The following is a 57297-nucleotide window of genomic DNA, read 5'->3' on the forward strand; positions in this document are numbered from 1 at the left end:
CTCAGCTGGCAGTCTTCAAAAGCGCAAAAATCTCTGGCCGCTGACTACCTGCAACAAATTGCTGCCAGCCATGCCGGACAAATTCAACAGGAACTGACGCATGCCCTGGACGCGGCACAAAACCTGGGGCAAAGCCTTGCCGCGCTGCCTGCGGCCGGCGTGACCGATCGCAACGTTGCCCATAAGCTCATGGAATATGCCCTGCAGAAAAATCCTGACTTTGTATCGATGACCGTGGTGTTCGAACCCAACGCCTTCGACGGTCGTGACAGTGCCTTCGCCGGCCAGCAGGGAATGCCACCCGAGGGGCGCTATGCCTGGTATATTGATCGGGATAAAGACGGGCATTTTAAAATGAATCCGGCGCTGGATTTTTTACAACCCGGTGCGGGCAATTACTATCTGCTGCCGAAAGAAACGCGAAAAGACACGCTGATTGAACCCTACAGCTTCGCCTATGATGGCGCGAAACCCGAGTGGTTAACCTCAGTCGCCACGCCTGTCATGGTGAACGATAAGCTGAAACTGGTCGTCAGCTCGGATATTCTGCTGTCATCTATCCAGAAAAAAATCAACCAGATCAAACCCTGGCAAGGCACCGGTTACGCGCTGCTGATTTCGAACAGCGGTAACGTGATTTCCTCCCCCGATACAAGTGAAGCGGGCAAGAAATGGCCGGGGAACGTAAACAGCACCAGTACCAACGTGACGGAGCAATACGATCCGGTGCTCAAAGAACAGGCCATGTATACGTGGTATCCCGTGCGCGTTGGGAAGAGTGATAAACCCTGGTATGTCGGGATCGTGGCGCCCGTCAGTCAGGTGATGGCGGCCGCTGACCGCCAGCTGTACGGGGCAATCGGGCTGATGATCATCAGCATCCTGTCGGTGGGAGCCGTACTGGGGCTGCTGTTCAGTCGCAAAGTGATGCGCCCGCTGGGTGGTGAACCGGCAGAGGCTGCGCGTATCGCGCTGGCTGTGGCTGAGGGGCGGTTAAACAACAGCATTGGCGTTACGCCCAACGATAGCCGTAGTCTGTTCTACGCGTTGAGTACCATGCAGTCACAGCTTAGGACGATGGTCGGCCAAATCAAAGATGCCAGCCTCTCTGTCCAGCAGGGCGCGGGCGAAATCGCCAGCGCCAACCTGAACCTGTCCTCCCGAACTGAGGAGCAGGCTGCCGCCCTGGAGGAAACTGCGGCCAGCATGGAACAGATTAGCGCGGCCATTCGTATGAACGCTGACAACGCACAACAGGCGACAGGACTGACGGAAAACGCCACCCGTATCGCTAACCGTGGCGAAACGCTGGTGGATCAGGTCGTGACGACCATGGCGAAGATCGATGAAAGCTCGCAGAAAATTGGTGATATCACCACGCTGATTAACAGCATTGCTTTCCAGACCAATATTCTGGCGCTTAACGCCGCCGTTGAAGCGGCACGTGCAGGGGAACAGGGACGCGGATTTGCCGTGGTGGCCTCAGAAGTGCGTAACCTGGCGCAGCGCACCACCAGTGCCGTAAAGGACATCGCCGCCCTGATTGAAGAGTCAGCGCTGCGCGTCGAGAATGGCGTTGTGCTGGTCAATGATGCGGGCAAAACCATGCATGAAATGACAAATGCCGTTTCATCCGTGCAGCGCATCATCGGTGAAATTGTTGCCGCATCCGATGAACAGGCGCGCGGTATCGCTCAGGTCACCCTTGCCGTTAATGAAATGGACGGCACGACTCAGCAAAATGCGGCACTGGTTCAGCAGATGTCGGCGGCCTCCAGTTCACTTGAGGATCAGGCCCGCCAGCTGGCACAAACCGTCGCGCAGTTCCATTAAGCCGTGGCGATGTCCGTCGTGACAGACGGGCATCGCCATCTTTGCCCCGCGTATTCATATTGAGTTCCGCCTCTGCGGCGCTTATGCTGAGCGCCATGAAAACACCTCGTCTTCCGATTGCCCTGCAACAAGCCGTTATGCGCGCCCTGCGTGATGCTCTTGAGCGCGCTAATCGCACGCTTGAACGCACCTACCCTGAGCCCACGCTGGTTTATCAGCAACGGGGCACCGCCGCCGGTACCGCCTGGCTGGAAAAATGGGAGATTCGCCTCAATCCTGTGCTGCTGCTGGAGAACCAACAGGCGTTTATTGATGAAGTCGTCCCTCACGAACTGGCCCATTTGCTGGTGTGGAAGACCTTTGGTCGCGTGGCACCGCACGGGAAAGAGTGGAAGTGGATGATGGAAACCGTCCTCGGTGTTCCGGCCCAGCGTACCCACCGTTTTGAAGTCGCGTCCGTCCGTAGTCGCACCTTTGCCTACCGCTGTCAGTGTCAGCAGCACCACCTTACCGTACGGCGTCATAATCGCGTGATTCGCGGCGAAAGCGAATACCGCTGTGTCCATTGCGGCAACGTATTAAAAGCCGGCCTTTTCCTTCCATCCTGACCGGATTCTCATTCCGCCTGCCCCCGCATTCTGGTACCCTGCCGCCCTTTTTAGGATCAAGGTGATAACTGGAATATGTCTCGCAAAATAATCATGACCGCCGCGCTGCTGCTGGCCTCCTTTCATGCCACCGCGCTTAACCTGAATAATTACCATCAGAATAATTTTCAGCAGGCAAAAGCTTATGCGGCCGAGATTAACGCCGATGCACCGGGCAGTTTTTATTGCGGCTGCAAAATGACCTGGCACGGTAAAAAGGGCGAACCTGATCTGAGCAGTTGCGGTTATCAACCGCGTAAAAATGCCAACCGTGCCGCGCGCATCGAGTGGGAGCACGTGATGCCTGCCTGGGAGTTCGGTCATCAACGTCAGTGCTGGCAGAATGGTGGACGCAAAAACTGCAGTAAAGATGCCGACTATCGCCATATGGAGACCGATCTGCACAATCTGCAACCGGCAATAGGTGAAGTAAACGGCGACCGGGGTAACTTTGCTTACAGCCAGTGGAACGGGACAGAGAAGCAATATGGTCAGTGCAGCATGCACATTGATTTTAAAAACAAACAGGCAGAGCCACCAGAACGGGCCCGCGGTGCCATCGCGCGCACCTACTTCTATATGCGCGATCAATATCATCTGCGCTTGTCGCGCCAGCAAACCCAGCTATTTACGGCCTGGGACAAGCTCTATCCGGTCAGCCAGTGGGAATGCGAGCGAGACCAACGTATCGCACGGGTACAGGGGAATCACAATCCTTATGTGCTCGAAGCTTGCAAGCGTTAAAATCCCTGCCCTAAACTAACTGTCTTTACGGCCTCGCCGCGTGGATCGCGCGGCGTTTTGCTCTCAGGTACTTTATGCGCATACCTCGCATTTTTCACTCACAGCCGCTGCATGTTGGCAGTGAGATTACACTGGATGACGATGCCTCTAACCATGTTGGTCGCGTATTACGCATGACCAGTGGACAGCATCTGGAACTGTTTGATGGCAGTAATCTGACTTTCGCAGCAGAAATCACGCAAGTTGATAAAAAACGTGTAAAAGTATCCATCACAACGAGTCAGACAGACGATCGTGAATCGCCCCTTTATCTCCATCTCGGTCAGGTGATGTCGCGTGGCGAAAAAATGGAATTTACCATCCAGAAATCAATCGAACTGGGCGTTAATGTCATCACGCCGCTGTTTTCTGAGCGCTGTGGTGTCAAACTGGACGCCGAACGTCTGGCGAAAAAAATTCAGCAATGGCAAAAGATTGCGATTGCCGCCTGTGAACAGTGTGGCCGTAACCGGGTACCGGAAATCCGTCCGGCGATGACGCTGGAAGCCTGGTGCAGTGAAGCGGAAAGTGGGTTAAAACTGAATCTGCATCCGCGCGCCAGCCACAGTATTAACACCTTGCCCCAACCGGTCGAGCGCGTCAGGTTGCTGATTGGCCCGGAAGGTGGGCTGTCCGCTGAAGAAATTGCCATGACGGCACAGCATGGATTTACGGATATTTTGCTTGGCCCACGCGTTTTACGCACCGAAACCACCGCGCTGACGGCCATTACGGCACTTCAGGTGAGGTTTGGCGACCTGGGTTAAGCGATACTTTTAGCACGTTCAGGTCATGCAGCCTCACCGCCAGCCTGAAAGATCAGCCCCTTTTGCCCGAACGGAACGAGACGGTTAGTGCCGCCTCCTTCAGGAGAGAATAATGATTAAGCTTGGCATCGTGATGGACCCGATCGCATCCATCAACATTAAGAAAGACTCCAGCTTTGCAATGCTGCTGGAAGCCCAGCGCCGGGGCTACGAAATTCACTATATGGAGATGAACGATCTCTCCCTGCGCGGCGGCGTGGCCTTTGCCCGCACGCGCCTGCTCAGCGTGGAACAGAATGCCGCGAGCTGGTACCAGTTTGGCAGCGAACAGCAGATCAAACTGGCCGATCTTGATGTCGTCCTGATGCGCAAAGACCCACCGTTCGATACCGAATTCATCTACTGCACCTACATTCTGGAACGTGCCGAAGAACAGGGCACGCTGATCGTTAACAAGCCGCAAAGCCTGCGCGACTGCAATGAAAAACTCTATACCGCCTGGTTTGCCGAATTTACGCCGGATACGCTGGTGACCCGTTCGAAGCAGCAACTCCGTGCATTCTGGCAGGAGCATGGCGATGTGATTATGAAGCCGCTGGACGGCATGGGTGGCGCATCCATCTTTCGCGTGAAGCAGGATGACCCAAACTTTGGCGTAATCGCCGAAACGCTGACAGAGCATGAAAGCCGCTACTGCATGGCGCAAAATTATCTGCCAGCGATCAAAGAGGGCGACAAACGCGTACTGGTCGTCGATGGCGAACCCGTTCCCTATTGCCTGGCGCGTATCCCCCAAGGCGGTGAAACCCGTGGTAACCTGGCCGCCGGTGGACGCGGTGAAGCGCGCCCGCTGAGCGAAAGTGACTGGGCGATCGCCCGCAAAGTCGGACCCACGCTTAAAGCCAAAGGCTTGATTTTTGTCGGACTCGATATTATTGGTGATAGACTGACAGAAGTTAACGTGACCAGCCCAACATGCATTCGTGAAATCGAGGCCGCTTTCCCTGTGTCCATCACCGGTATGCTGATGGATGCCATTGAGAAGCGTCTGGGCTCAGCATAACGCTGGGACCATGCTCCGTGATCAACCCAACACCGGTGCTGACTTTACGCACCGGTTATCTTTGGTAAAGCATGTGAGAATGAATTTACAGCATCACTTTTTGATTGCCATGCCAGCGTTGCAGGATCCCTTTTTCAAACGTTCTGTGGTCTACATTTGCGAGCACAACGAAGAAGGGGCAATGGGGCTGATTATTAACAAGCCTATGGAAAACCTGACGGTTGAAGGCATTTTGAAAAAGCTCAAGATTGCCGAGGAAAACCGCGATCCGGCAATCAACCTGGATAAGCCGGTATTCAGCGGCGGCCCGCTGGCAGAAGATCGCGGATTTATCCTGCACTCTGCCCAGCGCACGTTTACCTCCAGCATTCGTGTCTCAGACAACACGGTGATCACGACATCACGCGATGTCCTGGAAGCCATAGGTACCGCCGATCAGCCCGACCATGTTCTGGTGGCGCTGGGCTATTGTGCCTGGGAAAAAGATCAGCTTGAAAATGAGCTGATGGAAAACGCCTGGCTGACCACACCCGCAAACAGCAATATTCTGTTTCAGACGCCCATCGCTGAGCGCTGGCGCGAAGCGGCGCGAAGCATCGGGGTGGATATTCACAATATGGCCAGCGATGCAGGTCACGCCTGATGACACACCAAACCTTGTTAGGCTTCGACTTCGGCACCAAAAGCATTGGCGTTGCCGTCGGGCAGCAGCTGACGGGCAGCGCTCGTCCCTTAAGTGCCCTCAAAGCACAGGACGGTACGCCTGACTGGCTGCAAATCGAAAAGTTGCTGAAAGAGTGGCAGCCTGATTTTGTGGTGGTGGGATTGCCGCTTAATATGGACGGCAGCGAACAGCCACTGACCACGCGTGCGCGCAAGTTTGCCAACCGCTTACACGGGCGTTTCGGCATTCGCGTGGAGCTGCAGGACGAACGCCTCAGTACCGTTGAAGCCCGTGCGGGCCTGTTTGAGCGTGGCGGTTACCGTGCGCTGAACAAAGGGTCGGTCGATTCACAGTCAGCGGCCATTATCCTGCAGGACTGGTTCGACACTCACTAGCGAATGACCCCTTCAGCCTGACGGGCTGCGCGGCTCTGTTCGAATGTCTGCATCCCGGCCCGAGCGCCGGTTTGCAGAAGCGCCGGAATCTGATGCATTTTGCCTTCCCGAATCAGATTGACCACGGCACTGGTCGCCATCAACACTTCAAACAGCCCGGTCCTCTTCTCATCACAGGCTGGCACCAGTTGCTGCGCGATCACTGCGTTGAGGCTGCTTGCCAGTTGGGTGCGCACCAGATTTTTTTCCTCCGCAGGAAACACATCCACCAGCCTGTCTACCGCCTGCACCGCACCGCGCGTGTGCAGCGTGGCCAGCACCAGATGACCGGTTTCTGCGGCCGTGAGCGCCTGACGAATGGTATCGCTGTCGCGCAGTTCCCCCAGCATAATCACGTCAGGATCTTCCCTGAGTGCGGCTTTCAGGCCCTGGCTGAAACTCCGGCAATGCATACCGACTTCACGCTGTTGAATCAGAGATTGCTGACTGTGATGGATAAACTCAATCGGGTCCTCCAGGGTCAGGATATGGCGGGCCTGCTGCCGGTTAATCGCATCCACCATTGCCGCGAGGGTGGTCGACTTACCGCTCCCCGTCGCCCCGGTGATTAATATCAGTCCGTCCCGTTTGTTCAGTAACGCCTGCACCCCTTCCGGTACACGCAGATCGGTCAGCGTCGGGCATTCGCTGGCGATGGTGCGTAGCGCCAGAGACAGCCCGTTACGCTGCATAAACAGGTTGGCGCGCAGGCGCTGTCCCGCCGCCAGGGTCAACGCGAAATCCAGTTGCCCTTCCCGCTTAAGTTGCTGCTGCTGTTCGCTGTCCAGCCACACCGACGTAAACTGCGCCATCCAGTCAGGTGACAGCGCAGACCGATCGGGCAGCGGCTCCAGCCTGCCCTGACGCCGCCAGTACGGCAAATGTCCGCTACAAAGGTGCAGATCGGCAGCGTTATGCTTTACACTAAGCGCCACGATTTCATCCAGATTCATTGTGTTCTCCCGACTATGACTTCAATCCAGCACAACCTACAGCAAGTCCGCCAGCGAATCGCCGCTGCTGCAACGCGTTGCGGCCGGGCTCCCGAAGAAATTACGCTACTTGCAGTGAGCAAAACGAAACCTGCGAGCGCAGTCGAAGAAGCGGCGGCGGCGGGTCAGCTCGCGTTCGGGGAAAATTACGTTCAGGAAGGGGTTGAAAAGGTTCAGGCGCTGACCTCACATCCCAATCTGATATGGCACTTCATTGGCCCGCTGCAGTCCAATAAAAGCCGACTGGTGGCAGAACACTTTGCCTGGTGCCACACCCTTGATCGTCTGAAGATTGCACAGCGGCTTAACGATCAGCGGCCTGAACATCTGGCACCGCTCAATGTGCTGATTCAGGTAAATATCAGTGACGAAAACAGCAAATCTGGCATCATGCTGGAGGCCGTCGACGAACTGGCGCAGGCTATTGCCGCGATGCCGCGTTTGCGTTTGCGCGGGCTGATGGCGATTCCGGCACCCGAACAGGATTATCAGAAACAGCTGGCGGTATGCCAGCAAATGGCTGATGCATTTCACCAGTTAAAACAGCACTATAGTGATGTTGATACGCTGTCGATGGGAATGAGTGATGATATGGAGGCGGCGATTGCCGCAGGCAGCACCCTGGTGCGCATTGGCACCGCAATATTTGGCGCACGTGATTACACACAGCCTTCACAACAATAATTGAGGAACTTCATGTTAACAATGACGTTTTTGGTAAAAACGCTAATCGATCTCTACGTCATGGTGCTGTTGCTGCGCATCTGGATGCAGTGGTCACGTTGCGATTTTTATAATCCGCTTGCCCAGTTTGTCGTGAAGATCACTCAGCCGATTGTAAAACCGTTGCGTCGCATTCTGCCTGCGCTGGGTCCGATTGATACGGCTTCTCTGCTGCTGGCGTTTGTGCTCACTACGCTGAAATATCCGCTTCTGCTGCTGATTCAGGTCGGCGTGTTCTCTGTCGATCCCGCTAACTTGTTGGTCGGCCTGCTGTCGCTACTGAAATCCGCCGGTTATCTGGTGTTCTGGGTCATTATTATCCGTTCCCTGATGAGCTGGATCAGCCAGGGCCGCGGTCCGATGGACTATGTGCTGATTCAGCTGACCGAGCCGTTAATGGCGCCGATTCGCCGCATTCTGCCCGCGATGGGCGGCATCGACTTCTCCGCCATGATCGTCATTCTGGTGCTGTATGCCCTGAATTTCCTCGGCATGGACCTGTTCCCGGGTCTCTGGTATTTGCTGTAAATGAACCAAACTGGAACTGTTATGCAAAAAGTTGTTCTTGCCACCGGTAATCCCGGCAAAGTCCGTGAACTGGCGGATCTGCTCTCCGCCTTTGGTCTGGATATCGTGGCGCAAACCGACCTCGGCGTTGAATCCGCCGAGGAGACCGGCCTGACCTTTATTGAAAACGCCATCCTGAAAGCGCGCCATGCCGCGCAGGTGACCGGGCTGCCCGCTATCGCAGATGACTCCGGGCTGGCCGTCAACGCGCTGGGCGGCGCACCGGGCATTTATTCGGCCCGCTATGCCGGTGACGACGCCAGTGACCAACAGAACCTGGAAAAGCTGCTTCAGGCGCTGGAAAGCACCCCGGACGGACAGCGTCAGGCCCAGTTCCACTGCGTGCTGGTGTATTTACGTCACGCTGCCGATCCGACGCCGCTGGTGTTTCACGGCGCCTGGGACGGCGAAATCACCCGCACCCCAGCCGGTGAAGGCGGCTTCGGCTACGACCCGGTGTTTTACATTCCGGCATTGGGTAAAACCGCCGCCGAACTGACAAAAGCAGAGAAAGGAAAAGTCTCTCATCGAGGTAAAGCATTGACGCTGTTACTGGAAGCGATGCGTAATGCCTGATTTACCCCCGCTGAGTTTATATATCCATATTCCCTGGTGCGTCCAGAAATGCCCTTACTGCGATTTTAATTCTCACGCGTTAAAAGATGAGGTGCCGCATATTGAGTATGTGCAGCACCTGCTGCGCGATCTTGAAAACGATCTGCCGCTGATTCACGGACGTGACGTGCGCACGATATTTATCGGTGGCGGAACGCCAAGCCTGTTAAGCAGTAGCGCGATGCAGATGCTGATGGATGGCGTACGCGCGCGCCTGACGCTGGCAGAAGGGGCGGAGATTACGATGGAGGCGAATCCAGGCACGGTGGAAGCCGACCGTTTCAGCGCCTATCAGCGCGCCGGGATTAACCGTATCTCCATTGGGGTACAAAGCTTTAGCCCGCAGAAGCTGGAACGTCTCGGTCGCATCCATGGTCCCGAGGAAGCGAAGCGCGCCGCGGCGCTGGCGCAGGGCCTGAACCTGCGCAGCTTTAACCTCGATCTGATGCACGGTTTGCCCGACCAGTCACTGACGGAAGCGCTGGACGATTTGCGTCAGGCGATCGCGCTTAATCCTCCGCATTTGTCCTGGTATCAGCTGACCATCGAACCGAATACGTTGTTTGGCTCACGTCCGCCTAAATTGCCCGACGACGATGCGTTGTGGGACATCTTTGAGCAGGGACATCAGTTGCTGACCGCTGCCGGTTATGAGCAATATGAAACATCGGCCTATGCCAAACCGGGATACCGCTGTGAGCACAACCTGAATTACTGGCGTTTTGGCGATTATCTTGGGATTGGCTGTGGTGCCCATGGCAAGCTGACCCAACCCGATGGCCGTATTGTTCGCACGGTCAAAGTGCGCCATCCGCGGGGTTTTATGAAGGGCAACTATCTCGATAAACAGTACGAGGTAGCAGACAGTGACAAGCCGTTCGAGTTCTTTATGAACCGTTTCCGGTTGCTGGAGCCTGCGCCACGCGCGGACTTCAGCCGCTATACCGGGCTGAATGAAGCGCTGATTCGTCCACAGCTCGATCAGGCTATTGCCGCAGGCTACATCACTGAAACAGCGGACATCTGGCAAATTACCGAGAAGGGCAAACTGTTTCTGAACTCGCTACTGGAACTGTTCCTGGCCGACGAGTAACGCGCTTCGGGTTCGGCGTGCAAACTGCGGCTGTATGAAGGAGGCCGAATCCTTATCCGCGCTCAGTATTCTGTCTCAGTTGCAACAACCGGGTATTGATGATGGCAATGTTCACCTCGCAGGGCATGCCATCATCCAGATAAACCGTCTCATTAATCTCCAACGCCGCCTCATTCGCACTAAAATTCAGCAGTCTGAGTTGCTCACTGTCGGTCACGTTAATCGCATTAAGCTGCTGGTCGCGGCGCTGAATCTTTTTGCCGGTGATTTGTTCAATGTAAGAGTATTTCGAGATTTCCAGCCGGCCAAACTCCATGCTGCTGAACAGGCTGACAGGCAGGTGGATATATTCCAGCGCCACGGGAATATCGTCAAAGCACATCAGTCGAAGAATTTTGTATATCTGATCGCTGTTTCTGATACGTAACGCCTGCGCCATCTCCGGTCCGGGCACCTTGATGATGCTGGCAGTGAGCACCTTCCTGACCGCTTTATGGCCTTTTTTATGAGCCTGATAATCGAAGGGCGAAAGCGCATGGAACCGGCCGGCGTGATTGCTCTTGCCGATAGAACCGACAAACAGTCCCGACCCCTTCACGCGATAAATACGCTGCTGCTCAATCAGAATACGGGTTGCTTCCCGTACCGTCGCCCGGGTGATACCGATGTTCTTTGCTATCGCAATTTCGGTATCCAGCTTGTCGCCCGGCAGCAGTCCGTCCTGCATGATCTTGGTCAGAATATAGTCGACAACCTCTTTTTGTTTCTCTGTTATGCCATCGAACATCACGCTGTTCCCGAATAGTAAGCCCGTGCCTGCGGTGCGCCGCCGCATCGCCTGTATGCCTGATTTCCGTCACTGCCTATGAGTGAGACAGGAACCAGTGTGATCCAGCTAACGATTTTGCACTCCAGTGTCGCCTGTCCAGCCGGAATTGATTCTTGCATATTGTATCTGTACAGGTCGAGGTGCATCATCAAGATGACTAGACACGTTAAACATGTCTATACGTATAAATAAATTTGTGCAACAGGCAATTGTCAGAACTGACGCCTGCTTTAGCAATAAAAGTCATTACTAATCAAAAAACTGGTTTTGACTTTTTATCTACCCTGACGTGTGTGGAAGAAAATCAGGAAAAACAAACAGGTTGACCGCCTGAAAAAGGCAAAAAGCTGACTGTACATCTTGCAATGACAAGCAGCCTGCCTGCTGGCCCAACTTTTTTATCCAGGACACCGTATGGCAAATCTTACCCAATGGCTGAATGCTGAAAAAATTCAATACATTGAGCGCGTTTCCGACTGGAAAGAGGCGATTCAGGTCACCGGTAATCCTCTCTGCCGTGAAGGCGCTATTTCGCAGGATTACATTGACACCATCGTCCGGCTCAAAGAAGAGACCGGCCCCTACTTCGTGATCGCCCCCCGAATTGCGATGCCACATGCGCGTCCTGAACAGGGCGCGAAGAAACTGGGCTTGTCCGTCGTGAAACTGGCAACCCCTGTCAACTTTGATGCTGATGAAAACGATCCTGTCGACATCCTTTTTATGTTCTCGGCCCCTGACAGCAACAGCCATATCGAGATGATTTCGCAGCTGGCTGAAGTGCTGACAGACGAGGACATCATGCAACGCGTTTATCACGCACAAAGCCAGCAGGAACTGTGCACGGTTCTGCTGGCAGACGACCTTATCAGTTAACAATTTCAAATAAGAAGAGGTAGTTATGAAAATTATGGCAGTGTGTGGTTCAGGCCTGGGAAGCAGCTTCATGATGGAAATGAACATCAAAAAAGTGCTTAAAGCGATTGATATGACGGCGGAGGTCGAACATGCCGACCTCGGCTCGGTGACGCCGGACGTCGCAGATGTATTCGTGATGGCAAAAGACATTGCCTACAGCGCTAATCTGCCCCCGGAAAAAGTCATTATCATCAACAACATCATCGACCTGAAAGAAGTTGAGCAGAAAATTCGCGACTACTTCAACAAATAACACCGTTATCCCCTTTGATAAGAACACTTACCGCTGAGGTTATTATGTTTATACAAAACCTTTTACTGGTAGTTGTCGATGTGCTGAAAGTCCCTTCGATTCTGGTCGGGTTAGTCGCGATGTTCGGCCTGATCGCGCAGCGCAAGCCGTTGCCGGATGTGATAAAGGGAACGGTAAAAACGATTCTGGGCTTTTTAGTGCTGGCAGGCGGTGCCACCGTTCTGGTGGGCTCGCTGACGCCGCTCGGCGATATTTTTAAGCACGCATTCAACGTTCAGGGCATTATTCCTAATAACGAAGCGATGGTATCCATCGCGCTGGCGAAATACGGCGCGCCTACCACGCTGATTATGGCGTTCGGCATGGTGGCAAACATTACCGTCGCCCGCTTTACCCGCCTGAAATATATCTATCTTTCTGGCCACGTCACCTTCTATATGGCCTGTATGATTGCCATTATTCTGTCCGTTGCCGGTTTTGAAGGTGTGCAGCTGATTTATACCGGTTCGCTGACGCTGGGCATGCTGATGGCCTTTTTCCCGGCCCTGGCTCAGCCCTATATGCGTAAAATTATCGGTCACGATCAGGTTGCGCTGGCTCATACCGGCACGGTGGGTTATGTCCTGTCAGGCTGGATAGGCTCTATAGTGGGCAAAGGTTCAAAGTCCACCGAAGAGATGAACATGCCCAAAAACCTGAGCTTTTTGCGCGACAGTACCATCTCCATCTCTCTGACCATGATGATCATCTATTTTATTTTGTCCGTCTCGGCGGGCAGAGAGTATGTTGAAAGTCAGTTCAGCCATGGTCAAAACTATCTGGTGTATTCGTTTGTGCAGGCCATTACCTTTGCTGCCGGGGTCTTTATTATCCTGCAGGGCGTGCGCTTAATTCTGGCGGAGATTGTACCGGCCTTTACCGGGTTTTCAGAGAAGCTGGTGCCCAGCGCGCGTCCTGCTCTGGACTGCCCTATCGTGTTTCCCTATGCGCCCAATGCCGTTCTGGTCGGCTTTATTTCCAGCTTTATCGGTGGACTCGTCGGGTTGTTTATCCTTGGGCAGCTGCACTGGGTGCTGATTTTGCCCGGCGTGGTGCCGCACTTTTTCTGCGGGGCGACGGCGGGCGTCTTTGGCAATGCGACGGGCGGCAAGCGGGGTGCGATGATTGGCGCCTTTGCACACGGTATTCTGATTACCTTCCTGCCGGTTGCGTTACTGCCTGTGCTGGGTGCGATTGGTCTGACGAATACCACATTCTCAGATACGGACTTTGGCGTGACAGGGATTCTGCTGGGTAATATGGCGAGGTTCCTCGATAAAGGCACCATTACCATGATTATTACGGGCATCTTTGCGCTGCTGGTGATCTATAACTATGTCGCCGGTAACAAGACCGTGACCAAAGAAGCTAACAGCGACTGAGACAAAACGGGGCTGATGATTCAGCCCCTTCTTAACAGGGCAGGACATAAAACGGGTTAGTTAAATGATTTAACCAGCGTTTTACGGTCTTTTTCCAGCGAGATAACCCGGTTACAGACGTCTTTACCAAACTGCTGGAAGTCCGTTTCCTGATTATTCCATTCGCTCTGAATGGCGTTCTGCAGACCACCAAGGTTACCCATCAACCCCTGCAGCCCGCTGCCGCCACCGTTGGTCATGGCTTTCGTCCCCATCTCATTAATGCTGTCCTGCAGGATACCGCCCATCGCCTGATTCACCAGTTGCTGCCCATCGGCACGAACCTGATCGATCGCCTGGTGATGGAACGTCAGTCCGTCACTGCGATGTTCAATAATGCGGTTCATCTGGGTTTTTAACTGGGCATTCAGCGTGGCCAGTCGGCTGTGCAAGCGGCTTGATTCCCCTACCTGCTCAGTGATGATCTTATCCAGCGCCAGCCGACCTTTCTCCAGACGGGAGGTGGCACCGTTATCGATCCACGGCAGATCGCGACGTAACGCATTTTGGTAATTAATGGCCTGCTGACGACTGGCGGCGTTCATCGTGATTTTTTGCCCGTTGAACTGCACATCGCCCTGCGGCGAAATCACAAGATTGCCGTTTGCGCCAACAACCTGCACGTTTTGTGGGCTAATGACCACATCATCCTGTGGTTTAACGCTGCATTCCCAGGCCGCCTGGGCCTGCGTTGCCGCCAGCAAGAGGCCAGCGACCAGCACGTTACGAATCATACGTTCTCCCTGTCTGGGTGTGAAAGCGATATCGCTGGTAACTTAGTCCCACCAGACGTCAAAGAGTTCGGTCACCTTCACATCCAGTAACTGGCGATCTTCCAGCCATTTACGTACCAGCTCGCGATGTTCCTCGGTACATTTACCGGTTTGCTGCAGGCAGATTAGCCCTTCCCAGGCCAGATAGCCGCTGCCGTCATAAGCCAGGCCATTGGGATCGATCGCTTCGTTAATAAACTGATTCAGCGTTTCGTCGATAACCTCTTCAGAGGTGCCGTCCGGGAAGCGCCAGGCTACGGAAAAGCCCAGCTCCTGAAACTCATCAATATGCAATTTTTTACGTAAACGACGGCTGCGTTGTGTGGCCATTATTTCACCCTCTCAAACATTAAATCCCAAACGCCATGGCCCAAACGCTGCCCGCGCTGCTCAAATTTGGTCAGTGGACGCGTCTCAGGACGCGGCACATACGTATTGTCTTCAGACAGGTTTCGATAACCCGCGATGCTGCTCATCACCTCAAGCATATGCCCGGCATAGGCTTCCCAGTCGGTCGCCATATGGAACACACCGCCCAGTTTCAGTTTACGCATCACAAGCTCGGCAAACGGCACCTGCACGATACGGCGTTTGTTGTGACGGGCTTTATGCCACGGATCGGGAAAGAACAGCTGAACCATGCGCAGTGAATTATCCGGGATCATTTTCTCCAGCACTTCCACCGCATCATGACACATCACCCGCAGATTGCTGACATTGGCCTCTTTCGCCGACGCCAGGCAGGCTCCCACGCCGGGCGCATGCACTTCGATGCCCAGGAAGTTTTGATGCGGATTATTTTGCGCCATGGTGACCAGCGACGCGCCCATACCAAAACCGATCTCCAGCGTGACAGGCGCATCGCGCCCAAACAGCGCGGGCAAATCAATGGGCTCTGGCTGATATTCAACACCCATTTCCGGCCAGTAGTTGTCCAGCGCCTGCTGCTGGCCTTTGGTTAAGCGGCCCTGGCGGCGCACAAAACTACGAATCCGACGCAACGGGCGTCCATTTTCATCATATTCTGGGGTGATGACGTCATTAATCATGTTGAAGCCTGCTGGTTAGCCTGTTCAGGGAAACGGGCATTATGCAAAGTTCAAAAGCAGAAGCAAGCCTTTGCCACTTTCCGCGCGCACCCGGCGTGTTTTGACATGCGTTTTCCTGCCTGAGTGTAGAGTAATGCAAGAAAATTGCCTGGGAGGCTGCTGGCCGGAAACAGAATTATAACGTCATGGTCTGTCGCCGTTGCTGACTGAGCTTGCGGTACTGTTGTGGCGACATGCCGACATACCTGGCAAAGGTGCTGTAAAAGCGACTACTGGAACGGAAGCCGGCCGTCAGCGCCACATCCAGCACGGTAATATCGGTATCGCTCAGCAGCGCCCGGACGTGGTTAATGCGCATCGCGGTAATATACTGTTTTAGCGTAAGCTGCATGACGCGTTGAAAGATACCCATGGCATAGTTTGCATTAAGCTTGACGTGCTCTGCGACGTCATTGATTGTCAGAGCCTGGTCATAATTGTCGGCAATATAGCTCAGCATCTGGCTGACATAAAACTGCGCATGGCGCGACACGCTGTTTTTGTGTGTCCGCGACGTTTTGTTCACCAGCACAGGCTGCCACCCTGACAGACTAAAGCGTTTAAGCATCAGGCCAATTTCATCCACAGCAAGCTGGCGAATCTGTTCATCCGGGCTGTTCAGTTCCTGCTGCCAGCGCTGCACTTCAAAGGCGCTGAGCTGCTGTTTTGCCACAGACTTAATCACCATGCCATGTGTGACATGATTGATGAGTTCCCGGTCGAGCGGCCATGACAGAAACAGATGCATCGGCAGATTAAGGATAGCCATGTTCTGGCAGTTACCGGGCCGGGTAAGCTGGTGCGGTGTACAGGCCCAAAACAGCGTGATATAGCCCTGCTTAATCTGTACGACTTCATTATTGATTAAATATTCCACGTCCCCGTCGAACGGCACATTGACCTCAACCTGCCCATGCCAGTGACAGCTGCTCATCGCCAGCGGCCGACGCAGTTCGATATCCATACGTTGATATTCGGAATAGAGCGACAGCGGGCTGCGGGTTTGCTTTTCGTCACTGCTGCACATATGCGGATCGGGCGGCAGCGTGGCAACGGGCTGTAATGTCGTCATGATTCTCTCCTGAATTATCAGAACCCCGCCCAGCATGCCCGCGGAGACGGCCATAAACAGCATTGGATTCCCTATACTAAGCGCTCTTTCAGACCAGATACTCTTCTTTTTACGTTAATTTATCCCAAAAACTCAGATCTGTTCGTTGCCAGCATCTGATCTGAGTTTTTGGGAATGCTCATCCGATAAGACGGAAGTTTTCGCCCGCACAGCGTGCCACCATGAGATTATCCCACCCTGTCATGGAGCGTTCTGATGTCTGCACCCAAAATTACCTTTATTGGCGCGGGTTCCACTATCTTCGTCAAGAATATCCTTGGCGATGTCTTCCATCGCGATGCGCTAAAATCGGCCCATATTGCCCTGATGGATATTGATGCAACCCGGCTTGAAGAATCCTATACCGTCGTCAGTAAACTTATGGATTCCGCGGGCGCGGCTGGCCAGATTACCTGCCACAGCGAGCAGAAAGCGGCCTTAGCGGATGCGGATTTTGTCGTGGTCGCCTTTCAGATAGGCGGCTATCAGCCCTGTACCGTCACCGATTTTGAGGTCTGTAAACGCTATGGTCTGGAGCAGACCATAGCCGATACGCTGGGCCCCGGCGGCATTATGCGCGCCCTGCGCACCATCCCGCATCTGTGGCAGATTTGCGAAGACATGACGGAAGTCTGCCCGCATGCCACCCTGCTTAATTACGTCAACCCCATGGCGATGAACACCTGGGCAATGTATGCGCGCTATCCCCATATCAAACAGGTTGGGCTGTGCCACTCGGTACAGGGAACGGCGGAGGAACTGGCCAACGATCTGAATTTAAATCCTGCCGATCTGCGTTACCGCTGCGCCGGGATTAATCATATGGCGTTTTATCTGACGCTGGAGCGTAAAACCGCTGACGGCAGTTACGTTGATCTCTATCCCGACCTGCTGGCGGCCTGGAACGCTGGCCAGGTGCCGAAGCCCAACCTGCACGGCAATACGCGCTGTCCCAACATTGTGCGCTATGAAATGTTCAAAAAGCTGGGCTATTTCGTCACCGAATCCTCAGAGCACTTCGCAGAATATACGCCGTGGTTTATCAAACCAGGCCGCGAAGATCTTATTGAACGGTATCAGATTCCGCTGGATGAATATCCCAAACGTTGTGAAGAACAACTGGCGGAATGGCGAGCAGAACTGGCACGTTACCGTCGCGCCGAACGTATTGAAAGCAAACCCTCACGTGAGTACGCCAGCACGATTATGAACGCTATCTGGACCGGCGAACCGGCGGTCATTTATGGCAACGTGCGTAATGATAGCCTGATCGATAATCTGCCGCAGGGATGCTGCGTGGAAGTCGCTTGTCTGGTCGATGCCAATGGGATTCAGCCCACCAAAGTCGGCACGATTCCGTCACATCTGGCCGCCATGATGCAAACCAATATCAATGTGCAGACACTGCTGACCGAAGCCATTCTGACTGAAAACCGCGATCGGGTTTATCACGCCGCCATGCTGGATCCGCATACGGCAGCGGTATTAAGCCTTGATGAGATCTATGCACTGGTGGACGAACTCATCACTGAGCACGGCAGTTGGCTGCCCGCCTGGCTTCATCGTTAATTCTTTGTCGCCGGATGCTATGTCCGGCCGCGATTCTACGTCATAACAGTGAGCGGGCGCTGGCAACAGCGACCCGGCAACCGATGAGCATTTCGATAACGACAAAACTCAGTTACGGATGTGGTGCGTTTGGAAAAGACTTCGCGATTGGCATTGTTTACCTCTACCTGATGTATTACTACACCGACGTGGTGGGATTATCGGTTGGCATGGTCGGCACGTTGTTTTTAGTCGCCCGGATCTGGGATGCGATTAACGATCCCATTATGGGATGGATCGTTACCATTACACGTTCTCGCTGGGGGAAATTTAAACCCTGGATTTTAACTGGCACGCTGACAAACTCGCTGGTGCTGTTCGCGTTATTTAGCGCTCACCTGTTTGAAGGGACGACACAGCTGGTTTTTGTCTGGGTCACCTACATTCTGTGGGGAATGACCTATACCATAATGGATATTCCGTTCTGGTCACTGGTACCGACCATTACGCTGGACAAACGTGAGCGCGAAGAGCTGGTGCCCTGGCCACGCTTTTTTGCCAGCCTCGCCTCCTTTGTCACGGCCGGCATTGCGCTACCGTTTGTCAGTTATATCGGGGGCGACGATCGCGGCTTTGGCTTTCAGATGTTTACCCTGCTCCTGATCGTGTTTTTCATCGCGGCAACCCTCATCACGCTGCGTAATGTTCATGAGGTTTATTCATCAGACGGCGCGCAGACTCAGGACGGCGGCCGGATGGGACTGAGCGCGATCGTCGGCCTTATCTACCGCAACGATCAGCTTGCCTGCCTGCTCGGTATGGCGCTGGCCTATAACATTGCGGCGAATATCATTACCGGTTTTGCGATTTACTATTTTACCTATGTGATCGGCGATGCCAGTCTCTTCCCTTACTACCTCTCCTATGCTGGCGCGGCGAACCTGGCAACACTGGTTCTGTTCCCCAAATTAGTGAATCTGCTGTCACGCCGGATACTATGGGCGGCGGCGTCTGCCCTGCCGATTCTGAGCGGCGGTGTGCTGTTCGCTATGGCATTAGCAGGCAGTCACGCGACATCCTTAATCGTTATTGCCGGGATTTTATTCAATACCGGAACGGCGCTTTTCTGGGTGCTTCAGGTAATTATGGTGGCGGATACCGTAGATTACGGCGAATACAAACTGCATGTGCGCTGTGAAAGCATTGCCTATTCGGTGCAAACCATGGTCGTTAAAGGCGGCTCTGCGCTGGCGGCTTTCTTTATCGCTGTCGTGCTGGGCATGATTGGCTATCTGCCCAACATCAACCAGTCGCAGGAAACCCTTGCTGGCATGCAGTTTATTATGATCGTGCTGCCCGCTGTCTTTTTTGCCCTGACGCTGCTGCTCTATTTCCGTTTCTATACACTGAACGGCGATATGCTACGGAAAATTCACATCCGCCTGCTGGATAAATACCGTAAGCCACCGGAAAAGGAAGCGGTGCCGATCGCAGCAACCAAAGAGATAAAAATTTAAACGCGAAGCCCCGACCCGGGGCTTCTGTTTTAAGTCTGACTTTCGGCTATGCCCGAAAACGAGAAACAACCCGTGTTTTATCAGCAACATTTCCATCGCCTTCTTGTGTGTAACCGGCCTTATCTGACAACCGGGCCTCAGTGGCCACCAGAAAGAAACAGGCCTTTGCAATCTTCAGGTTTACTCTCAGTGGCGCTTATGCTGGAATTCCCGCCTGAATGTCGCGTAATCACGGAAATATCCCCTTTATGATGCAAGCCCCGCAGTTCGCGCAACAGGTGCTGGACTGGTATCAACGCTTTGGCCGCAAAACCCTGCCGTGGCAGTTGGAGAAAACACCTTATAAGGTGTGGCTGTCTGAAGTGATGTTACAGCAAACCCAGGTCGCCACCGTTATCCCCTATTTTGAGCGCTTTATGGCGCGCTTTCCGACCGTCAGCGATCTGGCCGCCGCGCCGCTGGACGAAGTGCTGCATCTCTGGACCGGTCTGGGTTACTACGCGCGTGCGCGTAACCTGCACAAAGCCGCCAAACAGGTGGTTGAGGTGCACGGCGGCGAGTTCCCGCGCAACTACGATGACGTCGCCGCGCTGCCCGGCGTAGGCCGCTCGACAGCGGGTGCGATCTTATCGCTATCGCTGGGCCTGCACTTCCCGATTCTGGACGGTAACGTGAAACGGGTTTTGGCTCGCTGTTACGCAGTGGCTGGCTGGCCGGGCAGGAAGGATGTTGAAAAACGGCTGTGGCAAATTAGTGAAGACGTGACGCCAGCCGAGGGCGTCAGTCAGTTTAACCAGGCCATGATGGATCTGGGCGCCATGGTTTGCACCCGCTCGCGCCCGAAATGTGAAATCTGCCCGCTCAGCGATGGTTGCGAAGCCCGCGCGACGAACAGCTGGGCAAACTATCCTGGCAAAAAACCTAAGCAGACGTTGCCTGAACGCAGCGGCTGGTTTTTGATGATGCAAAACGGCGACAATGTCTGGCTTGAACAGCGTCCGCCGGTGGGTTTATGGGGCGGTTTATTCTGCTTCCCGCAGTTCACCAGTGAAGACGATCTGAACGCCTGGCTGTCGACGCGCGGCATCCATGCCAAACCGCAGCAGCTTACGGCATTTCGTCACACCTTCAGCCATTTTCATCTGGATATCGTTCCCATGTGGCTGTCATGGCCTTCTGCCGGGGCATTAATGGATGAAGCTGGCGGTCTCTGGTATAACTTAACGCTGCCGCCATCTGTGGGATTAGCCGCACCTGTAGAGCGTCTTTTACACGAACTGCGCCATCCCCAGCCGTTGCCTGTGGGCGACGGTGAGATTAATGAGGAAGAGTAATGAGCCGCACCATTTTTTGTACTTTTTTACAACGCGACGCTGAAGGGCAGGATTTTCAGCTCTACCCTGGCGATCTGGGAAAACGCATTTACAATGAAATCTCGAAAGAAGCCTGGCAGCAATGGATGGCTAAGCAGACGATGCTGATCAACGAGAAAAAACTCAATATGATGAATCCCGACGATCGCAAAGTGCTGGAAAAGGAAATGATCAATTTCCTGTTCGAAGGTAAAGACGTTCATATTGAAGGCTACACGCCACCCGAAGCATAACTTTATTGGCCTCCGTGTTGAGGCCGTTTTCCAGGTCAGGCACGTATTTTAGATGAATAAAAAGCTGATAGCCCTGCTGGTGATTGCCCCCCTTTTGGTGTCCTGCTCCGGTAAAAAACATCCGGAATATTCAGAGGAATGGGTCAAAGATACCAACGGATTTGACATTCTGATGGGGCAATTCGCCCATAACATTGAGAACATCTGGGGTATCAATGAGGTCCTGATCGCCGGACCGAAAGACTACGTTAAATACACCGACAATTATTACACCCGCAGCCACATCAACTTTGAAAGCGGGAACATCACCATTGAGACCATTTCCGGTACCGATCCTGCCGCCAGTCTGCGTCAGGCGATCGTGACTACGTTACTGATCGGCGACGATCCGGGAAATGTCGATCTCTACTCTGATGCTAACGACATTCAGATCAGTAAAGAGCCGTTGTTGTACGGACAGGTGCTGGATAACACCGGTCAGGCGATTCGCTGGCAGGGACGTGCTCAGGCCTTTGCTGACTACTTGATTGCCAATAAACTGCAACGCCGTACGTCCGGCCTGCATGTGATCTACTCGGTCACGATTCCGATGGTGCCAAACCATCTAGATAAGCGTGCGCATAAATATCTGCCTATGGTGCGTAAAGCCGCCGAAGAGTACGGTGTAGATGCGTCTCTGATTCTGGCTATTATGCAGACCGAATCCAGCTTTAACCCCTACGCAGTCAGCCATTCTGATGCGCTCGGCCTGATGCAGGTAGTGCAGCATACCGCCGGTGTGGATGTATTCCGCATGAAGGGCAAATGGGGCAAACCGAGCCGCAGCTATCTGCTGGATCCCGAGAACAACATTGATGCCGGTACTGCCTATCTGTCGTTGCTGCAGAGCAACTATCTGGCCGGTATTCAGGATCCGGTTTCACGCCGCTATGCGGTTATCACCGCCTATAACGGCGGCGCCGGTAGTGTACTGCGCGTGTTCTCCAGCGATAAAGATCGTGCCTTTACCATTATTAACAGTATGTCGCCGGGTCAGGTTTATCAGACGCTGTCGAAGCAGCATCCGTCGGCGGAATCGCGGCGGTATTTGTATAAGGTGAGTTCGGCGCAGCGGAGTTATCACAGGTATTGATTTGGCGGGGTTCCGCTCAGCAGGTGCTGCGGGTTGCTCTGAGCGGGTTCTGCTCACCAGGTGGCGTGGGCTGCGGGTTGCTCTGAGCGGGTTCCGCCCGCCAGGTGGCGGGGCCTGCGGGCTGCTCTGAGCGGGTTCCGCCCGCCTGGTGGCGGGGCTGCGGGTTGCTCTGAGCGGGTTCTGCTCACCAGGTGGCGGGGGCTGCGGGTTGCTCTGAGCGGGTTCCGCCCGCCTGGTGGCGGGAGCTACGGGTTGCTCTGAGCGGGTTCTGCTCACCAGGTGGTGGGGCTGCGGGTTGCTCTGGGCGGGTTCCGCTCACCAGGTGGTGGGGCTGCGGGTTGCTCTGAGCGGGTTCCGCCCGCCAGGCGGCCTGGAGTTTCAGCCTGCCCGTGCAGGCGGACGTGTTAAGGGGCTCGCGCCAGCCCCTTAACAATCCCGGCGGCCGTCAGCCGTCGCTGTTCCTTCGTCTCTCACTCCGGCCTCACGGGCCGTCCGGATGCGCCCTCCCTGGCGCAGCCGTTCTCGTCGCGGCATCCCTGCCGCGCCGCCCTGGCCTCCGTTCTCTCCTCAGCGCGCCGGATGCCGGCAGAAAACCCCCCGCCTGCCAGTCCTGGTTTTTTAAAAAAAGCGGGTGTTGTCTGTTTGAATGTGTTCAGTGAGGCTTAAAAAGAGCAGACTTGATAAACGGGGAGTGCTTCAGAACCTACAAGAGCAGGTTTTGCGATTACCTACAGCGACACCGGAAGTGGCTTTAACAAAGACAGTGAAGCGGGGGTTTGGGGCGGCCTTCCCACCCGCTGAGCGGATGAGGGATTTCCGGATGAGCCGACAGGACGTCGGCGAGAGCCGGGCCGCGCCACGGATGGCGCGTCCTGGCGGTCCGCAGAAATCCTGAAGCAGCGAAGGCACCGCGAAGCGGCGGGTGGGCAGGACGGGAGCCCGGGGTCAAGGGGCCGCGGCGGCTGGCGGCCCCTTGTCGGTCGCCCGCACCGGGCTGGCTGAAACTCCAGGCCGTCTGGCGAGCGAAACCCTCTCAGTGTTTCATAAGCTGTCAGCGACTCAAACCTTCTCAACGCCTGCTCGCGCAAGCATCACTGCAACTCACTATCTGTATCCAAAGCAATAAAAACGCCTGAACAGGCGCAAATCTTAGAGCGGGGGAATTGGGCAGGACAGGAGCCGGGGTCAAGGGGCCGCGGCGGCTGGCGGCCCCTTGTCGGTCGCCCGCACAGGGCAGACTGAAACTCCAGGCCGTCTGGCGAGCGAAACCCTCTCAGCGTTTCATAAGCTGCCAGCGACTCAAACCATCTCAGGGCCAGCCATGGCCCCTGATTCCAGCCAGGCTGTGCAAACAGCCACCCAGCACTTACCCCTGCATCATGTTCGCCACCAGGTACTTACGTCCCTCGGCATCTTCCTCGGTGTAAACGCCCTGTAGCTCGGGTGAAAAACCCGGGAGCTGGTTGATGCCTGCTTCCAGCGCAAGAAAATAACGCTGTACCGCCCCACCCCAGGCTTCACCGGGAACAACACAGAGTACGCCAGGCGGATAAGGCAGCGCGCCTTCCGCGGCGATGCGCCCTTCTGCTGACGCAATCGGCACCAGCTCCACATCACCGCGAATATAAGCCTGATGTGCGTCCTGTGGATTCACTTTGACCTGAGGTAAGCCCTGCTCACGGAACATGAGACGTTGCAGATCTTTCACATTGAAGCTCACGTACAGGTCATGCATCTCCTGGCACAGGCGGCGCAACGTGTAACCGGCGTAGCGTTTGGCGTTCTTACGGTAAAGCGTGGGCAGGACTTCAGCCAGCAACGTGTCGTCTTTTACATGCTGCTCAAACTGCGCCAGCATGGCGACCAGGTTGGCCATTTTCTCCGGGCTTTCCGCTGGCGTAAGCAGAAACAGGATGGAGTTAAGGTCACATTTTTCCGGCACGATGCCGTTTTCACGCAGGTAGTTGGCCAGGATCGTCGCCGGAATCCCAAAGTCAGCATATTCGCCGCTTGCCGCGTCAATGCCCGGCGTGGTCAGCAGCAGTTTGCAGGGATCGACGCGGTACTGATCGCGATCGTATCCTGCAAAACCGTGCCATTTGGCGTTGGGTTCGAAGCTGAAATAGTGCAGATCCCGCGCGATCTCCTCTGTGGGCGCATCCTGCCAGCGTTTGCCGTTCACCGTTTCAGGAACAAAAGGCAGGATCATATCGCAGCGCTCAAAGATTGCCTTGCGCGCCTCAATGCCAAGCATGACGCACTCGTCCCACATGCGACGTCCCGCCTCGCCCTGGTGCATTTTGGCGTTAATATCCAGTGCGGCAAACAGCGGATAAAACGGGCTGGTAGAGGCGTGCAGCATAAAGGCGTTATTCAATCGCTTATGCGGGCAGAAACGCTTCTGACCGCGGATATGGTTGTCTTTTTTATGAATCTGCGAGGTCTGTGAAAAGCCCGCAAGCTGCTTGTGTACCGACTGCGTCACAAAAATGCCGGGATCGTTTTCGTTTAACGACAGCGTCAGCGGTGAGCAGCCTTCCATCAGCGGAATAAACTGTTCGTAGCCCAGCCAGGCGGAGTCAAACAGGATGTAGTCACACAGATGACCTATGCGATCCACCACCTGACGCGCGTTGTACACCGTGCCGTCATAGGTGCCTAACTGGATAATCGCCAGGCGGAAAGGACGTGCTTCCTGCGCACGCTCAGGGGCCACGTTGGCGATCTGAGCACGCAGATAATCCTCATCAAAACAGTGCGCGTCAATGCCCCCAATGAAGCCAAACGGATTACGGGCCGCTTCGAGATAAACGGGCGTTGCGCCAGCCTGAATCAGCGCCCCATGGTGGTTGGACTTGTGGTTGTTGCGGTCAAACAGCACTAAATCGCCGCGCGTCAGCAAGGCATTCGTGACCACTTTGTTGGCGCTTGAGGTGCCGTTCAACACAAAGTAGGTTTTATCGGCATTAAAAACTTTGGCAGCAAACTTCTGTGCATGCTTAGCCGATCCCTCATGGATCAGCAGATCGCCCAGCTTGACGTCAGCGTTACACATGTCTGAGCGAAAAACGTTTTCGCCATAAAAATCATAAAATTGCTTACCTGCCGGATGCTTTTTAAAAAAGGCACCGCCCTGATGACCGGGGCAGGCAAATGTACTGTTTTGCATATCGACATAGCGGGTCAGCGTTTCAAAGAACGGGGGCAGCAACTCAGCTTCATACGCCTGCGCCGCCGTTTCCAGTGCCGCCCAGTCCTGCGGTTCACCGTTCAACTCACCCGTCACGCCGGGCAGATGCATAACCTCTTCTTCAAAGGCATTGGCAACAAACACCGGTAAGTTAAAACCGGTATGCCGCAATAAGGTCAGCACGCCACTGCGTGTATCCGCAAGCGAGACGACCACAGCCGCCACATCGGTAAAATCAGTATTATCCAGCGTGACCACGTCGCGCGCAGTATTCAGGGACAGACTTGGCGCAACGGCGGCGCTGGCAGCAATTTTAAGTGGTGTCATAACACAAATCCCTAACAGTCAGGGAGTGGGTGCCTGAGGCACGGCAATAGGGAAATTTCCCCGGCGAATGATATCTGACGGGCCAAACCGATAGACATCAGTAAAGAGTAGTCCTTACTCATGTCCAACAGCAACGACCAGGCTGGCGTCACCGCATAGTGACGGAAATTTGTGTAACCGGTATGACGGCGGAAAACAGGTCACGCGCCAGGTCTGGCGAGTGGGAACAAGTGCAAAAACGCATTGATCCGGACATGATAGCGTCCTCTGTCTGGGATGGCGGCGGGGAAAAATGTGGCGGCAATAATGTCATTTTTTACTGACAGGGACAACCCGACAACGTTAAATATCAGGTCAATAACTTTAAAATAAAAAACAATACATATCATTCAGTTGCAATATCTTTAAGCGACTAAGCTTCTGTAATCAATGCAAAATTATGCCATGTCCGGACATTGCCGCCCCGCCACCGGGATGTTTGATAATGCCTCAGAGCGGGGTACTTGTCGGGCCAGTACCTGGCCCTCTCAGGCTGTCGGGCGTAAACTTGCCTGATGATTCTTACGCCTGACGGAGGCTGTATGTTTAAGGCACTGGTCATTGAAAATGACGAACAAGGTTACCGTACCGAGTTAAAAGAACTCTCCGAAACACAGTTGCCCCACCAGGATGTCACGCTCGACGTGCACTATTCCACCCTGAACTACAAAGATGCGCTGGCCATCTGTAATAAAGGCCCGATTGTCCGTGAATTTCCCATGGTGCCGGGGATTGATTTCGTCGGTCGCGTAGTCGCCAGCCAGCATTCCGACTGGAAGCAGGACGACACCGCTATTTTGACCGGCTGGGGCGTGGGAGAAAAACACTGGGGCGGCCTGGCGCAAAAAGCCTGTGTCGTAGGCGACTGGTTAGTGCCCGTGCCAGACGGCTTATCGCCACTGAATACGATGGCCATTGGCACCGCCGGTTTTACCGCCATGCTGTGCGTGCTGGCTTTAGAAAAACAGGGCGTTACGCCCGATCGCGGCCCCGTGCTGGTCACCGGTGCCAGCGGTGGCGTGGGCAGCTTTAGCGTCAGCCTGCTGGCAAAACTCGGCTACGAGGTGATCGCCTCCAGCGGCCGCGCCAGCGATGAAAACTGGCTGATCAACACGCTGGGCGCGAAAAGGATTATGGATCGTGCTGAACTGTCTCAGCCGGGCAAACCTTTGGGCAAAGAGCGCTGGGCCGCGGCTATCGACAGCGTGGGCAGCCATACGCTGAGTAACGTTCTGGCGGGCACGCAGCGCGATGGCGTTGTCGCCGCCTGTGGCATGGCTCAGGGGCTGGATCTGCCCACCAGCGTCGCGCCTTTTATTTTACGCGGCGTGACGTTGGCGGGCGTGGACAGCGTGATGTGCCCTAAACCGCTTCGCCAGCAGGCCTGGCAACGGCTCGGACAGTTGATGAATGATGCGCAACTGTCTCAGATGATCACGGTCATCCCACTGAGCGAAGCCAGTCAGGGCGCGCGGGATCTGCTTGAAGGCAAGGTTCGCGGCCGCCTGGTGGTGGACTGCCGCTAACGGTCTTTATGGGGCGGCGCATTCTGCTGCATCAGTAACGCGCTTAGCCCCTGCAGTGCCCAGCTCGCGCCCTGCTCCATGACGGCTTTGGGGTCGCCAGAAAAGTGCTGACAACGGGCAACGACTTTGCCATCAGGCAATGTCCATCCTACCCAGATAGTGCCTGCAGGCGTACCATCTTCGCCGCCGTCCGGTCCGGCATAGCCGCTTATCGCCAGACTCACCAGTTCGCCGGACCGTTCACGCGCCCCCAGCGCCATTTCACACACGGTTTCTCTGCTGACTGCAGTGTGATTTTCCAGCGTTTGCGGGTTAACGCCAAGCAGACGCACTTTGGCGCTTTCGCTGTAGGTGACGAAGCCGCTGGTAAAAAAATCACCGCTGTTTTCGACCGCCGCCAGCGTAATACTGATCAATCCCGCCGTGCAGGACTCTGCGGTTGCCAGACGCAAACCAGAGGATAAAAGCTGCTGACCCAGTTGTTCAGCAGCCTGACTGAGTTTCATGGTCATGAGTTTTCCTTTGTTTTCTGTCACAGGTAAAGTATGGCTGAAACTCAGTAATCTGATGCGGCTAATCTGATGTTTTATCAGCGTAAACGGGAAAATGGCCTGTGCCGTTTCGGCTAACACGTCGCCCATCGTTCTCTGCCGTTTCGGCTGGCAACGCGAACCGGTTTGTCCCGGTCAGCCTGTAGATGTTTCATGTAGCCTGTCTGCCATTGCGTAACATCGCTGACAGCCCTTATTCAGGAAAAGGAGAAAAGAATATGCAAAAACCTGTCGTTGTGATCCACTACTGTACCCAGTGTAACTGGTTGCTGCGCTCAGCCTGGATGGCACAGGAATTGCTGCACACTTTTGCTCAGGACCTGGCCAGCGTCACGCTTCGCCCCGGCAGCGGCGGCATATTTGAAGTAACGGTAGATGACCATCTGGTGTGGGAACGTAAACGTGACGGCGGCTTTCCCGATGCTCAGGTGCTCAAGCAGCGTGTCAGAGATATCTGCTTTCCGGAACGTTCACTGGGACACATCGACAAAAACAAAACTGACGGAAGCTGACGGGCACGATCCGGCGTTAACTGCGGCTGATTTGCTCAGCGGCTGCGTTCAGCGCAGCCACAATCTTATGCCGTGTTTCGTCCGTGATGTCCTGCTGTGCCAGACGGCCATTTAAAGCGTTTTTAAACTGAAAGATGGCCTGTTCTATCTCGGGAATACTGCGGTTGTTGACTAATACAGCCAGCGAGGAAAGGCGCGTAATCAAACGCGACAATGGCTGGGCTTCGGCCTCTAACATCGCCTGACCCGTTGCGGTCACTACATAAGCCTTTCTCGCCGCCTGAGGATCGACAATCTCAATGGCCTCCATTTCCTCAAGCAAGGTCAGGTTGGGATAAATGATACCCGGGCTGGGGGAATATTCCCCTTTCGACAGTTCTTCAACGCATTTAATCAGCTCGTAACCGTGCGAGGCGCGCTGAGCGATAAAGTGCAGCATCAACAGGCGCATTTCACCCGCATCAAGCATCTTTTCCCGGCGCTTCCGCCGCGCTGCGCAAGGCCGCGCAGACTGGCTGCGGTTATCCTGTTCTGAATGGGCCGAATCCATCTGTCGCCTCTGCCTGTTTAAGGAGAAAGAGCCTGATGGTAGAGGGCCACCAGGTAAAATTCAATCAACGGCAGGTCACTCACTTGTGATGCCAGTAAGCAACCGCACGCACAAGATCAGCATCCACGCCGCGTTGCGTTGTGAAGTAGTCAGCGAGCTGTTTAACGACGCGCCCTTCTCCCGTTAGCCAGATAAAAGCGTCATGCGACGGTATCGCTATCTTATCCAGCGCCGCCGTCAGGGCTGGCAAAGCCGCCTGCGTCATCTGCTGGCTACCGAGCCAGGCCACATTTGCCTTGCCGGTGTCCGCTAAGTAGTCACGCCCCGTTTTTTCATCGGTGAAGGCAAACAGGTGCAGGGTTTCGGCTTCAATGCTGCGGCTGCGGCGCTGAAACGCAGGCAGACCAGTTTCATCACAGACATAAAGCTGGAAAGCATAATCCGTTGGGACCAGCAGAGAACCGCGAGGTCCACCGATAATCAGGCTGTCGCCGGTCTGTGCCTGCGCGGCCCAGTCGCTGGCGACACCGCTTTCATGCAGGTAAAAATCGATTGTCAGCGAAGATTCACCATCAAAGTCAAACGGCGTGTAGTCACGCGCAGCCGGCCGCAAGCCGTCTTTCCAGTGAATGCCGTCATCGTCCATCGTCGGCAGTTGCAGCGTCGTGTCAGCGGTGGGTGGGAAAAAGACTTTGATGTGATCATCAAAACCGGGCGAATTAAATCCTTTCAGGTCGTCGCCCGTAAACACGATGCGCCAAAACCGGTCAGCCACTTTGGTTTTGGTGGCAACGTAAATACAGCGAAAGCGGAGCGCGTTACGGATACGTTCAGGTAAACGGCGGGAAGAAGATGCAGGCACAGTGGCTCTCCGAAAAACAGGGTTGCACGCAACCTTAGTAAACAACAATCATTCTCATGTCAGTCGGAGAGAATAGCTATGATATATTTTAAGAACAATGACTAAAAATGCGGTCCGGCAGTACGTGCAGGCACATCTGTCGGCCTTTTATCGCTGAAAAGCAAAAAGGCGCTTACGCGCCTTTTAAAGGAGGACTGTCGGTTATCGGGCGGTTACTGCGCCTGATTTTGTCCGCTGTTTTGCGGCAGCGAGCTGTCACCGAGTATCTCGCTGTGGCCGGCCTGACTGCCGGGATGTAATCCTGTGCGAACATTGCCGGGATCGGTGAGTTGTGCAGTCGCCAGGCCGGGAGCGGCACACAGCGCGACAGTCAGAAAAAAGGCGGCTATTTGCGTTATTTTGGTCATGGTATTTTGCCTGTTCAGGCGTAAAAAGCAGGTGAATATCCAGCGCTGAGAAGGAAATACAGTATGCGTAGCTGCGCTCAGCGCTTCGGTAAGGATTTTACGCCTTGCCTGCCAGCCTGCTTATAAAATCGTGCGCTTTATCACACAATGACGCACATAATGTGCATTATCCCTGCGTGACAGGAATAGAGAACACCCCTTCAATGTTGTCGGCTGTGCATCGGGTTAAATCCAGACAGAGCAAATCCATTCCCGGCCGGCAGGCCACATTCAGCTGCGGCAGATAAAGGTAGTAAATATCCGCGATGAAACGCGTCAGTTCTTCCGGTGAGCCACGCCATGCCAGGCGGGCGTAAAGCCCCGCAGGCACCGTGCGGCATTGAAGATCGCCTGGCCCGGCATCCGTGTTTGCCAGCGCGACGCCACGAAACAGGCTGATGTGCTGTTGATCGACGGACGCGTTGCCGGGGCCATACTGAAATCCCAGCCATCCTTGCGCGTCGCCCTGCTGCGTACGGACAAAATGGCGTACCAGGCCGGCCATACGCTGATGCCGGTCGCGAATATAGTCGCCATACGGGCATTCCCATTCCAGCGTATCGCCCTGCAGGAGCAACTCCTCTTCGCGCCGGTAAAGCGATACCGGCATGACCGGCTCGCGCTGGGCAATACGGCCGTGAAAATACCGGACAGGCAGCACGTTAAGACGGCGAAAACCGCCCGGCGTAACAGAGAAGTGATTTTTAAACACGCGGTTGAAGTTTTGCTGATTTTCAAACCCGAAACGGACGGCGATATCAATTAACGGCATGCGCGTCAGTCGTAACGCCATAGCGGCAAGGGTTAAGCGGCGCTTGCGCGTATAGGCCGCCAGCGTTTGTCCGGTCATCTCTTTGAACAGACGTTGCATATGCCATTTGGAATAGCCCGATTTGAGCGTAATCAGATCGATGGAAATGTCGTTGGTCAGGTTGGCTTCAATCCAGTCGACTAAATCATTTATATGCTGTTTTTTTATGGTTTGACTTAGCATTTTAAAAACGTGAAAAGAAAAAAGAGGGAAAGATTTGTAATAAAATAGTAACAAAAAGCGTTGCAGGATGTCATGGCTCATGGGCCAGCCAGGGCCGGATAGCGGCAAAAAGCGCATTAATTGCCTGGGTTACTACTTTAAAAAGCCAGCACACAGGCTGGCTTATGGAAGGACGAGGGGAACAACGGAGGCAGTCAGGAATGCACTGCCTCGTTCGGAGGACTCAGTGGCTACGCATGCCTGCGGCGGTCATCATCATTCTGAACAGCGTCGCGACCACACCGAGTGCCAGCACGCTGGCACTGTAGATGACCACCAGCCACAGCACGCGTTTCCACCACGGTGACCGGGTTTCATTCTGACGTTCTTTGCTGCTGACCTGGGTCTGCATATCAATGGTATCCTTCGTCTGCTTTGATTTTTCCACGGAACACGTAGTAGCTCCAGAAGGTATATCCCAGAATCATTGGAATGATCAGTAAGCTACCTACCAGCATAAAGGCCTGGCTCTGTGGCGGGGACGCGGCGTCCCAGATGGATACCGAGGGCGGAATAATATTCGGCCAGATACTGATACCCAGACCCGAGAAGCCCAGGAAGATCAGGGCCAGCGTCAGCAGGAAAGGCGAATAATGCGCCTCGCGCTTGATTGCGCGGCGCAGTCCCCATGCACACAGCAGCACCAGTACAGGCACCGGCAGGAATAAGAACAGATTTGGCGTGGTGAACCAGCGATGTGCAATGTTCTGATGCGTGAACGGTGTCCAGATACTGATGATGCCAATAATTAACAACAGCGCAATCAACAGCGGTGTCGCCAGGGCTGACATTTTACGGTGCAGTTCATGTTCGGTTTTCATGATAAGCCAGGTGCAGCCCAGCAGCGCATATGCCACAACCAGCCCGACGCCGCAGAACAGCGGGAACGGGGCCAGCCAGTCCATCGTCGAGCCTGCAAAGCTGCGGCCTTCGACAGGAATGCCATCCAGCATCGCGCCGACGGCAACGCCCTGGCTAAAGGTTGCGAGGAGTGAACCGGCAATAAACGACTTGTCCCAGAAGGCCCGATGGTGCTCGACAGCCTTGAAGCGGAACTCAAAGGCGACGCCACGGAAAATCAGCCCAATCAGCATGGCGGTTAACGGCACGGAAAGCGCATCGGCTATTACCGCATAGGCCAGCGGGAAAGCGCCATACAGTCCTGCGCCGCCCAGCACTAACCAGGTTTCGTTGCCGTCCCAGACAGGCGCAACGGTGTTGACCATCATGTCGCGCTCGCCTGCGTCTTTGTTAAAAGGAAACAGCAGGCCGATGCCCAGGTCGAAACCGTCCATGACGATATACATCAGGACAGCAAAAACGATAATCGCGAACCAGATAACAGAAAAATCAATCATCTCAACGCTCCTCATGATGGTGAGTGGCCGCAGAGAGCGGGCGCGCTGGCGTTTTGATTTGTCCGGGGCCACCTGTTTCCACGGTATCGCCTTCGCCGGTGACCGGCCCTTTTTTAATCAAGCGCATCATATAGTGATAACCCACACCGAAGACGGAGGAGTAAACCAGAATAAAGGCGAGCAGGCTGATACTCATGTGCATTTCGCCATGGGGAGATACCGCATCAATCGTTCGCTGAACGCCATAAACTACCCAGGGCTGACGACCGATTTCGGTAGTAAACCAGCCTGCTAAAATCGCGATCAGGCCGGAGGGTCCCATGAGCAAAGCAAACCACAGGAACGGACGCGACTGGTACAGGCGTCCTTTGTAACGCAGCCACAGGCTGACTACGCCAAGGGTGATCATTAACAGTCCCATTGCCACCATGACGCGGAATGACCAGAAAATGATGGTGGAGTTAGGACGGTCCTCTTTCGGGAAAGATTTCAGCGCCGGGACCTGTTTATCCAGACTGTGCGTCAGGATAAGGCTGCCCAGATACGGGATTTCGAGCGCATATTTAGTACGTTCCTCTTCCATATCCGGTAAACCAAACAGTATTAATGGCGTGGCTTCACCGGGTGGGTTTTCCCAGTGGCCTTCGATGGCCGCAATTTTTGCAGGTTGATGCTCCAGCGTGTTCAGTCCATGCGCGTCACCAATCATGGCCTGCACAGGGGCGACAATCAGCGCCATCCACAACGCCATTGAGAACATTTTACGGATGGCAGGATTGTCATTTCCTTTAAGCAGATGCCAGGCCGCCGACGATCCGACAAAGAACGCACTGGCCAAAAATGCCGCCACGGACATATGTAACAGGCGATAAGGAAAGGACGGGTTAAAGACAATTTTAAACCAGTTTTCTGGCACCACGATGCCATTCTGAATGAGATAGCCCTGCGGTGTTTGCATCCAGCTGTTAGAAGACAGGATCCAGAAGGTGGAAATCAACGTTCCCAGTGCCACCATGCAGGTCGCAAAGTAGTGCAGCCCGGGGCCGACGCGGTTCCAGCCAAATAACATCACACCTAAAAAGCCCGCTTCAAGGAAGAAAGCCGTTAACACTTCATAGGTCAACAAGGGACCCGTGATACTGCCGGCAAACTGGGAGAAACCACTCCAGTTGGTCCCAAACTGATACGCCATGACCAGCCCGGAAACCACGCCCATGCCGAAATTCACCGCAAAAATTTTCGACCAGAAATGATAGAGATCGCGGTAGGTTTGATTACGTGTTTTGAGCCACATTCCCTCCAGCACAGCAAGAAAGCTGGCCAGACCGATGGTGATGGCTGGAAAGATAATATGGAAGGAAACAGTAAAACCGAACTGGATCCTGGCGAGATGAAAGGCATCTAATCCAAACATTGCTTACCTCTTTGCCACATAGAGCACCACATATAGTTACTTATAATTAACGACTTATACACAAAGCATGTCATTCCATTGCATGGAAAAATGCCATGACGAATGTAAGATGCTTCGTCCTGGTAAAACAGAGACAATCAGATAAGTAAAAACTATAACAGTATTTTTTGATTAAGATCATTTTTTTGTTGAAAGTTTTCTTATTTAGGACGGATAAGCAAAACGTTAATTTCAAAGGGGCAATGTGACATTATTGTTATTAAAACAGACCCTGCACGGAGCCGTAACGGCCAAACGAGATTACCGCTAAAAAATAACGCAACTCGCTGTTTTTAAGCATCATTCGCCATTTCCGCGCTTCGTTAAACAGAGAAAAGTACCGTTCTGACAGGGGAATCACGTGTTTTATTATATTGTTAGCAGGATATTTATCTTATCTGCGCTTTATGATGCTTTTTTTTAGAATACGTCCGGTTTTTCGCACTCTGGCTTCGCTATTTCCGGGCAGGAAAACGAAGCTCAACCGGTCAGGCATGTTAAAAATCATATGCAATATGTAAATAACTCATCACATCTTTATCGCGCGCAATAATTAACGCAGCCAGAAACCTCAGGAAAAAGTCGCCTGGTAAAAAGGATGTTAAAGAAATGCTGTGAGTAATTAAGACCGCCCGACGCAGAATGAATCTGTTATGTCGGACAGGCATTTTTTTACGGTGGCCGAGGGGAGTGTTTCTCTGCGCGCTTCGGTCCCGTCTTATGAACGGTCTTACGCGTCGGCGGACTGTTTCTCCCGGTGGGCGAGGATGCGTTCTACATTCATCTCCAGCCAGTCGGCCAGTCCTACCACCTGCTCCCCTACTTCCAGACCCAGCGGTGTCAGTCGGTATTCAACATGCGGCGGCACAACATCGTAAGCGATGCGCTCAACAAAGCCGTCTTCCTCCATATAGCGCAGGCTCTGCGACAGCATACGTTCGCTGACGCCGCCGACTGCACGCCGGAGTTCGCTAAAACGCAGCGTGTCATTTTTCAGCGCCAGTAAAATTAATACGCTCCAGCGACTGGTAATGCGCTTTAACACATCGCGCGACGGGCAGTTAACATTCAGCAATTCGCCGCGCATAAATTTTTCGCTTAATTTATCAGTCATTTAAACAAAACCCTTCATCCTAACAATTCTGTAAGTACTTACGAAAAGTTAGCATATCGCATAGGCTGCTGTTGACCAACTGTCCTCTTAAAGGAGCTATGTGATGATCGCAGTGACTGGAGCAACAGGCCAACTGGGCCGTTTAGTTATCGACGCATTACTGAAAAAAGTAGCCGCAGATACGCTGGTTGCCGCCGTACGCACGCCGGCGAAAGCGAGTGACATCGCCGCCCGTGGTGTTCACGTTCGTGAGGCGGATTACAACCGCCCAGAAACCTTAACGGCCGCCCTGCAAGGGGTCGACAAACTCCTGCTGATTTCCGGCAGTGAAGTGGGCCAGCGTGAAGCGCAGCACCGTGCAGTTATTGATGCCGCTAAAGCCGCAGGCGTGAAATTTATCGCCTATACCAGCCTCCTCCATGCGGATAAGTCTCCGCTGTCGCTGGGCGCTGAGCATCGGGCTACCGAAGCCCTGCTGGCAGCGTCTGGCGTCCCTTATGCCCTGCTTCGCAACGGCTGGTACACCGAAAACTACGCGGCGAGCATCGCCCCTGCCCTGGCGCACCAGGCGTTTCTCGGCGCGGCAGAACAGGGCCGTATCGCTTCTGCGGCGCGTCGGGATTATGCCGACGCGGCAGCGGAAGTTATGGTGCGTGACGGCCAGGCGGGCAAGGTGTACGAGCTGGCCGGCGATGACAGCTATACGCTGGCGGAGTTTGCGGCTGAAATCGCCGCGCAGAGCGGCGAAAAGGTGGATTACGTCAATCTGCCACAGGCAGATTTTGCCGCCGCACTGAAAAGCGCAGGCTTGCCGGCCCCGCTGGCAGAGCTTCTGGCAGATTCCGATGCGGGTGCCGCTCAGGGCGGTCTGTTCGATGCGTCCCGCACACTGAGCCAACTGCTTGGTCGCCCCACCACGCCTTATGCCGAGGTGATCCGCGCGGCGCTGACAAAGGGATAACGCACTCACGCTTACGCTGCGGTTAAGCCCTGCCGGTTAACCGCAGCGATTATCCTCTCTCACTCCCTTTCTCCCCTTTCTGTTGCTCCATCAGCCACGATTCGGTGCACACCGAAGTAACCGCTTTTGCATCGGGTACGCTGTCTGCAGGCTGACTTAAGGGAGAGAGAAATGATTGCCGTACTTTTTGAAGCAGAGGCCTTACCGGCAGCGCAACAGCGTTACATTGAACTGGCGGCCGAACTTCGGCCCGAACTGGACAGGATACCGGGATTTATCGCGATTGAGCGCTTTCAGAGTTTGAGCGAGCCTGGCAAGATATTGTCCCTGTCGTGGTGGGAAGATGAACGGGCGGTGCGTCACTGGCGGGGAAACAGCCTGCATCAGTCGGCACAGCGGGAAGGCCAGAACACAATTTTCAGCCATTACCGCCTGCGCGTTGCGAAGGTTATGCGTGATTATGCTGGTCCAGAGGAGAACACCCGGCATGTTTAATCTTTATGTGGTCTTCAGGAACGAACCGGGGTCGCTGGCCGCGTTTGGAACACTGCTTGGGCAGCATGGCATCGACCTGGAAGGCGGCGGCGTCTTTTCAACGGGCAAGGAAAGTCACGCTCATTTTCTGGTGGAGGATGGCCCGCGCGCCCGGCAGGTGTTAGTGGATGCCGGTTTCGATGTCAGGGACGTCCGAAGGCCACTGCGCCGAAAACTCCCTCAGCAGCGGCCAGGTGAACTGGGTGAAATTGCGCAGTGCCTGGCGCAAAATGGCATTAATATTCGCGCGCAGTACAGCGATCACAGCAACTGGCTGGTGCTGATTACCGATGATGACAGGCGGGCCGAAGCACTGACCCGCCAGTGGAAAGGATGAGCAGAATGACACGCATGGCGGCCCGGTGTGATGACAGCACACACTCTTCTCTGACCTTCAGCATGGCGACGGTGGCCGCTGCGCTGGCAGATACCTCGCGCATGCACATCCTCTGTGCCCTGATGGATGGCCGGGCCTGGACGGCGACCGAGCTGAGCGTGGTCGCTGACGTTGCGCCCTCCACCACCAGCGGCCATCTGAATAAGCTGACGGAGACAGGGTTGCTGACCTGCGTGGTACAGGGACGGCATCGTTATTACCGTCTGGCCAGCCACGAGGTGGCGGGCCTGCTGGAAAACCTGATGGGCATTTCGACCCGGCCCGGTTCAGTCCTGAAAACAACCACGCCAGACCGGCTCCGGCGAGCCCGCACCTGTTATGACCATCTGGCCGGTGAGATTGCCGTCGGTATCTATGATGCTATGCAGTCAGCGGGCTGGCTGATGTCGGATGGCACGGCGCTCACAATGGAGGGCAAGGCGCATTTTGCCGCAACAGGCATCGAGCTGACTTCGCCGTCGCGACGAAAGCCCTGTTGCCCCTGCCTGGACTGGAGTGAGAGGCGCTTTCATCTTGGTGGCGAGGCCGGTGCAGCCTTGCTGCGCTTCATGATACAAAAAGCCTGGCTACAGCAGACGCCCGGCTATCGGGAACTTGGCGTCACCGCACGCGGCCAAACTGGGCTGTCGCGCATATTTAACCTCCGCCTCGGCTGACAGCCTCCTTTTCGCCTTATACCACGCGCGGGCATGCTGGCAGTGCGCCTCAGCCGATAGCCGTTAAGTCCAGCCGCATCAGCACGGTATCGTGGAACACACCGTCGACATACAGCGCCGCGACGTCTGTTCCGTAAGTCGTAAATCCCGCAGACCGGTACAGGGCCGTTGCTGCTGCATTGGTGGCGCTCACGGCAAGCCGGATGCTGATGCATTCACGGGCTTGCGCGATTGCGGTCATGAGCAGCGTCTTCGCCAGGCCGCTTCCCCGCCACTCAGGCAGCACATACATTCCCCAAATCGTGGCGACGTGCCGCTGTTTCTGGCCGGGATGGAAGCGTAAACCCGTCACGCCCACGATCTCGCCCTGGGGATCGAATCCGGCCAGCACAGTATTGTTTTGCAGCAGAGCCGCAAAAAACGCGTCAGGTTCAGAGCGCTCACGCGCATAATCCGCGCCAAACGCCTCAGGATGGCGTTGTAATCCGTCCAGCCGAATGGCGCGATAGCCTACACTGTCGCTGTCGGTGAGTCGTCGCAGAGTAAAGGAACGCACGATCATTCTCCTTAACAGGGCACCCGAGAGGGTATTTTCTTATATCATGCCACTTTTGCTTCATTTTCCTGCCGCACAGGGAAAAAACAGCCCTTTTTGGCCCAGGCAAAATTTTATTAAGCGTGCTGTAAGAGATTCATCTGAAATGCATTTACGTCATAAGTCGAGATATTCGGTTGAATTGTCTGTGTTTTATTCAATCTATACGATTAATAGACAATTTTTATTACGTTCATAGACAATCTGCATTGTTGTTCCTGCCTGCGAGAGGTCTATAATTTCCTTTTTGTGCAACCCCGTTCGCTCAGGAGGCCGTTATTAATACTTATCGCCAGCAACTCAATGCATTCGAAGAGAATCGTGCCGGGGCGGAAGTTGAGTATCAATACGATCCCCATGAACTGAAGCTGGAGCGCATGCAGGATTCTGAACCCGAGCCAGAGCTGATCGAAGGTCTGCCTGCCCCGGATGCGTTGACGCCTGCCGATCGCTATCTTGAGCTTTTCGAGGCCGTTCAGATGTCGGGCATCTTCGAGGACAGCAAAACGTTCCCTGACTGCTCGCCCAAATACGATCCGCTTGATGTGCTGATGCGTTACCGCCGTCAGAAGCGCAGCAAGGACTTCGATCTGGCGCGTTTCGTTGCCGACCATTTCTACATGCCAGGCATCAACGAAAGCTTCTACGTTTCGAACCCTGACAAAACGCTTAACGAGCACATCGACGATCTGTGGCCGGTTCTTACCAAGATGCCGCAGCAGCATATGCCGCATTCGTCGTTGCTGCCGTTGCCTAAACCTTATGTCGTGCCCGGTGGTCGTTTTGGCGAAACCTATTACTGGGACTCGTATTTCACGATGCTCGGCCTGGCGGAATCAGGGCGTGACGATTTGTTACGTCATATGGCCGACAACTTTGCCTGGCTGATTGATAACTACGGGCACATTCCGAACGGGAACCGTACTTATTATCTGAGCCGCTCACAGCCACCTGTGTTTGCGCTGATGGTGGAACTGTTCGAAGAGGACGGCGTGCAAGGCTCACAGCGCTATCTGGATCAGCTGATGAAAGAGTATCAGTTCTGGATGGATGGCGCCGGCTCACTGATGCCCAACCAGGCTTATCGCCATGTGGTCCGGATGCCGAACGGCTCGCTTCTGAATCGTTACTGGGACGACCGCGACACACCGCGTGATGAATCCTGGATCGAGGACATCGAAACAGCGCGTCATTCTAAGCGTCCGGCAAGCGAAGTTTACCGCGATCTGCGCGCGGGTGCCGCGTCAGGCTGGGACTATTCATCACGCTGGCTGCGTAATCCAAAACGTCTGTCGAGCATCCGTACAACGCAGTTTATCCCGATCGATCTCAATGCGTTTTTGTACAAGCTTGAGCTGATGATTGCGACGTTGTCTCACGTTAAAGGCGAAGAGCTGACTGCGCTGGCCTGGCAGAATAAGGCTGACGCCCGCAAACGTGCCATTACCCGTTACCTGTGGGACAGTACCGCAGGCGTTTTCCGGGATTATGACTGGCGCCGCGCCCGCTTTGGCGCGTTCACCGCCGCTGCGGTAGTGCCGCTCTTCGTCGGACTGGCAACGCCTTATCAGGCGCATTTACAGGCTATCGCGCTGCGCCATCTGCTGCTCAGCAATGGCGGGCTGCTGACCTCTATGGTGGAAAGCGGCGAACAGTGGGATAAACCTAACGGCTGGGCGCCTATGCAGTGGATGGCGGTGGTGGGCCTGAATAACTACGGCGAAGAAACCCTGGCGAGCGAAATCGCCGTGAACTGGCTGACAACCGTGAATAACTTCTACCAGTTACACCATAAACTGGTCGAGAAGTACGATATCAGCGGTGACCGCGCGCGTCCCGGTGGCGGCGGTGAATATCCTCTGCAGGACGGCTTTGGCTGGACAAACGGCGTAACCCGTCGGCTGATGGCAATGTATGGCCATATGATGATGGATTAATCTGTGTCGCAGGCACAAAAAGCCGGGAAACGTTCCCGGCTTTTTTCTGGCGATTTCTCTGTAGAGAACTTACTTTTTCGCTTCAACGCCTGGCGCCGCAGAGCGCTGCAGGAACTGCTGAGTGACTTCCGGCAGATGCGTGAACAGCCATTCGGCCATCGCAATTTCCTGATCGCGAATTTCGGTCAGGACTCTGACGCCATCACTGTCGCCGACCTGCTCGGCAGCCGCGATCAGGCTGGTGTAGCTGGCGATTTCCGCGTTTTCGAACACATAGCCGCTCATCGCGCCTTTGACGACTTCGTCAGAAGTAAACATGCCGCCAATCGCCTGTCCTGTGGCGGCCATTTTGCCCATCACGTCTTTCATAATGGAATGGTCAATGCCGTGGCGATCCAACAGTTGTTCAAGCAGAGTAAGCTGATGCTTAGTTTCATCCAGATGCTGGGCAAGGCGCTGCTCCAGAGCGGGATAATGCTCCAGACGACCCGCCATTTTGCTCAACATGCTCTCGGCCTGCTTCTCCATGGCATGCGCGTCACGCAACCAGTCATGATAGTTTTCAATGGCTGTCATTTCGCGACTCCTTCAGCCGAACTGATGGTCTGTGCAACGCTGGTCAGTTTTTCATCTGTCTGCTTTTCCTCCGCAAGGGTTTGGGCCAGCAGCTTCGCGGCTTTGGTATAACCCAGCTTTGAGGCCAGCGCGTGCAGCGTACCGTAGGTCGCAATTTCATAATGCTCGACCTTCTGCGCCGCCCCGATCAATCCCTGATCGCGTACTTCACCCTTTTCAACAGACTCAATAATTTCCTGGGCTTCTTCTACCAGGCCTTCCAGGGCATGGCATTTCATTCGCTTGATTTTCACTTCAGGCGTAACGTCGACTAATTCGTCCAGACGTTCGATTTGCCCGCGTGTCTCTTCGAGATGCTGATTAAACGCAGCGATAAGATTTTCATCACTTGCCGCACGCGCCATTTTAGGCAGTGCTCTCGCGATTTGTTTTTCCGCACTGTAAACATCGGACAAGTCATGGATAAAGAGATCGTTTAACGTTTTGACAGTCATAAAAGAGCCTCATTAATTGAACGGCTACGCCACTATTTTTTAATGCAGCGCCAGTGACAATGTACTCACTAACCTTAGACTATTTAACGAAGAATGCATTCGGCTCCGTTTAATTCAGATTTTAAAGTAGCATTGAAAATGCCTTTTTCCATTAATTACCAGTACTTTACTCAAAATGAGTTATTTTGATAAATGCTCCGCCTCACCTCAATTAAGACAAACCTGTACAGAATTAGCAAAAACCGTACAAGTTAACCTTCAGTTAAAATAGAGGCGTTTCACCTGGTGAACCCGGATTTCATTTTTTCGTTCAGACAGCCGTGCGTTGACCGGAAAAGCAGCAATAAAAAAACCGGAAAGGAATATCCTTTCCGGCAAGATTGACCAAATCCTAAACCAGAGGTGGTTTATTTCATGGATTAAACAGCGAAGTTTATATATTGAGTAGAAGTCAGCTTCACTGAAGGTTTCAGTTTAAATAGCTAACCCCTTGTTAATATTGAATTAACTCCTTCGACTGACCTTACCTCCCTTACGCCCCGCCTCAATAGCTCGCTGGGGATCGTTTTTGAAATTCCCACCGCTGTTTTGTCCGCCTTTACGGCCTGCTTCTGCTGCTCTCTCTTTGTCTGCAGCGAAATTACCGGCCCCACCACGATATTGAGTCATTCTGTGTTCTCCGCAAGTTTAATTATTGAAATAGCACAGTGGAAGTTGCATCAACTAAAGGGTGCACAAACAAATGTAGCTGTAAAAATCACCTAATCAAGCATGACGGCCACGATACTCACAAAGGCAGATACATATACCTTATTTGTACATCCAGTTAATTCTTTAGTGATGAAACTATTTTTCGAGGAAACTCTAGTTTAACGCTCCTGGCGAAAACTTTAATGAAAACGCTCCTCTAAGGCTCTATTAATCGATCTATTTATTAAAAAGTCCACACTGATTTTATTTTCAATCGCAGCACAGGGACGGCCAGGTGACATTGCCTATCGTCAATATGATCAATAAATGATCTATTTAACTAAGCGCGATAAAATCGAATTCATTACGGCAGGGTTTGCAACATGCAAAAATAAGCGAAGCGGTAAACGTCTCGTTTATTAGAATGAAGAGAAAGAAAAGATCATAAAATGACCAGGCAGGCGACAATTAGTAAAATGGCACTTCTCACAAGCGGAAGAAATACCGCTCATCACATTTCAGGCAAGCGAAGCGGCAATAAAAATAAAAACGCCCTGACGGGCGTTTTTTTCGGACTATTCTGCCCTGCTGTTTTGCAGGAAGGCGAGTAAATCGTTGTTGAGCTGAGCCTGATGCGTGACAGCGAATCCATGAGGCCCCTGATCGTAGATCTTGAGCTCTGAACCCGTAATCAGTTCATGGGCCAGCTTTCCGGTTGCCTCGAACGGGACGATCTGATCATGGCTGCCATGAATGATTAAGGTGGGCACATCAACGCGAGCGAGATCCGCGCGAAAGTCGGTTTCAGAAAAAGCGGTAACACAGTCCAGCGTTCCCTTGAGCGATGCCAGCAGGGCCATGTTTAACGTCTGCGTCAATACGCCCTCGGATACTGACTGGCCAGCATTGGTGCCATAAAAGGGGGCGGCAAAATCCTTAATAAACTGCGCTCTGTCGTCAAGCAGTCCCTGTTTGATATCGTCGAAAACCGATTTCTCTACGCCTTCGGGATGATCGTCTTTCTTACCAAACACGGGCGTGACTGCGCCTAACAGAACCAGCCCTTTAACGTTGCCCGTGCCATATTTTCCAATATAACGCGATACGTCGCCGCCGCCCATTGAGAACCCGACCAGCGTGACATCCTTGAGCTGTAAATGTGTGATCAGGCTATGAATGTCGTCAGCAAACGTATCGTAGTCGTATCCTTCCCATGGCTGGTCGGAACGTCCAAAACCGCGCCGGTCAAAAGCAATAACCCGATAGCCGCGTTCGGCAAGGAAGTTGAGCTGGCTATCCCACATATCCGCGTCCAGCGGCCAGCCATGGCTAAACAGTACCGGCTGCCCTTTGCCCCAGTCTTTGTAGTAGAGGTTAAATCCATCTTTGCTTTTAAACAGACTCATAAACGCCTCGCTATGGATGAAGGTGATGACGCTTCCGGCCATCGTCTGAGAAGCTCAGCGATGTTCCGGCGCGCGGCACTACCTGTCAAGCATGGCAGAGGGAAACCGATGGTCAAACCAGAAGCAGAAAAAACGCGTTTTTACAACGCTACACCGCGTTTACCGTTTTTTTTGATGCGGTACATCGCCTCATCAGCACGGGCAAGCGCACTGTCAAAGTTTTCTGGCTCCTCAACCTGAACAACCCCAATGGATGCGCCAATGACGGCAGTACCGTTGGCCAGCTCAAAAGGTTGCAGGGCAGCATTAAGACAGGCGTGCGTGAGCCTCTTCGTGAGTGGATGGGTTAACGCGAGCGGAATCAGTAAAACAAACTCATCGCCGCCCAGTCGCCCAATAATGACACCTGGTGGGCAGGCTGCGATAAAGCGCAGACTAAGTTGAATCAGGACTTCGTCGCCACTGCGATGCCCTAACGTGTCGTTGACATGCTTAAAATTATCTAAATCAATAAAGGCAATACATAATGCCTTTTTCTTCATATCGCGAAAATGATTGATCAACGCATGCCGGTTGGTTAATTGCGTCAGGGGATCGTGCATTGCCAGTGAAGCCAGTTGCGCTTCGTACTGTTTCTCTTTGGTCATATCAATGTGCGTGCCCGTCACTTTGATCGGTCTGCCCTGCTCGTCTCTTTCACTGACGCGGCCCCGGTCCAGCACCCACGTAATTTTTCCTGTTTTACCAATCATCCGATGTAAGGCTTCATAGAAGGGTGCTTTGCCCTCGATATGGTCATAGAACGCCTTCAGAACATCTGCGGCATCCTCAGGATGCAGGCAGGATTTCCAGACATCAAAATGGGCATCCGTTTCTTTAGGCTGAAAACCCAGCATAGATCCCCATCGGCGGTTAAAAATAACCAACTTGCCCGAGGGAATATCCAGTTGCCACAAGCACAGGCCCGTGCCGTCCAGCGCAGCACCCAATTTATCGCGGGCATCATGCGCAATACGCCTTAATCGCGCATTGTGTTTTTTTAAATTCGCAATTTGCTGCCGCAGGGCATCTTCAGACATATCGATAGCGGGAAAGGGAAAAGGCTATTTTGCCATTGCCATGCGCACTGTAAAGCAACATGTTCAAAACACGATGAGACAGGGATAAAGTCAACCCGTTCAGAATTAACCACGCTTAGCCGCATCAGAACCAGCATACGGCAGACGCTCAGTGACAGCGCGCTGAATGATTATCTTGCACAGAGAGTGATCAACGACGGCGCGGCTGATGTGGCTTCTTTTATAACCCGACTGTCAGCCTGTACGCTTTCTTCTATAGAAAACTCAGGTTTTTTAAAGAAGCGGTAAGATGTAACAAACACTGATTCGCAAGCCATTGAATTAAAATGATAAAAAAACCATGCAATTGTAACAGTGACATTTTTCTGCAAACTCATAATTACAATTAAATATCCTCCGGGTGTTAAGTAAAGACGTCAAGACGACATCAAGGAGATAACATCATGGCTCTGCCCCTTCTGCTTTCTTACCACGGTAACCTGTGTAAAAGTGATTATTCACGCCAGGATTCACATCTGACCGACGCCCTGTTTGTTGGCGATATGTTTTTCTCAAAAAACAGCCCGGACATTTCGCAGGCGGATTATGTTTTCAACGCCGTTTCACCTCATTATTTTTGCGTAAAGAATGCCATTCTGGATAACTGTTTCCCAAACAGCAAAAACAGCGGCGTTGCATTTGTCTGACAACGCAGTGTTATTGCTTTTTCGAAAAAGACAGTCCTGGTAAATGAACACTACAGATGTAATCAATGACGTTAGCACCTTTCGGATGCATAAATACAGAGGATAAATATCATGAAAAAGATGATTATTAGCTCAATGATTGTAGCCGTATTAGTGTTTACTGGTGGCGCTGCGGCCGCTGAGTCCTTTAAAGACAGCCATACATTAAATAATGAAGTCATTTCGGCCCAGGCCGCGCAGGCCATGAATGATATTCAACTTTCACGCAACGCATTATTTAATGGCCAAACTCAACAAGCAAAAGCGCTGGCGACTCAGGCTGACACTTATTTGAAAGATAATAGTGTGGACTGGACAAAGTATATTCGCTATGACAAAAAAGCCCCGATGACGGGAGATAATTATATTCGCATCGGCTCCGATGTATCCGTGTCGGAAGATTACCAGCTATCAAAACAGAAAAATGACGCGATCGATAAAGCCAATCAGCATATTAAAGCAGGTGATAAGCAAGGTGCGCTTGATGCGCTGAAGCTGGCTGGCGTAGCCGTCACTGAAACGCAGGAACTGATGCCGCTACAACAAACAGAAAATGATGTTTCAAATGCCCTTGCTTTAATGAAACAGGATAAATACTACCAGGCAGGCATGCTGCTGAAATCCGCAGAAGAAGGCGTGATTTACGATACGCAAACTTATTCTGAACTGCCTGTGAGCCCGACCCTGCATCACTCACAGACCGGTGCCAGTGCATCACAGAGTAATAAAGGCTCGTAATTATCAATAAGCGTGACATTAAATACACGATGACGATGTTTAACAATAAGGCCGCTTTCATTTCATCGATAAGGTGAGATGAAAGCGTCAACCTTATTTAATCCGTTCAGATATCAAGCGCACAATGATACGGCCTGATTATCATCCATTTTTTTCTCCCCACTCCAGCGACTACGCTCACTTAACACAAATCCCCCGCATCTCCTTTTCATTATCACTTTTATTTTCAGTTTATTTATACACCTTACGCTAATCTCGTCCTTTCTATCGAATACTATAGATAACTCAGGAAATTAACTTTTTACTAAACTTAAGGATAGTTTTTAAACTTTTTTTTAAAAAACGGCTTCGCTTTCATAAACTGCCTTCCTTTGTTGCCGATACTCGAAAAGCAAGGGTTGTTATTACAAAAATAAAAAAATTACTAAACGGGGAATCAACATGAAAATCACAACAGGCCGCAAAATCGCGTTCGCGTTCGGCATCATCGTTCTTGTGTCATTAATAGGCAGCAGCTTGTCGATTATTAACTTTCTCAAGCTACGGCAGGCCAATAGCTGGAATATTCACAGTTATAAGGTGATGAGTCTGAGCGACAGCATGTTAACTGACATGGTTAATATGGAAACGGGCGTGCGGGGATTTGTCATCTCCGGTAATGAAGCCTTCCTGGCACCGTTCAACGCAGGCAAAACGGCGTTCGACCAGAAATATAATCAGCTCCGCACCATGACGGCAGATAATGCCAGTCAACAGCAAAGACTGACGTCATTACTTGACCTGCACAACAGCGTCCAGGCCATTGACGATCAGCTAATCGCATTGCGTCGTCAGGTTAATGGTGGACAACAACCGCTCGAAGCCCTGACGCATTTTTTTCAGGAAGGGCGTGATAAAGCCTTTATGGATCGCTACCGCGCCGTCGCCGCCGATTTCAACAACGCAGAATCGTCGCTGCTGGCTACGCGCTCTGACGACGTAAACAGCCTGGCCTTTGCCACGAAAATGACGCTCAGTCTGGCCGGGTTAACCACCATCCTGCTCTCGTTGGTGCTGGGCACCATCATTACACGCAGTATCGTTCGCGCACTGGGCGGCGAACCCAAAGCGGCTGCCGATATTGCTGGCATGATTGCCCAGGGTAACCTGACGGTAGATATTGCTGTGCCGCTTAAAGGCCAGGGCAGCCTGATGGCCTCGCTGGAAGCCATGCGCCAACAGTTGGTCACCATTGTGAGTGGCATTCAGTCCTCTGCGGAACTGATCAATAACTCAGCGAGCGAAATCGCCCAGGGCAATATTGACCTGGCTCAGCGCACTGAAGAGCAGGCTGCCGCACTGGAACAAACGGCCGCGAGTATGGAGGAGCTGACCGCTACCGTCCGTCAAAATACCGATAACGCCCGTCAGGCAAATTCTCAGGCGGATACCACTTCGCACGTTGCCCAGCAGGGGGGAGATGTGGTGAAACAGGTTGTCGAAACGATGCGCTCTATTTCTGAAAGCTCAGGCAAAGTGGCCGAGATTATCTCTGTCATTGAAGGGATTGCATTCCAGACGAATATTCTGGCCCTGAACGCCGCCGTTGAAGCCGCACGGGCTGGCGAAGGCGGACGCGGATTTGCGGTGGTTGCCGGAGAAGTGCGTTCGCTCGCCTTACGCAGCTCTACCGCGGCTAAAGAAATCAAAGATTTGATCACCCAGTCGGTTGAACACGTGGCGAAAGGTTCGGGCCTGGCGAAACAGGCAGGTAACACGATGGAGGAGATCGTGAAATCCGTACAGGGCGTGACGACCATTATGGGCGAAATCACCATTGCGTCGGATGAGCAAAGCAACGGTATCGGGCAGGTCAGCATTGCCGTCAGCCAAATGGACCAGGTCACCCAGCAGAACGCCGCGCTGGTGCAGCAGGTCTCCTCTGCGGCCCAGGGCATGGTGGAACAAACGACCCTGTTACGTAATGCCGTGTCCATTTTCCGTATTGACCGACACCAGCCAGCCGCTGTGCTGCGCTAAACAGCCTCGGTGTTTAGCTGCGGCATGATGTAAAGCCCACCCGGCACGTGTCTGGATGATTCTGGCGCGTGCCGATTTTACTGTTAGCGTGAATCACTCACCTTCCTCTGTCGCCTGAAAAAAGCCGTTTAAAAAAACAGCCATGCCGACTAAAGTGGGCCTTCCCTCACTTATCAGTGGCCATACTATGTTTAGCAAAACGTATCAGGTTGACGAAAAGCATATCGATTTTCAGGGCGTTGTAGACGGACTTTACTATCCCTTCTATATGGAATGGACACGCCACGCGTTTATGAAAGAACACCTTGGCGTGGATCTGGAAGCGGAGTTTGCCGAAGGCCGTATCCATATGCTGCTTGAATATACGCTTCGCTTTAAAAAGAGCCTGAAAAAAGGCGATGAGATGCAGGTGACCTGCGCACTCGCGGCAAACGAAAAGCGTAACCGCGTTAATTTCGTCCAGCAAATTTTGGTTGATAACGTTGTTTATGCTGAGGCGGTTTTCACCGGCACCTGTCTGGAAAAAGGGCGTCCCGTTATTCCGGCTTTTTTACGTAGTGCCATACCTGACGCCGGAAACTAACGCGCCGGCTTTCCGCCTGATTACCGCGACGCTCGATCACGACATTCTCATCATGTTGAGATCGAGACGTCCTCTCCTGTGTCGATGTACCTGCCTTGCCCACCACCTGTAACGTGACGCATCTCACTGTGCGCTCACCGTGGCTGAAATGTGACCTAAATATGACATGCGCAATGCCGATAACGAAGTAGACCCGAGCCGATCGACTTCCCCTTAACAGGGTCGCTGTCTCTCCACTACGCGGTCATCACCTTTCGAGCTTATTACAGCGATATCTGGAGAGATCTATGTTTTCCCTTATGCGTTTACTTCGCGGCAAAAACGCGCGGAGCGCCTCGGATGATCAGAATAATATTCAGGCCATCCAGGCCTGTAGCGGCTGGATTGAATTCACGCCCGAGGGCATTATTCTCACGGCTAACCCGGCCTTCCTTGCCGTAACGGGTTACCAGCTCAGTGAGATCACCGGTCAGCACCATCGGCTGTTCTGTAAGCCTGATTTTGTGCGCTCCCGTGAATATGCCCTGTTTTGGGAAACCCTGGCCTCAGGCCAGTCATTCAGCGGCATTTTCGAACGCTACCGCAAAGACAACAGCCTGCTCTACTTAAGCGCTAACTATTTCCCCGTGAAAGATAAACACGGCACGGTCAAAAAAATTATCAAAATCGCTAACGACATTACCGATCGGCATGAAGAACTCACGCATAAAGAAGCGATTATTACGGCGCTGAACAACACCATGGCCATGATTGAATTTACGCCACAGGGCGAGGTCATTAATGCCAATAAAAACTTCCTTACGCTGATGGAGTACGATCTGGCCGCTATTCAGGGCAAACATCACCGTCTGTTCTGTTTTGACGCGTTCTATAAAGAAAACCCGGACTTCTGGCACAGAATTCAACAGGGGCGCGCGTTCACCGGGCGCTTCGAACGGGTAACAGCATCAGGAAAACGCGTCTGGCTTGAGGCCAACTACAACCCGGTGAAAGATGCCTCGGGACACGTTTATAAAGTGATTAAGCTGGCGTCGGATATTACCGAACGTGTCGTCACGGCGCAGGATGTGGCGGATATCGCCATGACCACGTCTGAAAAAACGTCACACATCACCGTGAATGCCAATGATGTTCTCAGTCAGACGGTGCGTAACGCCGAATCGATGGCCTCGCAGGTCGCTGCGGCAGCGGGAATCAGCGACAAACTGAATTACTCAGCCAAAGACATCAAAGAGATTGTCTCAACCATCCATAACATTGCCGGACAAACCAATATCCTGGCGCTCAATGCTGCGATTGAAGCCGCACGGGCAGGCGAAGCAGGACGCGGTTTTGCCGTGGTAGCAGAAGAAGTCAGACGTCTTGCTGCTTCTACCTCACAGGCGACGCAGAAAATCAGCAAGGTGGTCGAAGAAAATGCCAGCCTGATTGGCGATATGCACCAGCAACTCGACGGCATTAACAGCTTTCTTACCACAGAAAACGACAAAATCACGCATCTGTCCGACAACATTCAGGAAATTTTCAGCGGCGTAAACGAATTCGTAACGGTGATTCATCGACTGAAGGTCTGAGGGCACAGGCAGCATTGATGCGATTCACGGCACTGCATACGGTTTTATTGTCAGGGTTACGCCCCACACACGGGCGCGTCATTGTTTGGCGCGTCAGCCTTTTCTGCTGCCGCCAGCCTGTCGACGCCGCCGTGTGGTGATGCAGCGCCTGGGTATCACAGCGGCGACATGCCTGCCTGACAGAAAATCCGGCTCATCGCCATCGCAGGCGCGTTCTCGGGTGTGCATGAAAACGCCTGGCGACGCCATTGCCATCGGCTTCGCTCTCGCTGATTCGCGCTTTCCTGTCATAAAAACGTCCCTACACTGCAACAAGCCCTAAACATTTTATGTTGACTGTATAACCCCTCCTGATGTCTTCTTTTACCTCGTTTGACAAACTCTGGTTAACAATCTTATCCGGGCTGTAGCGGTTGCCGCTGACATCTGCCCGGAAAAGCCCCCGCTCATCCTGCTTTTTTATCTGCCGTCCTGTCTGGCAGCGGGAAGCAATCCGCCACATGGCTGCTGTTTTTCTGCTTTCGCCATCTTTTCACTGTTACAGGCAGTCTGTCAGAAGACGTAGCTCGTTATCTGTGTGCACTGACTGTCACTGTGATAAGCATCAATTTTTTTAATACATTTCTAAATATGAACCGGCCTGTGCCGATAAGTTAAATGACCCGGGCCGGACGCTTTACTTTCCATCAGACAGCAAACTCTCCGCCACGAGGCCCGACGCTTTACGCCCCTTTCACTGAATCAGATGGAGAGAAGTATGTTAGCCCTGACACGTTTTATGCCTGGTAAAGCTTCACTGGGGTTAGCGGACGACCAGACCAATACACAGGCGATCAAAGCCAACATCGGCTGGATTGAATTTACGCCCGACGGTCGCATCATTACGGCAAACACGCCTTTCCTCGAACTGACAGGCTACACGCTAAATGAGATCGCCGGTCAGCATCATCGCCTGTTCTGCGATGATGAATTTGTGCACTCCAGCGACTATACCCACTTTTGGCAAACACTCGGCTCAGGTCACTCGTTCAGCGGTATCTTTGAGCGGTTTCGCAAAAATCACAGCCGGCTGTATTTGAGCGCCACCTATTTCCCTGTGAAAGATCGTCACGGTGCGGTGAAAAAAATCATAAAAATTGCCAACGACATTACGCATAAACATGAAGCGTTAAAGCATAAAGAAGCCATCATTACCGCGTTGAATAACTCCATGGCCATGATTGAGTTTACACCGCAGGGTGAGGTCATTGACGCCAATAACAATTTTCTGAAATTAATGGGCTATCAGCTTGAGGCCATTCAAGGTAAACATCATCGCATATTTTGCTTTGATGAATTTTATAAGGAGCAGCCTGATTTTTGGCAAAAGATTCAGCAGGGGCGTGCTTTCACAGGGCGTTTTGAACGTGTGACAGCGTCTGGAAAACGCGTCTGGCTGGAGGCCAGCTATAACCCTGTCAAAGATGCCTCCGGGCATGTTTATAAGGTTATTAAACTGGCGTCTGATATCACCGACCGCGTAGAGAATGCCAAACGGATCGCTGACATTGCCGTCACAACGTCGGAAGAGACGTCGCAAATCACCTTTAATGCCAATGATGTCCTGGGTGAGACCATCCGCAATGCGGAATCCATGTCGTTACAGGTGGGTGCGGCAGCAGACATTGGCGACAGACTCAATCATTCTTCCATGGACATAAAAGAAATTGTTTCGACGATCAACACCATCGCCGGACAAACCAATATTCTGGCGTTAAACGCGGCGATTGAGGCCGCGCGGGCAGGCGAAGCGGGACGTGGGTTTGCCGTGGTGGCCGAGGAGGTCCGGCGACTGGCGGCTTCGACGTCGCAGGCGACGCTTAAAATCACGAAAGTTGTGGAAGAAAATACCGCGCTCATTGAAAACATGTCCCGGCAGCTTGATGAAATCAGACGCTTTCTTACGACTGAAAACGATAAGATCAGCAACCTCTCGCGCAGTTTCCAGGAGATCAATCGCGGGGTAAATGAATTCGTGACGGTCATTAACCGGCTCAATGTATAAGCATGAAAACGTCATGCCAGCGGCGCGTACGCTGGCTTTTTCTTTCTCAGACGAGCAGAAAAAAGCGCGCAGATGAACAAGCCACGACGACGCTGCATCGGGCGTTATGAAGCGTGCTGCAAGCGCCATTGCGGCCCGCTTAGTCATAACAGATATTCCTCTTTCGCTCGTTATACATCTTCAGTCATTTTTTAGTCACAGATCTTCACTAAGCTCCCCGGTTGAGAAGCGCCCTGAGCGGATCACCGTGCAGGATGACGTCGGGTTCTTTGTTTCTGCGCATGCGCGTTATTGTCCCCTTATCACAGCCCCCCTGCCTGTTAAGCCCGGTCAGGCATGAGAACAGCTTCTCAGGAATACAGCACGCGCAGATACGGGTGGCGTTGCGCGGGGAAACGGTCCCGTTACCGACCTTGTCGGAACCGGCTAAATGCAGAGGTTATTCGATGACAACACGGAGAAGGCTGTTGAAAGGTACGATTGCCACCCTGGGCGGTCTGGCCGCTTCCCTCGCCATCGGTGCGGAACACCGCCCCAACGACGTGGGTCGTAAGTTTGACGCAGATGGCCGGGTTCTTCCCTTTAAAGGAAACACGATTATCTGCCATCTGCCGCAGCAAGGTGACGGCTCAGAACTTTTCGATGCCCTGCTTGATGTTTATCGTGAATTACCCGGCGAAAGCTGGTCAAGGAAGGTTACCGCACTGCCGCCCTCCAGTTATCACATGACTGTTTTCGGCGGAGCCAACGACAAGGCAAGACGCTATCCCTTATGGCCTGCCGGGCTGCCGCTGGACATGCCCATGGACGAGTGCGACCGGATTCTGGCTGAACGCCTGCGGACATATAAACTGGGTGAGGATGCCTCGCCTTACCACATGCGCGTCAATCCGGAGGCGCCGTCTGCGCGTGAAACCCCGTTAACGCTGCGCCTGTTAACGGCGGATGCAGAGACAGAGACGCGGTTGCGCCGTTTACGCGATCGGCTGTCCGAGGTCACCGGCATTCGCGAACCAGACCACGATCGCTACCAGTTTCATATCACGCTGGGATATCAGGTTGCGCCGTTGACCGATGACGAAGACGCCGCCTGGCGACGTTCACTGGCGAACTGGAAAACGATGATCGCGCAGCGCGCGCCAGTTATTACGCTCGGTAATCCCGAGTACTGCCTGCTGAATGATATGTTTGCCTTCAAGCGACAGTTTTATCTGACCTGATCCGCCTCACTGTGCAGCGCGACGCCCCTGCTTCGCGCCTTTGTTTTGATTCCTGACTTTACGCGCCAGCCACGGTTTACCGGTGGTGGCTGAAACGTTTACAGCTTTCGCGTTTATGCCGATAAAAAGATGACATAACAGCATTAATAAGCATTTTAAATGTGAGCAACATCCCACTAACACGCTTAATCCTGCCTGATTTTCCAGCAGGTGAGAGAAATCACGTTTCCGCGTAGCCCAAATCAGTAAATTCCTCTCACTAATGAAAAAACGATTCAGCCAGAGAGGTAAACGATGAAGACGAAACTCGCACTGACGGTGCTGGCCGTAATGATTTCGGGTTCGGTATCTGCAAAAACCTGGGTGCTGACGAGTGCTGAACAAGGCACCGACAAAGGAAACTGGCAGATAAACAGCAGCGAGCTGAACATTCAGGGCAAACCGTTCAGCATTGAGCAGAAAGTGTTGCATGGCGGCAAGCAGGAAGGCAGTAAGCTTCTGGTCATCCGCAGTCAGGATGGCCTGACTATTACGCTTATTCCGACACGCGGTATGAACCTGCTCCGCGTAGAGGGATTCGGCACCCGCCTGGGCTGGGATTCCCCCGTTAAAGAGGTGGTAAACCCGGCGTTCATCAATCTTGAAAGCCGCAATGGCCTGGGCTGGCTGGAAGGATTCAACGAAATGATGGTGCGTTGTGGCTACGAATGGACCGGCCATCCGGTGAACGACAAAGGCCGTATCTACACGCTGCATGGCAAAGCCGGAAACACGCCGGTCTCGCAGCTTGAAGTCGAGGTGGCGGATGCGGCCCCGCATGAAATCCGTATTCGCGGTTTGATCAAAGAGAGCACGTTTAAGAAAGCCGATCTGCAGACGTGGACGGAATTGCGTTATGTGCCGGGCAGCAATCAGTTCAGCCTGCACGACGTGCTGACCAACCATTCCGATTACCCGCACGATTACGAGATCATCTATCACAGCAACTTCAGTACGCCCATTCTGGAGGAAGGTGCCCGCTTTATGGCCCCGATGTCGGGCATCAGCCCGTTCAATGACTATGCCAAAGCGGGGCTGAAAAACTGGCAGACCTATCAAGGCCCAACCAAAGACTTCGATGAAATGGTGTTTAACATCAAACCGCTGTCCGACAAGGATCATCAGACGGTCGCCGCCGTGGTTAATAAAGCGGGCAACAAAGGCGCGTCCATTCAGTTTGATACTCAGCAGTTGCCGCTGCTGACCTTGTGGAAGAATACCGACACGCTTAAACAAGGCTATGTCACCGGGATTGAGCCCGGCACCAACTATGCCTATCCGGTCACGATTGAACGGGAGCAGAAGCGCGTGAAACAGCTGGCACCGGGCGCGAGTGCAACCTTTGATCTGACCTACACGCTGTTGCACAACAGCGATCAGGTCAATGCGGTAGAGAAGCGGATTCAGGCGATTCAGGGCGACACCAAAATCGAGGAAAATTCGACGCCGATCGCGAATGAATAAGCGCGGTTTACTGCCACAAAAGCGGTAAGGTTTCGCTGTTCATCACAGAGCCGGGGGCAACCCCGGCCAGTTGATATTAACGCGAACAGCGTGGACAGGTTTTTTATTACGCCGCTGAACGCAATATGGCGTTACGCTGAAAACTGGCCGGGATTATCCAGCTCGTCCAGCTTCTTCTCCACCAGCCACTGAAACGTTTTACCATCCGGTTGTGAATAGAGCGTCTTTCTCACCGTTGACAGTGCAACCCACTTTTGGGCGATGGTCATTTTTCTGACCTCCGCCAGCGGCAGCCCCTGACTCTCGCTAATCACGCGGTTGACGGCCTGTTCCGCGCTGATATCGGTCCAGTTGTGGTTACGTTTCAGCGCCTCGCCAAACCACAGCAGACGAAAACTCTGGTGACGTTCGATAAGCCCTTTCATCGCACTGACGCGCTGCCAGAACGTTTTACTGAGGGTATCAATGACATCCTCAGGAAAGAAAGAATCCATGGTGGTTCTCCTTTGCAGATGAATGTTCAGGTCAGTATGTGCACTGTTTTCTGTTTTATCGGCAAACTTCCGACTGAGTGACAGTGACGTATGGCAGGAATGATAAGCGCGTCACAGGCTAAAAACGCGCGTTTTTACAGCCTTTTACGTCCTTTACACTACTCCACAACGCAGCCGTACTGGCGATCAGATAAAGCGGAAAAGCGATAAGGCGAAGTCCGAAAAACGCAGTCTGCCTTCACAGCGGGTGCGTAACCTGATGACGTAATCAAACGGCTGAAGAATGAAGCGGCCCAGGCAAGTGAACGCACGGCGCTTTCGTCATCCGTCAGGGGATCGTGGCCGTTGCAGAGCAAAGAGGCGGGCTTGCAGGGCGTTGAGCGGAAACGCTCTTATCGTCTGGGAAGCCCTACCTGAACCTACCGCTTTATAATCCGGCCTCTCAGGGCTGCGTGAGTGCCTCAAGCGCCGTTAACTGCTGCCGCGCAAACGCTAAAAACATCTCCAGCGCGGCGCTGCGGGGCCGACCAGAAGGCACCTGCAGTTGCAGATTGCGCTGGCTCAGTTGATCGATGTCGACAGATCGCATCACCAGTCCATGCGCTTCGGCTTCCTGTAGCACGCTGAAGGCACTACAGATGGTCATGGCCAACGGCGTACGCAGCAGAAACTGGAATAAGGTAGAGAAATTATCGCAGGTCACCACCGGCTCAATCAGGTTGCCACTCATATGGCTCGCCAGCTCAAACAGCTGACGCACGGTGGTATTCTGCTGGGGCAGTGCCAGCGGATAGGGACTGATCTCACGCAATGTCACCTGCGGCGCGCTGGCGAGTGGGTGGCTCTGATGCATCACTAACAACACCGGCGCAGGCCAGGAGCCGATAATTTCCACGCCCGTTTCGGCATGAAGACTGAACTGCAGCGCCAGGTCGCACTCGCCGCTGCGTATTCGTTCGGACACGCCCTGCGGGCTGGCGACATTAATGTCAAAGAGGATGCCGGGATTCGTCTCGCGAAAGTCGGCAATCATGCGCGGCAGCAACGTAAAGGCCAGCCCGTCGGTACAGGCCAGCCGAATCAGCGTGCGCCGCACGGCTTTCAGCCCTTTGATCTCGGCCAGCGCATAGTCCATATCCAGCATGTTCTTGCGCACATGGTGGGCAAAAATCTCCCCGGCTTCATTCAGCACCATCCCGCGAGCGTGACGTTCAAACAGCGGAACGCCCACCTGGGTCTCCAGCCGCTGAATCTGACGGCTGATAGCCGACACCGCAATAAACAACTGTTCGCTCGCCGCACTTAACGAGCCCGTATTCGCCACGGCGAGGAAATAGCGGATTTCATTACTGATCATGCGCGCCTCATGCTGGTGCATGCCTCGAAAACGGGCAGGTTAGCTTTGCTTTAAAAGCAAATCTTACTCGATAAATTGATAATTGTGGCAAAGCAGCGTTTCGGAAATGATGGGACAACATAATACGCATAAAAGATACGCAAACATGACAGCGCAAAACGCCATACAACAGGCCACCGCCTGGTTCGACAGTGGGGAATTTCAACGCATTCTGGCGCGTCGCGTGGCGCAGCGCACCGAGAGCCAGCGCCAGGATCGCGACGGCGAGTTGCATCACTATTTACACGATGAGATTGGGCCGCAGCTGCGCGCGCTGGGCTTTACTCTGCACTTTATTG

58 protein-coding genes and 1 pseudogene (1 of these 59 running past the window's edge) are annotated in these 57297 nt (G+C 53.4%); 35 read left to right on the plus strand and 24 right to left on the minus strand.

The features are described 5' to 3' along the window. The 7 genes from RAC60_RS14150 to ruvX all read left to right on the plus strand — a co-directional run. A protein-coding gene (locus RAC60_RS14150) for a methyl-accepting chemotaxis protein (RefSeq protein ID WP_058702219.1) crosses the window boundary here: on the plus strand, positions 1–1833 show its 3' portion. Its footprint begins 102 nt before the window's first position; 1833 of the gene's 1935 nt are visible here — the last part of the coding sequence; its start codon lies beyond the left edge, outside the window; its stop codon occupies positions 1831–1833. 95 nt (positions 1834–1928) lie between these two features. Continuing rightward, positions 1929–2441 carry a SprT family zinc-dependent metalloprotease gene (locus RAC60_RS14155; protein ID WP_110268430.1) on the plus strand — a complete coding sequence of 171 codons (513 nt, stop codon included), beginning with the start codon at positions 1929–1931 and terminating at the stop codon, positions 2439–2441. A gap of 75 nt (positions 2442–2516) precedes the next feature. Further along, positions 2517–3224, plus strand: a complete 708-nt coding sequence (gene endA / locus RAC60_RS14160; protein ID WP_058702220.1) for a deoxyribonuclease I — start codon at positions 2517–2519, stop codon at positions 3222–3224. Positions 3225–3298: 74 nt separating this feature from the next. Then, positions 3299–4030, plus strand: a complete 732-nt coding sequence (gene rsmE / locus RAC60_RS14165) for a 16S rRNA (uracil(1498)-N(3))-methyltransferase (RefSeq protein ID WP_006120849.1) — start codon at positions 3299–3301, stop codon at positions 4028–4030. 112 nt (positions 4031–4142) lie between these two features. After that, positions 4143–5093, plus strand: coding sequence for a glutathione synthase (gene gshB / locus RAC60_RS14170; protein WP_033739652.1), 951 nt, complete (start codon positions 4143–4145; stop codon positions 5091–5093). Between the two features lie 79 nt (positions 5094–5172). Beyond that, complete coding sequence (locus tag RAC60_RS14175) at positions 5173–5736, plus strand: YqgE/AlgH family protein (protein WP_033739653.1); 564 nt, start codon at positions 5173–5175, stop codon at positions 5734–5736. Next, the gene (gene ruvX / locus RAC60_RS14180; protein ID WP_058702221.1) at positions 5736–6152 is read left to right on the plus strand and encodes a Holliday junction resolvase RuvX; all 417 of its coding nucleotides are present in this window, start codon (positions 5736–5738) and stop codon (positions 6150–6152) included. The genes RAC60_RS14175 and ruvX overlap by 1 nt, the downstream gene beginning before the upstream one ends. On the opposite strand, the gene RAC60_RS14185 is transcribed toward ruvX, so the two are convergent. Further along, positions 6149–7144 carry a type IV pilus twitching motility protein PilT gene (locus tag RAC60_RS14185; protein ID WP_058702222.1) on the minus strand — a complete coding sequence of 332 codons (996 nt, stop codon included), beginning with the start codon at positions 7142–7144 and terminating at the stop codon, positions 6149–6151. The two genes, ruvX and RAC60_RS14185, sit on opposite strands and share 4 nt — an antisense overlap. A 15-nt stretch (positions 7145–7159) precedes the next feature. Between RAC60_RS14185 and RAC60_RS14190 the strand changes: the two genes are divergently transcribed. Genes RAC60_RS14190 through hemW form a run of 4 tightly spaced genes read left to right on the plus strand, consistent with a single transcriptional unit; the run spans position 7160 to position 10181 of the window. Then, positions 7160–7867 carry a YggS family pyridoxal phosphate-dependent enzyme gene (locus RAC60_RS14190; protein WP_039339277.1) on the plus strand — a complete coding sequence of 236 codons (708 nt, stop codon included), beginning with the start codon at positions 7160–7162 and terminating at the stop codon, positions 7865–7867. A gap of 12 nt (positions 7868–7879) precedes the next feature. Continuing rightward, a complete protein-coding gene (locus tag RAC60_RS14195) occupies positions 7880–8434 on the plus strand; it encodes a YggT family protein (RefSeq protein WP_006120855.1) in 555 nt (184 codons plus the stop codon). A gap of 21 nt (positions 8435–8455) precedes the next feature. Further along, a complete protein-coding gene (locus RAC60_RS14200; RefSeq protein WP_006120856.1) occupies positions 8456–9049 on the plus strand; it encodes an XTP/dITP diphosphatase in 594 nt (197 codons plus the stop codon). Continuing rightward, positions 9042–10181 (plus strand): radical SAM family heme chaperone HemW, encoded by a 1140-nt coding sequence (gene hemW / locus RAC60_RS14205; protein ID WP_033739660.1) that lies wholly within the window; start codon positions 9042–9044, stop codon positions 10179–10181. Before RAC60_RS14200 ends, hemW begins: the two co-directional genes overlap by 8 nt. A 52-nt stretch (positions 10182–10233) precedes the next feature. Here hemW and RAC60_RS14210 read toward each other — a convergent pair whose 3' ends face one another. After that, positions 10234–10968 (minus strand): GntR family transcriptional regulator, encoded by a 735-nt coding sequence (locus RAC60_RS14210; protein WP_039339294.1) that lies wholly within the window; start codon positions 10966–10968, stop codon positions 10234–10236. Between the two features lie 456 nt (positions 10969–11424). Between RAC60_RS14210 and RAC60_RS14215 the strand changes: the two genes are divergently transcribed. From RAC60_RS14215 to RAC60_RS14225, 3 genes are read left to right on the plus strand one after another with little or no spacing between them, the layout of a single operon-like run. Beyond that, entirely contained in the window at positions 11425–11886 is a 462-nt protein-coding gene (locus RAC60_RS14215) for a PTS sugar transporter subunit IIA (protein ID WP_054633250.1), read from the plus strand. A gap of 25 nt (positions 11887–11911) precedes the next feature. Then, positions 11912–12181 (plus strand): PTS sugar transporter subunit IIB, encoded by a 270-nt coding sequence (locus tag RAC60_RS14220; protein ID WP_006120860.1) that lies wholly within the window; start codon positions 11912–11914, stop codon positions 12179–12181. A gap of 44 nt (positions 12182–12225) precedes the next feature. Then, entirely contained in the window at positions 12226–13602 is a 1377-nt protein-coding gene (locus RAC60_RS14225) for a PTS ascorbate transporter subunit IIC (protein ID WP_033739662.1), read from the plus strand. 56 nt (positions 13603–13658) lie between these two features. Here the strand turns inward: RAC60_RS14225 and RAC60_RS14230 are convergent, their stop codons facing one another. From RAC60_RS14230 to melR, 4 genes are all read right to left on the minus strand, one after another. After that, the gene (locus tag RAC60_RS14230) at positions 13659–14375 is read right to left on the minus strand and encodes a DUF2884 domain-containing protein (protein ID WP_006120862.1); all 717 of its coding nucleotides are present in this window, start codon (positions 14373–14375) and stop codon (positions 13659–13661) included. Between the two features lie 42 nt (positions 14376–14417). Further along, positions 14418–14744 (minus strand): YggL family protein, encoded by a 327-nt coding sequence (locus RAC60_RS14235; protein WP_006120863.1) that lies wholly within the window; start codon positions 14742–14744, stop codon positions 14418–14420. Beyond that, the gene (trmB, locus tag RAC60_RS14240; protein ID WP_033739664.1) at positions 14744–15463 is read right to left on the minus strand and encodes a tRNA (guanosine(46)-N7)-methyltransferase TrmB; all 720 of its coding nucleotides are present in this window, start codon (positions 15461–15463) and stop codon (positions 14744–14746) included. Before trmB ends, RAC60_RS14235 begins: the two co-directional genes overlap by 1 nt. A gap of 175 nt (positions 15464–15638) precedes the next feature. Next, positions 15639–16574, minus strand: coding sequence for a transcriptional regulator MelR (gene melR / locus RAC60_RS14245; RefSeq protein ID WP_006120865.1), 936 nt, complete (start codon positions 16572–16574; stop codon positions 15639–15641). Between the two features lie 252 nt (positions 16575–16826). On the opposite strand from melR, the gene RAC60_RS14250 reads away from it, so the two are divergent. The 5 genes from RAC60_RS14250 (at position 16827) to mltC (ending at position 22416) form a co-directional block, all read left to right on the plus strand. Then, complete coding sequence (locus RAC60_RS14250) at positions 16827–18182, plus strand: alpha-glucosidase/alpha-galactosidase (RefSeq protein WP_110268370.1); 1356 nt, start codon at positions 16827–16829, stop codon at positions 18180–18182. 83 nt (positions 18183–18265) lie between these two features. Then, complete coding sequence (gene melB / locus RAC60_RS14255) at positions 18266–19678, plus strand: melibiose:sodium transporter MelB (protein ID WP_110268371.1); 1413 nt, start codon at positions 18266–18268, stop codon at positions 19676–19678. Between the two features lie 248 nt (positions 19679–19926). Continuing rightward, complete coding sequence (mutY, locus tag RAC60_RS14260) at positions 19927–21012, plus strand: A/G-specific adenine glycosylase (protein WP_033739690.1); 1086 nt, start codon at positions 19927–19929, stop codon at positions 21010–21012. After that, the gene (locus RAC60_RS14265; RefSeq protein ID WP_006120869.1) at positions 21012–21284 is read left to right on the plus strand and encodes an oxidative damage protection protein; all 273 of its coding nucleotides are present in this window, start codon (positions 21012–21014) and stop codon (positions 21282–21284) included. The genes mutY and RAC60_RS14265 overlap by 1 nt, the downstream gene beginning before the upstream one ends. A gap of 52 nt (positions 21285–21336) precedes the next feature. Then, complete coding sequence (gene mltC / locus RAC60_RS14270; protein ID WP_033739669.1) at positions 21337–22416, plus strand: membrane-bound lytic murein transglycosylase MltC; 1080 nt, start codon at positions 21337–21339, stop codon at positions 22414–22416. A 1366-nt stretch (positions 22417–23782) separates the two neighbouring features. On the opposite strand, the gene RAC60_RS14275 is transcribed toward mltC, so the two are convergent. After that, complete coding sequence (locus RAC60_RS14275; RefSeq protein ID WP_375093935.1) at positions 23783–25933, minus strand: ornithine decarboxylase; 2151 nt, start codon at positions 25931–25933, stop codon at positions 23783–23785. 581 nt (positions 25934–26514) lie between these two features. Here RAC60_RS14275 and RAC60_RS14280 point away from each other — a divergent pair. Beyond that, the gene (locus RAC60_RS14280; RefSeq protein ID WP_033739698.1) at positions 26515–27498 is read left to right on the plus strand and encodes an MDR family oxidoreductase; all 984 of its coding nucleotides are present in this window, start codon (positions 26515–26517) and stop codon (positions 27496–27498) included. Here RAC60_RS14280 and RAC60_RS14285 read toward each other — a convergent pair. Further along, positions 27495–28010, minus strand: coding sequence for a CinA family protein (locus RAC60_RS14285; RefSeq protein WP_375093936.1), 516 nt, complete (start codon positions 28008–28010; stop codon positions 27495–27497). The genes RAC60_RS14280 and RAC60_RS14285 overlap by 4 nt on opposite strands. Before the next feature lie 257 nt (positions 28011–28267). On the opposite strand from RAC60_RS14285, the gene RAC60_RS14290 reads away from it, so the two are divergent. Continuing rightward, positions 28268–28561 carry a SelT/SelW/SelH family protein gene (locus tag RAC60_RS14290; RefSeq protein ID WP_006118282.1) on the plus strand — a complete coding sequence of 98 codons (294 nt, stop codon included), beginning with the start codon at positions 28268–28270 and terminating at the stop codon, positions 28559–28561. 16 nt (positions 28562–28577) lie between these two features. Here RAC60_RS14290 and RAC60_RS14295 read toward each other — a convergent pair whose 3' ends face one another. The 8 genes from RAC60_RS14295 to RAC60_RS14330 all read right to left on the minus strand — a co-directional run bounded on the left by RAC60_RS14295 (position 28578) and on the right by RAC60_RS14330 (position 35377). Next, on the minus strand, positions 28578–29111 hold the full coding sequence (locus RAC60_RS14295; RefSeq protein ID WP_054633183.1) for a PadR family transcriptional regulator: 534 nt from the start codon (positions 29109–29111) through the stop codon (positions 28578–28580). A 79-nt stretch (positions 29112–29190) separates the two neighbouring features. Then, on the minus strand, positions 29191–29973 hold the full coding sequence (locus RAC60_RS14300) for a siderophore-interacting protein (RefSeq protein WP_375093937.1): 783 nt from the start codon (positions 29971–29973) through the stop codon (positions 29191–29193). Between the two features lie 212 nt (positions 29974–30185). Beyond that, positions 30186–30380 (minus strand): hypothetical protein, encoded by a 195-nt coding sequence (locus RAC60_RS14305; protein WP_006118279.1) that lies wholly within the window; start codon positions 30378–30380, stop codon positions 30186–30188. Between the two features lie 166 nt (positions 30381–30546). Further along, positions 30547–31413, minus strand: coding sequence for a helix-turn-helix domain-containing protein (locus RAC60_RS14310; protein WP_006118278.1), 867 nt, complete (start codon positions 31411–31413; stop codon positions 30547–30549). Positions 31414–31636: 223 nt separating this feature from the next. After that, on the minus strand, positions 31637–31804 hold the full coding sequence (locus RAC60_RS14315) for a DUF2474 domain-containing protein (RefSeq protein ID WP_006118277.1): 168 nt from the start codon (positions 31802–31804) through the stop codon (positions 31637–31639). Between the two features lies 1 nt (position 31805). Continuing rightward, positions 31806–32810, minus strand: a complete 1005-nt coding sequence (gene cydB, locus RAC60_RS14320; protein ID WP_033739704.1) for a cytochrome d ubiquinol oxidase subunit II — start codon at positions 32808–32810, stop codon at positions 31806–31808. 1 nt (position 32811) lies between these two features. Next, positions 32812–34224 carry a cytochrome ubiquinol oxidase subunit I gene (locus RAC60_RS14325; RefSeq protein ID WP_033739705.1) on the minus strand — a complete coding sequence of 471 codons (1413 nt, stop codon included), beginning with the start codon at positions 34222–34224 and terminating at the stop codon, positions 32812–32814. 769 nt (positions 34225–34993) lie between these two features. Further along, positions 34994–35377, minus strand: a complete 384-nt coding sequence (locus RAC60_RS14330) for a helix-turn-helix domain-containing protein (protein WP_033739707.1) — start codon at positions 35375–35377, stop codon at positions 34994–34996. A 103-nt stretch (positions 35378–35480) separates the two neighbouring features. Between RAC60_RS14330 and RAC60_RS14335 the strand changes: the two genes are divergently transcribed. The 4 genes from RAC60_RS14335 (at position 35481) to RAC60_RS14350 (ending at position 37925) form a co-directional block, all read left to right on the plus strand. Beyond that, the gene (locus tag RAC60_RS14335) at positions 35481–36338 is read left to right on the plus strand and encodes an SDR family oxidoreductase (protein WP_375093938.1); all 858 of its coding nucleotides are present in this window, start codon (positions 35481–35483) and stop codon (positions 36336–36338) included. Between the two features lie 171 nt (positions 36339–36509). Next, positions 36510–36833, plus strand: coding sequence for an antibiotic biosynthesis monooxygenase (locus RAC60_RS14340; protein ID WP_205953661.1), 324 nt, complete (start codon positions 36510–36512; stop codon positions 36831–36833). Continuing rightward, positions 36826–37209, plus strand: coding sequence for an amino acid-binding protein (locus RAC60_RS14345; protein ID WP_375093939.1), 384 nt, complete (start codon positions 36826–36828; stop codon positions 37207–37209). Before RAC60_RS14340 ends, RAC60_RS14345 begins: the two co-directional genes overlap by 8 nt. Before the next feature lie 5 nt (positions 37210–37214). After that, on the plus strand, positions 37215–37925 hold the full coding sequence (locus tag RAC60_RS14350) for an ArsR/SmtB family transcription factor (protein ID WP_375093940.1): 711 nt from the start codon (positions 37215–37217) through the stop codon (positions 37923–37925). Positions 37926–37974: 49 nt separating this feature from the next. On the opposite strand, the gene RAC60_RS14355 is transcribed toward RAC60_RS14350, so the two are convergent. Continuing rightward, the gene (locus tag RAC60_RS14355) at positions 37975–38481 is read right to left on the minus strand and encodes a GNAT family N-acetyltransferase (RefSeq protein ID WP_375093941.1); all 507 of its coding nucleotides are present in this window, start codon (positions 38479–38481) and stop codon (positions 37975–37977) included. Positions 38482–38798: 317 nt separating this feature from the next. Between RAC60_RS14355 and RAC60_RS14360 the strand changes: the two genes are divergently transcribed. After that, positions 38799–40457: an alpha,alpha-trehalase gene (locus RAC60_RS14360; protein ID WP_050504863.1), complete on the plus strand. Its 1659-nt coding sequence runs from the start codon at positions 38799–38801 to the stop codon at positions 40455–40457. Between the two features lie 69 nt (positions 40458–40526). Here RAC60_RS14360 and RAC60_RS14365 read toward each other — a convergent pair whose 3' ends face one another. The 5 genes from RAC60_RS14365 to RAC60_RS14385 form a co-directional block, all read right to left on the minus strand. Next, positions 40527–41033 (minus strand): ferritin-like domain-containing protein, encoded by a 507-nt coding sequence (locus RAC60_RS14365; protein ID WP_033739715.1) that lies wholly within the window; start codon positions 41031–41033, stop codon positions 40527–40529. Beyond that, positions 41030–41527, minus strand: a complete 498-nt coding sequence (locus tag RAC60_RS14370; protein WP_006118265.1) for a ferritin-like domain-containing protein — start codon at positions 41525–41527, stop codon at positions 41030–41032. The genes RAC60_RS14365 and RAC60_RS14370 overlap by 4 nt, the downstream gene beginning before the upstream one ends. A 504-nt stretch (positions 41528–42031) precedes the next feature. After that, positions 42032–42196, minus strand: coding sequence for a general stress protein (locus tag RAC60_RS14375; protein WP_006118264.1), 165 nt, complete (start codon positions 42194–42196; stop codon positions 42032–42034). A 596-nt stretch (positions 42197–42792) separates the two neighbouring features. Next, complete coding sequence (locus tag RAC60_RS14380; RefSeq protein WP_006118263.1) at positions 42793–43623, minus strand: alpha/beta fold hydrolase; 831 nt, start codon at positions 43621–43623, stop codon at positions 42793–42795. Positions 43624–43763: 140 nt separating this feature from the next. Next, positions 43764–44702, minus strand: coding sequence for a sensor domain-containing diguanylate cyclase (locus tag RAC60_RS14385; protein WP_205952274.1), 939 nt, complete (start codon positions 44700–44702; stop codon positions 43764–43766). Positions 44703–45145: 443 nt separating this feature from the next. Here RAC60_RS14385 and RAC60_RS14390 point away from each other — a divergent pair, with 443 nt between their 5' ends. From RAC60_RS14390 to RAC60_RS14425, 8 genes are all read left to right on the plus strand, one after another. Beyond that, a complete protein-coding gene (locus RAC60_RS14390; protein WP_058709068.1) occupies positions 45146–45388 on the plus strand; it encodes a hypothetical protein in 243 nt (80 codons plus the stop codon). A gap of 111 nt (positions 45389–45499) precedes the next feature. Beyond that, positions 45500–46165, plus strand: coding sequence for a YfdX family protein (locus RAC60_RS14395; protein WP_033739721.1), 666 nt, complete (start codon positions 45500–45502; stop codon positions 46163–46165). 441 nt (positions 46166–46606) lie between these two features. Further along, the gene (locus RAC60_RS14400) at positions 46607–48184 is read left to right on the plus strand and encodes a methyl-accepting chemotaxis protein (protein WP_375093942.1); all 1578 of its coding nucleotides are present in this window, start codon (positions 46607–46609) and stop codon (positions 48182–48184) included. Positions 48185–48371: 187 nt separating this feature from the next. Next, positions 48372–48767 carry a thioesterase family protein gene (locus RAC60_RS14405; protein ID WP_006118258.1) on the plus strand — a complete coding sequence of 132 codons (396 nt, stop codon included), beginning with the start codon at positions 48372–48374 and terminating at the stop codon, positions 48765–48767. A gap of 287 nt (positions 48768–49054) precedes the next feature. Further along, positions 49055–50341 carry a PAS domain-containing methyl-accepting chemotaxis protein gene (locus tag RAC60_RS14410; protein WP_033739723.1) on the plus strand — a complete coding sequence of 429 codons (1287 nt, stop codon included), beginning with the start codon at positions 49055–49057 and terminating at the stop codon, positions 50339–50341. A gap of 757 nt (positions 50342–51098) precedes the next feature. Further along, positions 51099–52385 (plus strand): methyl-accepting chemotaxis protein, encoded by a 1287-nt coding sequence (locus RAC60_RS14415; RefSeq protein ID WP_375093943.1) that lies wholly within the window; start codon positions 51099–51101, stop codon positions 52383–52385. 467 nt (positions 52386–52852) lie between these two features. Beyond that, positions 52853–53605, plus strand: a complete 753-nt coding sequence (locus RAC60_RS14420; RefSeq protein ID WP_375093944.1) for a DUF1868 domain-containing protein — start codon at positions 52853–52855, stop codon at positions 53603–53605. A gap of 294 nt (positions 53606–53899) precedes the next feature. Next, positions 53900–55108, plus strand: a complete 1209-nt coding sequence (locus tag RAC60_RS14425; protein WP_133745637.1) for an aldose 1-epimerase family protein — start codon at positions 53900–53902, stop codon at positions 55106–55108. Between the two features lie 131 nt (positions 55109–55239). Here the strand turns inward: RAC60_RS14425 and RAC60_RS14430 are convergent, their stop codons facing one another. Both RAC60_RS14430 and RAC60_RS14435 read right to left on the minus strand, forming a co-directional pair. Beyond that, on the minus strand, positions 55240–55602 hold the full coding sequence (locus RAC60_RS14430) for a hypothetical protein (protein WP_006118252.1): 363 nt from the start codon (positions 55600–55602) through the stop codon (positions 55240–55242). 442 nt (positions 55603–56044) lie between these two features. Continuing rightward, a complete protein-coding gene (locus tag RAC60_RS14435) occupies positions 56045–56959 on the minus strand; it encodes a LysR family transcriptional regulator (RefSeq protein WP_205952278.1) in 915 nt (304 codons plus the stop codon). A 145-nt stretch (positions 56960–57104) separates the two neighbouring features. Here RAC60_RS14435 and RAC60_RS14440 point away from each other — a divergent pair. Further along, positions 57105–57297: pseudogene (locus tag RAC60_RS14440) on the plus strand (M20 peptidase family dipeptidase); the annotation flags it as partial.

Origin of the sequence: Pantoea sp. BR_17 (assembly GCF_041955125.1) — a bacterium.
Taxonomy (GTDB): Bacteria; Pseudomonadota; Gammaproteobacteria; order Enterobacterales; family Enterobacteriaceae; genus Pantoea; species Pantoea stewartii.

Excerpts from the sequence above, each read along its gene's own strand:
- RAC60_RS14390 (WP_058709068.1), top strand. The coding sequence starts at position 45,146 with ATGGCTCTGCCCCTTCTGCTTTCTTACCACGGTAACCTGTGTAAAAGT.
- RAC60_RS14350 (WP_375093940.1), top strand. The coding sequence starts at position 37,215 with ATGACACGCATGGCGGCCCGGTGTGATGACAGCACACACTCTTCTCTG.
- RAC60_RS14405 (WP_006118258.1), top strand. The coding sequence starts at position 48,372 with ATGTTTAGCAAAACGTATCAGGTTGACGAAAAGCATATCGATTTTCAG.
- RAC60_RS14185 (WP_058702222.1), bottom strand. The coding sequence starts at position 7,144 with ATGAATCTGGATGAAATCGTGGCGCTTAGTGTAAAGCATAACGCTGCC.
- RAC60_RS14225 (WP_033739662.1), top strand. The coding sequence starts at position 12,226 with ATGTTTATACAAAACCTTTTACTGGTAGTTGTCGATGTGCTGAAAGTC.
- RAC60_RS14325 (WP_033739705.1), bottom strand. The coding sequence starts at position 34,224 with ATGTTTGGATTAGATGCCTTTCATCTCGCCAGGATCCAGTTCGGTTTT.
- mltC (WP_033739669.1), top strand. The coding sequence starts at position 21,337 with ATGAATAAAAAGCTGATAGCCCTGCTGGTGATTGCCCCCCTTTTGGTG.
- RAC60_RS14345 (WP_375093939.1), top strand. The coding sequence starts at position 36,826 with ATGTTTAATCTTTATGTGGTCTTCAGGAACGAACCGGGGTCGCTGGCC.
- RAC60_RS14285 (WP_375093936.1), bottom strand. The coding sequence starts at position 28,010 with ATGACCATGAAACTCAGTCAGGCTGCTGAACAACTGGGTCAGCAGCTT.
- RAC60_RS14330 (WP_033739707.1), bottom strand. The coding sequence starts at position 35,377 with ATGACTGATAAATTAAGCGAAAAATTTATGCGCGGCGAATTGCTGAAT.
- RAC60_RS14230 (WP_006120862.1), bottom strand. The coding sequence starts at position 14,375 with ATGATTCGTAACGTGCTGGTCGCTGGCCTCTTGCTGGCGGCAACGCAG.
- RAC60_RS14435 (WP_205952278.1), bottom strand. The coding sequence starts at position 56,959 with ATGATCAGTAATGAAATCCGCTATTTCCTCGCCGTGGCGAATACGGGC.
- RAC60_RS14365 (WP_033739715.1), bottom strand. The coding sequence starts at position 41,033 with ATGACAGCCATTGAAAACTATCATGACTGGTTGCGTGACGCGCATGCC.
- melR (WP_006120865.1), bottom strand. The coding sequence starts at position 16,574 with ATGACGACATTACAGCCCGTTGCCACGCTGCCGCCCGATCCGCATATG.
- RAC60_RS14235 (WP_006120863.1), bottom strand. The coding sequence starts at position 14,744 with ATGGCCACACAACGCAGCCGTCGTTTACGTAAAAAATTGCATATTGAT.
- hemW (WP_033739660.1), top strand. The coding sequence starts at position 9,042 with ATGCCTGATTTACCCCCGCTGAGTTTATATATCCATATTCCCTGGTGC.
- RAC60_RS14430 (WP_006118252.1), bottom strand. The coding sequence starts at position 55,602 with ATGGATTCTTTCTTTCCTGAGGATGTCATTGATACCCTCAGTAAAACG.
- melB (WP_110268371.1), top strand. The coding sequence starts at position 18,266 with ATGAGCATTTCGATAACGACAAAACTCAGTTACGGATGTGGTGCGTTT.
- RAC60_RS14275 (WP_375093935.1), bottom strand. The coding sequence starts at position 25,933 with ATGACACCACTTAAAATTGCTGCCAGCGCCGCCGTTGCGCCAAGTCTG.
- RAC60_RS14215 (WP_054633250.1), top strand. The coding sequence starts at position 11,425 with ATGGCAAATCTTACCCAATGGCTGAATGCTGAAAAAATTCAATACATT.
- RAC60_RS14190 (WP_039339277.1), top strand. The coding sequence starts at position 7,160 with ATGACTTCAATCCAGCACAACCTACAGCAAGTCCGCCAGCGAATCGCC.
- gshB (WP_033739652.1), top strand. The coding sequence starts at position 4,143 with ATGATTAAGCTTGGCATCGTGATGGACCCGATCGCATCCATCAACATT.
- RAC60_RS14385 (WP_205952274.1), bottom strand. The coding sequence starts at position 44,702 with ATGTCTGAAGATGCCCTGCGGCAGCAAATTGCGAATTTAAAAAAACAC.
- RAC60_RS14370 (WP_006118265.1), bottom strand. The coding sequence starts at position 41,527 with ATGACTGTCAAAACGTTAAACGATCTCTTTATCCATGACTTGTCCGAT.
- RAC60_RS14380 (WP_006118263.1), bottom strand. The coding sequence starts at position 43,623 with ATGAGTCTGTTTAAAAGCAAAGATGGATTTAACCTCTACTACAAAGAC.
- RAC60_RS14265 (WP_006120869.1), top strand. The coding sequence starts at position 21,012 with ATGAGCCGCACCATTTTTTGTACTTTTTTACAACGCGACGCTGAAGGG.
- RAC60_RS14305 (WP_006118279.1), bottom strand. The coding sequence starts at position 30,380 with ATGACCAAAATAACGCAAATAGCCGCCTTTTTTCTGACTGTCGCGCTG.
- RAC60_RS14175 (WP_033739653.1), top strand. The coding sequence starts at position 5,173 with ATGAATTTACAGCATCACTTTTTGATTGCCATGCCAGCGTTGCAGGAT.
- RAC60_RS14200 (WP_006120856.1), top strand. The coding sequence starts at position 8,456 with ATGCAAAAAGTTGTTCTTGCCACCGGTAATCCCGGCAAAGTCCGTGAA.
- RAC60_RS14195 (WP_006120855.1), top strand. The coding sequence starts at position 7,880 with ATGTTAACAATGACGTTTTTGGTAAAAACGCTAATCGATCTCTACGTC.
- RAC60_RS14375 (WP_006118264.1), bottom strand. The coding sequence starts at position 42,196 with ATGACTCAATATCGTGGTGGGGCCGGTAATTTCGCTGCAGACAAAGAG.
- cydB (WP_033739704.1), bottom strand. The coding sequence starts at position 32,810 with ATGATTGATTTTTCTGTTATCTGGTTCGCGATTATCGTTTTTGCTGTC.
- mutY (WP_033739690.1), top strand. The coding sequence starts at position 19,927 with ATGATGCAAGCCCCGCAGTTCGCGCAACAGGTGCTGGACTGGTATCAA.
- rsmE (WP_006120849.1), top strand. The coding sequence starts at position 3,299 with ATGCGCATACCTCGCATTTTTCACTCACAGCCGCTGCATGTTGGCAGT.
- RAC60_RS14410 (WP_033739723.1), top strand. The coding sequence starts at position 49,055 with ATGTTTTCCCTTATGCGTTTACTTCGCGGCAAAAACGCGCGGAGCGCC.
- trmB (WP_033739664.1), bottom strand. The coding sequence starts at position 15,463 with ATGATTAATGACGTCATCACCCCAGAATATGATGAAAATGGACGCCCG.
- ruvX (WP_058702221.1), top strand. The coding sequence starts at position 5,736 with ATGACACACCAAACCTTGTTAGGCTTCGACTTCGGCACCAAAAGCATT.
- RAC60_RS14210 (WP_039339294.1), bottom strand. The coding sequence starts at position 10,968 with ATGTTCGATGGCATAACAGAGAAACAAAAAGAGGTTGTCGACTATATT.
- RAC60_RS14155 (WP_110268430.1), top strand. The coding sequence starts at position 1,929 with ATGAAAACACCTCGTCTTCCGATTGCCCTGCAACAAGCCGTTATGCGC.
- RAC60_RS14315 (WP_006118277.1), bottom strand. The coding sequence starts at position 31,804 with ATGCAGACCCAGGTCAGCAGCAAAGAACGTCAGAATGAAACCCGGTCA.
- RAC60_RS14395 (WP_033739721.1), top strand. The coding sequence starts at position 45,500 with ATGAAAAAGATGATTATTAGCTCAATGATTGTAGCCGTATTAGTGTTT.
- endA (WP_058702220.1), top strand. The coding sequence starts at position 2,517 with ATGTCTCGCAAAATAATCATGACCGCCGCGCTGCTGCTGGCCTCCTTT.
- RAC60_RS14415 (WP_375093943.1), top strand. The coding sequence starts at position 51,099 with ATGTTAGCCCTGACACGTTTTATGCCTGGTAAAGCTTCACTGGGGTTA.
- RAC60_RS14425 (WP_133745637.1), top strand. The coding sequence starts at position 53,900 with ATGAAGACGAAACTCGCACTGACGGTGCTGGCCGTAATGATTTCGGGT.
- RAC60_RS14295 (WP_054633183.1), bottom strand. The coding sequence starts at position 29,111 with ATGGATTCGGCCCATTCAGAACAGGATAACCGCAGCCAGTCTGCGCGG.
- RAC60_RS14335 (WP_375093938.1), top strand. The coding sequence starts at position 35,481 with ATGATCGCAGTGACTGGAGCAACAGGCCAACTGGGCCGTTTAGTTATC.
- RAC60_RS14400 (WP_375093942.1), top strand. The coding sequence starts at position 46,607 with ATGAAAATCACAACAGGCCGCAAAATCGCGTTCGCGTTCGGCATCATC.
- RAC60_RS14220 (WP_006120860.1), top strand. The coding sequence starts at position 11,912 with ATGAAAATTATGGCAGTGTGTGGTTCAGGCCTGGGAAGCAGCTTCATG.
- RAC60_RS14290 (WP_006118282.1), top strand. The coding sequence starts at position 28,268 with ATGCAAAAACCTGTCGTTGTGATCCACTACTGTACCCAGTGTAACTGG.
- RAC60_RS14280 (WP_033739698.1), top strand. The coding sequence starts at position 26,515 with ATGTTTAAGGCACTGGTCATTGAAAATGACGAACAAGGTTACCGTACC.
- RAC60_RS14310 (WP_006118278.1), bottom strand. The coding sequence starts at position 31,413 with ATGCTAAGTCAAACCATAAAAAAACAGCATATAAATGATTTAGTCGAC.
- RAC60_RS14340 (WP_205953661.1), top strand. The coding sequence starts at position 36,510 with ATGATTGCCGTACTTTTTGAAGCAGAGGCCTTACCGGCAGCGCAACAG.